46 protein-coding genes (1 of these 46 running past the window's edge) are annotated in these 57,671 nt (G+C 68.7%); 20 read left to right on the forward strand and 26 right to left on the reverse strand.

All coding sequences use genetic code 11. The features are described 5' to 3' along the window. A partial coding sequence (locus tag IT182_13655) for a hypothetical protein (GenBank protein MCC6164390.1) occupies positions 1-1,962 on the forward strand: 1,962 nt, incomplete at its 5' end. 81 nt (positions 1,963-2,043) lie between these two features. Further along, the gene (locus IT182_13660) at positions 2,044-2,460 is read left to right on the forward strand and encodes a M67 family metallopeptidase (GenBank protein ID MCC6164391.1); all 417 of its coding nucleotides are present in this window, start codon (positions 2,044-2,046) and stop codon (positions 2,458-2,460) included. Positions 2,461-2,539: 79 nt separating this feature from the next. On the opposite strand, the gene IT182_13665 is transcribed toward IT182_13660, so the two are convergent. The 4 genes from IT182_13665 to IT182_13680 form a co-directional block, all read right to left on the reverse strand. Continuing rightward, a complete protein-coding gene (locus IT182_13665; GenBank protein MCC6164392.1) occupies positions 2,540-4,192 on the reverse strand; it encodes a glycosyltransferase family 4 protein in 1,653 nt (550 codons plus the stop codon). 249 nt (positions 4,193-4,441) lie between these two features. Then, positions 4,442-5,743 carry an aminotransferase class I/II-fold pyridoxal phosphate-dependent enzyme gene (locus IT182_13670; GenBank protein MCC6164393.1) on the reverse strand — a complete coding sequence of 434 codons (1,302 nt, stop codon included), beginning with the start codon at positions 5,741-5,743 and terminating at the stop codon, positions 4,442-4,444. A 103-nt stretch (positions 5,744-5,846) separates the two neighbouring features. Continuing rightward, the gene (locus tag IT182_13675; protein MCC6164394.1) at positions 5,847-6,908 is read right to left on the reverse strand and encodes a DUF1080 domain-containing protein; all 1,062 of its coding nucleotides are present in this window, start codon (positions 6,906-6,908) and stop codon (positions 5,847-5,849) included. A 21-nt stretch (positions 6,909-6,929) separates the two neighbouring features. After that, positions 6,930-7,931, reverse strand: coding sequence for a Gfo/Idh/MocA family oxidoreductase (locus IT182_13680; GenBank protein MCC6164395.1), 1,002 nt, complete (start codon positions 7,929-7,931; stop codon positions 6,930-6,932). 201 nt (positions 7,932-8,132) lie between these two features. Here IT182_13680 and IT182_13685 point away from each other — a divergent pair, with 201 nt between their 5' ends. The 4 genes from IT182_13685 to IT182_13700 all read left to right on the forward strand — a co-directional run bounded on the left by IT182_13685 (position 8,133) and on the right by IT182_13700 (position 14,367). Further along, the gene (locus tag IT182_13685) at positions 8,133-8,549 is read left to right on the forward strand and encodes a hypothetical protein (GenBank protein MCC6164396.1); all 417 of its coding nucleotides are present in this window, start codon (positions 8,133-8,135) and stop codon (positions 8,547-8,549) included. A gap of 56 nt (positions 8,550-8,605) precedes the next feature. Next, positions 8,606-11,479, forward strand: coding sequence for a TonB-dependent receptor (locus IT182_13690; protein ID MCC6164397.1), 2,874 nt, complete (start codon positions 8,606-8,608; stop codon positions 11,477-11,479). An 11-nt stretch (positions 11,480-11,490) separates the two neighbouring features. Next, positions 11,491-12,828: an exo-alpha-sialidase gene (locus IT182_13695; protein ID MCC6164398.1), complete on the forward strand. Its 1,338-nt coding sequence runs from the start codon at positions 11,491-11,493 to the stop codon at positions 12,826-12,828. 273 nt (positions 12,829-13,101) lie between these two features. Further along, positions 13,102-14,367: a lactonase family protein gene (locus tag IT182_13700; protein ID MCC6164399.1), complete on the forward strand. Its 1,266-nt coding sequence runs from the start codon at positions 13,102-13,104 to the stop codon at positions 14,365-14,367. 3 nt (positions 14,368-14,370) lie between these two features. Here the strand turns inward: IT182_13700 and IT182_13705 are convergent, their stop codons facing one another. From IT182_13705 to IT182_13720, 4 genes are read right to left on the reverse strand one after another with little or no spacing between them, the layout of a single operon-like run. After that, a complete protein-coding gene (locus tag IT182_13705; GenBank protein MCC6164400.1) occupies positions 14,371-15,675 on the reverse strand; it encodes a dicarboxylate/amino acid:cation symporter in 1,305 nt (434 codons plus the stop codon). A 55-nt stretch (positions 15,676-15,730) separates the two neighbouring features. Further along, a complete protein-coding gene (locus tag IT182_13710; GenBank protein ID MCC6164401.1) occupies positions 15,731-16,594 on the reverse strand; it encodes a carbohydrate-binding family 9-like protein in 864 nt (287 codons plus the stop codon). 23 nt (positions 16,595-16,617) lie between these two features. Continuing rightward, positions 16,618-16,977 (reverse strand): bacillithiol system redox-active protein YtxJ, encoded by a 360-nt coding sequence (gene ytxJ / locus IT182_13715; GenBank protein ID MCC6164402.1) that lies wholly within the window; start codon positions 16,975-16,977, stop codon positions 16,618-16,620. 6 nt (positions 16,978-16,983) lie between these two features. Then, entirely contained in the window at positions 16,984-19,269 is a 2,286-nt protein-coding gene (locus IT182_13720) for a TonB-dependent receptor (protein ID MCC6164403.1), read from the reverse strand. Between the two features lie 134 nt (positions 19,270-19,403). Here IT182_13720 and IT182_13725 point away from each other — a divergent pair, with 134 nt between their 5' ends. The 4 genes from IT182_13725 to IT182_13740 all read left to right on the forward strand — a co-directional run bounded on the left by IT182_13725 (position 19,404) and on the right by IT182_13740 (position 24,376). Continuing rightward, a complete protein-coding gene (locus IT182_13725) occupies positions 19,404-20,360 on the forward strand; it encodes a c-type cytochrome (protein MCC6164404.1) in 957 nt (318 codons plus the stop codon). Then, a complete protein-coding gene (locus IT182_13730; GenBank protein ID MCC6164405.1) occupies positions 20,357-22,084 on the forward strand; it encodes an acido-empty-quinoprotein group A in 1,728 nt (575 codons plus the stop codon). Before IT182_13725 ends, IT182_13730 begins: the two co-directional genes overlap by 4 nt. Positions 22,085-22,162: 78 nt before the next feature. Next, positions 22,163-23,245: a beta-propeller fold lactonase family protein gene (locus IT182_13735; protein ID MCC6164406.1), complete on the forward strand. Its 1,083-nt coding sequence runs from the start codon at positions 22,163-22,165 to the stop codon at positions 23,243-23,245. 30 nt (positions 23,246-23,275) lie between these two features. Further along, positions 23,276-24,376: an alanine--glyoxylate aminotransferase family protein gene (locus tag IT182_13740; GenBank protein ID MCC6164407.1), complete on the forward strand. Its 1,101-nt coding sequence runs from the start codon at positions 23,276-23,278 to the stop codon at positions 24,374-24,376. A gap of 72 nt (positions 24,377-24,448) precedes the next feature. Here IT182_13740 and IT182_13745 read toward each other — a convergent pair whose 3' ends face one another. Then, positions 24,449-25,558 carry an isochorismate synthase gene (locus IT182_13745; GenBank protein ID MCC6164408.1) on the reverse strand — a complete coding sequence of 370 codons (1,110 nt, stop codon included), beginning with the start codon at positions 25,556-25,558 and terminating at the stop codon, positions 24,449-24,451. A gap of 96 nt (positions 25,559-25,654) precedes the next feature. Between IT182_13745 and IT182_13750 the strand changes: the two genes are divergently transcribed. Together IT182_13750 and IT182_13755 are read left to right on the forward strand one after the other, a co-directional pair. Then, the gene (locus IT182_13750) at positions 25,655-26,410 is read left to right on the forward strand and encodes a response regulator transcription factor (protein MCC6164409.1); all 756 of its coding nucleotides are present in this window, start codon (positions 25,655-25,657) and stop codon (positions 26,408-26,410) included. After that, positions 26,411-28,033 (forward strand): hypothetical protein, encoded by a 1,623-nt coding sequence (locus tag IT182_13755; protein MCC6164410.1) that lies wholly within the window; start codon positions 26,411-26,413, stop codon positions 28,031-28,033. It begins immediately after the preceding gene. On the opposite strand, the gene IT182_13760 is transcribed toward IT182_13755, so the two are convergent. Together IT182_13760 and IT182_13765 are read right to left on the reverse strand one after the other, a co-directional pair. Beyond that, entirely contained in the window at positions 27,970-28,974 is a 1,005-nt protein-coding gene (locus tag IT182_13760; protein ID MCC6164411.1) for a YncE family protein, read from the reverse strand. The genes IT182_13755 and IT182_13760 overlap by 64 nt on opposite strands. Positions 28,975-28,984: 10 nt before the next feature. Beyond that, complete coding sequence (locus tag IT182_13765) at positions 28,985-30,619, reverse strand: L-lactate permease (GenBank protein ID MCC6164412.1); 1,635 nt, start codon at positions 30,617-30,619, stop codon at positions 28,985-28,987. A 182-nt stretch (positions 30,620-30,801) separates the two neighbouring features. Here IT182_13765 and IT182_13770 point away from each other — a divergent pair, with 182 nt between their 5' ends. From IT182_13770 to IT182_13780, 3 genes are read left to right on the forward strand one after another with little or no spacing between them, the layout of a single operon-like run. After that, a complete protein-coding gene (locus IT182_13770; GenBank protein ID MCC6164413.1) occupies positions 30,802-32,247 on the forward strand; it encodes an FAD-binding protein in 1,446 nt (481 codons plus the stop codon). Further along, positions 32,244-33,323 carry an FAD-binding protein gene (locus IT182_13775; protein ID MCC6164414.1) on the forward strand — a complete coding sequence of 360 codons (1,080 nt, stop codon included), beginning with the start codon at positions 32,244-32,246 and terminating at the stop codon, positions 33,321-33,323. Before IT182_13770 ends, IT182_13775 begins: the two co-directional genes overlap by 4 nt. 54 nt (positions 33,324-33,377) lie before the next feature. Continuing rightward, positions 33,378-34,619, forward strand: a complete 1,242-nt coding sequence (locus IT182_13780; protein MCC6164415.1) for a (Fe-S)-binding protein — start codon at positions 33,378-33,380, stop codon at positions 34,617-34,619. Between the two features lie 78 nt (positions 34,620-34,697). On the opposite strand, the gene IT182_13785 is transcribed toward IT182_13780, so the two are convergent. Both IT182_13785 and IT182_13790 read right to left on the reverse strand, forming a co-directional pair. Then, on the reverse strand, positions 34,698-36,155 hold the full coding sequence (locus IT182_13785; GenBank protein MCC6164416.1) for a Gfo/Idh/MocA family oxidoreductase: 1,458 nt from the start codon (positions 36,153-36,155) through the stop codon (positions 34,698-34,700). A gap of 23 nt (positions 36,156-36,178) precedes the next feature. Continuing rightward, complete coding sequence (locus IT182_13790) at positions 36,179-36,778, reverse strand: DUF4126 domain-containing protein (protein ID MCC6164417.1); 600 nt, start codon at positions 36,776-36,778, stop codon at positions 36,179-36,181. 13 nt (positions 36,779-36,791) lie between these two features. Between IT182_13790 and IT182_13795 the strand changes: the two genes are divergently transcribed. Beyond that, complete coding sequence (locus IT182_13795) at positions 36,792-38,081, forward strand: MFS transporter (GenBank protein MCC6164418.1); 1,290 nt, start codon at positions 36,792-36,794, stop codon at positions 38,079-38,081. Positions 38,082-38,814: 733 nt separating this feature from the next. On the opposite strand, the gene IT182_13800 is transcribed toward IT182_13795, so the two are convergent. The 9 genes from IT182_13800 to IT182_13840 form a co-directional block, all read right to left on the reverse strand. Continuing rightward, positions 38,815-39,060 (reverse strand): hypothetical protein, encoded by a 246-nt coding sequence (locus IT182_13800; protein MCC6164419.1) that lies wholly within the window; start codon positions 39,058-39,060, stop codon positions 38,815-38,817. A 60-nt stretch (positions 39,061-39,120) separates the two neighbouring features. Further along, positions 39,121-39,399: a hypothetical protein gene (locus IT182_13805; protein ID MCC6164420.1), complete on the reverse strand. Its 279-nt coding sequence runs from the start codon at positions 39,397-39,399 to the stop codon at positions 39,121-39,123. Continuing rightward, a complete protein-coding gene (locus IT182_13810) occupies positions 39,396-40,730 on the reverse strand; it encodes an amino acid permease (protein ID MCC6164421.1) in 1,335 nt (444 codons plus the stop codon). Before IT182_13810 ends, IT182_13805 begins: the two co-directional genes overlap by 4 nt. Before the next feature lies 1 nt (position 40,731). Then, positions 40,732-43,692: a TonB-dependent receptor gene (locus IT182_13815; GenBank protein ID MCC6164422.1), complete on the reverse strand. Its 2,961-nt coding sequence runs from the start codon at positions 43,690-43,692 to the stop codon at positions 40,732-40,734. Positions 43,693-43,891: 199 nt separating this feature from the next. After that, complete coding sequence (locus IT182_13820) at positions 43,892-44,836, reverse strand: DUF4097 family beta strand repeat protein (protein ID MCC6164423.1); 945 nt, start codon at positions 44,834-44,836, stop codon at positions 43,892-43,894. 107 nt (positions 44,837-44,943) lie between these two features. Beyond that, positions 44,944-45,246: a type II toxin-antitoxin system RelE/ParE family toxin gene (locus IT182_13825; protein MCC6164424.1), complete on the reverse strand. Its 303-nt coding sequence runs from the start codon at positions 45,244-45,246 to the stop codon at positions 44,944-44,946. Further along, positions 45,236-45,493: a type II toxin-antitoxin system Phd/YefM family antitoxin gene (locus IT182_13830; GenBank protein ID MCC6164425.1), complete on the reverse strand. Its 258-nt coding sequence runs from the start codon at positions 45,491-45,493 to the stop codon at positions 45,236-45,238. Before IT182_13830 ends, IT182_13825 begins: the two co-directional genes overlap by 11 nt. 116 nt (positions 45,494-45,609) lie before the next feature. Continuing rightward, positions 45,610-47,721, reverse strand: a complete 2,112-nt coding sequence (locus IT182_13835; GenBank protein MCC6164426.1) for a PQQ-dependent dehydrogenase, methanol/ethanol family — start codon at positions 47,719-47,721, stop codon at positions 45,610-45,612. 38 nt (positions 47,722-47,759) lie between these two features. Next, a complete protein-coding gene (locus IT182_13840) occupies positions 47,760-49,055 on the reverse strand; it encodes an amidohydrolase family protein (GenBank protein ID MCC6164427.1) in 1,296 nt (431 codons plus the stop codon). On the opposite strand from IT182_13840, the gene IT182_13845 reads away from it, so the two are divergent. Then, entirely contained in the window at positions 49,039-49,362 is a 324-nt protein-coding gene (locus IT182_13845; GenBank protein MCC6164428.1) for a hypothetical protein, read from the forward strand. The two genes, IT182_13840 and IT182_13845, sit on opposite strands and share 17 nt — an antisense overlap. Here IT182_13845 and IT182_13850 read toward each other — a convergent pair. Further along, positions 49,341-49,775 carry a CBS domain-containing protein gene (locus tag IT182_13850; protein ID MCC6164429.1) on the reverse strand — a complete coding sequence of 145 codons (435 nt, stop codon included), beginning with the start codon at positions 49,773-49,775 and terminating at the stop codon, positions 49,341-49,343. The genes IT182_13845 and IT182_13850 overlap by 22 nt on opposite strands. A gap of 236 nt (positions 49,776-50,011) precedes the next feature. Between IT182_13850 and IT182_13855 the strand changes: the two genes are divergently transcribed. Further along, complete coding sequence (locus IT182_13855; protein MCC6164430.1) at positions 50,012-51,037, forward strand: SMP-30/gluconolactonase/LRE family protein; 1,026 nt, start codon at positions 50,012-50,014, stop codon at positions 51,035-51,037. A 51-nt stretch (positions 51,038-51,088) separates the two neighbouring features. Here IT182_13855 and IT182_13860 read toward each other — a convergent pair whose 3' ends face one another. Further along, positions 51,089-51,694 carry an HAD family phosphatase gene (locus IT182_13860; protein MCC6164431.1) on the reverse strand — a complete coding sequence of 202 codons (606 nt, stop codon included), beginning with the start codon at positions 51,692-51,694 and terminating at the stop codon, positions 51,089-51,091. A 65-nt stretch (positions 51,695-51,759) separates the two neighbouring features. Between IT182_13860 and IT182_13865 the strand changes: the two genes are divergently transcribed. Both IT182_13865 and IT182_13870 read left to right on the forward strand, forming a co-directional pair. Beyond that, a complete protein-coding gene (locus IT182_13865) occupies positions 51,760-52,935 on the forward strand; it encodes a Gfo/Idh/MocA family oxidoreductase (protein ID MCC6164432.1) in 1,176 nt (391 codons plus the stop codon). 6 nt (positions 52,936-52,941) lie between these two features. Continuing rightward, on the forward strand, positions 52,942-54,327 hold the full coding sequence (locus IT182_13870; protein MCC6164433.1) for a Gfo/Idh/MocA family oxidoreductase: 1,386 nt from the start codon (positions 52,942-52,944) through the stop codon (positions 54,325-54,327). Between the two features lie 39 nt (positions 54,328-54,366). On the opposite strand, the gene IT182_13875 is transcribed toward IT182_13870, so the two are convergent. Together IT182_13875 and IT182_13880 are read right to left on the reverse strand one after the other, a co-directional pair. Continuing rightward, positions 54,367-55,836, reverse strand: coding sequence for an Nramp family divalent metal transporter (locus IT182_13875; protein MCC6164434.1), 1,470 nt, complete (start codon positions 55,834-55,836; stop codon positions 54,367-54,369). Positions 55,837-55,895: 59 nt separating this feature from the next. Beyond that, positions 55,896-57,671: the 3' portion of an FAD-binding oxidoreductase gene (locus IT182_13880; GenBank protein ID MCC6164435.1), read on the reverse strand. It continues 1,068 nt past the right edge of the window; the window shows 1,776 of its 2,844 coding nt (coding positions 1,069-2,844); the start codon falls outside the window, past its right edge — the gene reads right to left on this strand; it ends in the stop codon at positions 55,896-55,898.

The raw sequence follows: 57,671 nt of genomic DNA on the forward strand, positions 1-57,671 counted from the left end.
ATGGAGATGACCAAGCGCGGCGTGCCCGGCGTGTGGACCTACGGGTTCTACGACGGCTGGACGCCGAACTACATGTTCTTCATCGCGCACACGCACAACGCCATCGGGCGCTTCTACGAAGTGCAGAGCTACGGGCCCGACAACTACGAGGCCCGCGCCGGCGCCACGACCACGAGCCGCGAGTGGTTCAGGCCGAACCCGCCGCTGCCGTCGATCAAGTGGGGGCCGCGCAACAACGTCAACATCCAGCAGTCGGGCATCCTCATCGCGCTGAACCACGTGGCGAAGAACCGCGAGCTGTATCTCGAGAACTACTGGCTGAAGAACAAGCGCGCCGTCGAGGCTGGGCGGACGGGGCCGACCAACGCGTGGGTCATCCCCGCCGCGCAGTACCGCAAGGGTGAAGCCGTCGATGCCGTCACTGAACTGCGGCGTCAGGGACTCGAAGTCCATCGCGCGACGAGCGCGTTCAAGGCCGGCGGCGTCGACGTGGCGGCGGGCGATTACGTGATCCGCGGCGACCAGCCGTATCGCACGCTGGCCGACATGTACTTCGGCGTGCAGAACTTCCCGCCCGCCAACCCCCGTCCGTACGACGACACGGGCTGGACGTTCCAGTACATGCGCAACGTGCAGCTGCGCCCGATCGCCGACGCGTCGATCTTCGACAAGGCGATGGCGCTCCTGACGGCCGACGCCGTCGCGCCCGGCGGAATCGAGGGCACGGGTACTGGCGCGATCGTCGTGGAGCACACCACGGACAACAACCTGATGAAGTTCCGGTTCACGCACGCCAGCGTGAAGATGGACGCCGCCGAGGAGGACTTCCAGGCCGCCGGACGCACGTTCCGCGCCGGGGCGTTCATCGTGTCTGCCGCCGATCGCGCGACGATCGAGCCGACGGTCCGCACGCTCGGGTTGTCGGCATGGGCCGTTGCGGAGATGCCGGCCGTGAAGCGGCACGACCTCGACGTGCCGCGGATCGGCTACGTCCACGCGTGGCAGCGGACGCAGGACGAGGGCTGGGTCCGCGCCGCGCTCGACACGTACGGCGTGCCTTACACGTATTTCGGAGACACCACGCTGCGCCAGGGCGGACTGCGCGCGAAATACGACGTGATCATCTACCCGCACGTCGGCGGTACCGCGCAGGCGCAGATCAATGGCATCCCGACAATCGGCAGCGCTCCTCTGCCCTACAGGAAGACCGACAAGACGCCGCACCTCGGCGCGCTCGATCAGGCAGACGACATCAGGGGCGGCATGGGGATGGAGGGCCTGCTCGAGCTCGTGAAGTTCGTCCGCGAAGGCGGTACGCTCATCACTGAGGGCGCGACGTCGATCATCCTGCCGGAGTTCGGCCTCGTGAACGGCCTCACCGTCGAGCGGCCGGCAGGCCTCTTCGCGCGCGGGTCGATCATGAAGAGCGCGTGGACCGATCGGAAGAGCCCGATCGCGTACGGCTTCCAGGACAAGACGCTGCCCGTCTACTTCAATCAGGATCCGGTGCTGAGCGTTGGCGGAGCGGCCGGCGGCGGGTTCGGTGGCGGTGGTGCGACTGCCGCCACTGGACAGAACACGACGCCGATGGCCAACTCTCCGGTGCGGACCGTGCCGCTCGAGCCGGAAGAGAAGCGCGACGCACGACCGCAGGCTGACGCGGCAGAGGAATTCCGTCAGATGGCGCGCAGGTTCGGCGCCAACATCGACGATTCGCGCCCGCGGACCGTGCTCACGTTCCCGCGCAACGCCGACGACATGCTGCTCTCCGGCACGCTCGCCGGTGGTCAGGCCCTCGCCGGACGTGCGCAGGTCGTCGACGCCTCGATGGGCAAGGGCCATCTCGTGATGTTCGCCATCCGCCCGTTCTGGCGCTGGCAGACCCAGGGCACCTTCTTCCTCGGCTTCAACGCGATCCTGAACTGGAACGACCTCGACGCGGGGAAGACGAGGGAAAAGTGACGGCAACGGGCAACCGGCAACGGGCAACCGGTTGCACGAGACGGCATTCGACATTCGGCATTCGGCATTACGATCCTTCCGGTGATCACGGTGCCCGAAACCCTCCGAACTGCCATCGCGGCGCACGCGCGGGACGACTATCCGGATGAGTGCTGTGGCCTGCTCCTCGGGACGTTCAGCGGTGACGACAGGACCGTGATGGCGGTGGAGCCCCTGGGCAATGCGCGCGAGGATGCGGCGCGGCACCACAGGTTCCTGATCGGTCCCGACGAGATGCGACGCGCGGACAGCGATGCCCGCGCGCGCGGTCTCGACATCGTCGGGATCTATCACTCGCATCCGGATTGCCCGGCCGTACCGTCGCAGTACGACATCGACCACGCCTGGCCGACGTACTCCTACGTCATCGTGGCGGTGTCGGACGTGGCGATCACCGACATGCAGTCGTGGCGCCTGCGCGACGACCGCACCACCTTCGACGCGGAACCCATCGAGTGAGCGGGCCGGGCTTGCCCGGCCCGCTCACCTTCCGTTCGTCAGCGCGGCGCGTGCCAGGAGCTGAAGTCCCTGGCATCCATCACGACAGATCTCTCCACAGGGCGTTCAGGCGCTCGGCGGCGATACGGGCGTCGAAATCGCGTTCGACGCGACGGCGCGCATTGGCGATGTAGCGATCACGTTCGCGCAGGGCGGCGACGATGCGATCCGCAACGTTCGCGGCGCGCTCACTGGCGCCGAACAGCAGCCCTTCCTGCTGCTCCGGATCGATGAGGCTCTCGTAGCCCGTCGAGCGGTGCGCCACGACCAGCGCACCGGTGGCCATCGCCTCCAGCCCCACCATCCCGAGAGACTCGTTGCGCGAGCCGACGAGCACCACGTGCGCCTGTCGATAGAGGTCCGCGATGTCGCGCGTGAACGGCTGCCAGCTCACGTCAGCCGATGCGGCGACGCGGTCGCGCACCTCGTCGCAGTAAGCGGGGTCGCTGCCGCAGGCCCCGACGATCGTCAGGCGGCAGTCCAGATGCGCGCGCAACTCGCGGAAGATGTCGAGCACGCGCAACTGCCCCTTCGCCGGCTCGACGCGTCCCACACACAGGCACATCGTCTCCGCCCCATCGCCTCTCGCGCGCACATCGACATCTCTCGCAGGACGAGACTCGAGACACACACCGTCGGAAATGTGCTCGATCCGCACGGCGTCGCCGGCCCGCGCCGCGATCGCATCGCAGACATGCCGTGACACGCCCACCAGCGCGTCGGCATACGCCATCGACGGCCTGAATCTGTCGACGTCTGTCAGCCTGACGTGCTGCACGAATCGTGCGCCGCGCGTGCGTATCAGCGGCGCGCACCACTGCGCGTCGGCGCCGTCGGCGTGCACGACGGCAGGTCGAATCGCGTCCAACGTCTCGAGCAGCGTCGCCGTGTCTGCCGCGCTGTCCGGCGCCAGGCCTTCGTGTACGGGGACGACAGTGAAGCCGCGTGCCGTGGCGGCATCAGCGAGGTTCGTCCCCTCAGTCACGAGAAACGACACGCGCGCAGACGACAGGTACGGAAGCGATTCGATCCAGGCCGCGTGCGCACCGCTCTGATACGGCGACGGCAGCATCACCAGCACGCGACCCGATCGCGTGCGTCTCCGGTCTGGCAAGCGCTGCAGCACCTCGTCGAGCCTCGCTCGCCCGCGCACCATGGTCTCCTGTTGCAGATCGAGCGCTGCCCGCAGACGGGCCTCCTGCGGAACGTCGAGGAAGGCCTCGGGATCGACCATGCGCCGCACGTCGCGCGACAACGCCGCGACGTCCCGGATCTCCTCGGGCGACAGCAGCGACACCTGCGCTCGCGTGAGCGCACCGGCCTCCAGCGAGACGCCCGCTGCAACGAGCCGATCGAGCATCTGCGGGATCGTGGTACACCCGGGCACGCCGCCCGCTGCCGCGACGGCGCTCATCGCGCGCGTCGAGACGATGTAGCAGATGTCGGGACGAACCCCGTCGATCGTGACGAGGTCGAGACCGCGCGTGCGTGCGCGCGCGAGTGCGTCGGCGATCGTGCGAGGGGGCAGGAGCGCCGCGACAGGGCGCACGACGATCAGGTACTCGAACGCCGCGACATCGAGCCCCACAAGACGACGCGCATCGGTCGCCGCCGATCCGCGATCGACGATCAGCGAACGGCGCGGACGCGAGAAGTGTTCGCTGACGAAGGGGCCGAAGCCCCTTCGCTCCATCTGGTGTTCTGGTCGCTGGTCGGGCGCGGGTGGCGCCGGACGGGGCCGCCCCGCCCGCGCGCAGGCGCGTCTCCCGTACGAGGGCTGTTCGCGCCGAGGACGGGTGGGGCTGTCCGGCGACAGGACCCGCGCCACATGACCCTGGCGGGTGGGATCGTCGATCAGGAGGACGATGCACGCTACTGCCACGAGCGGCCACCCACGCAAGGCTGTCGGATGGCCATCGGCTGTCGACCGACGTCTGTCAGATCACGCAGGCGCGCCGACGCCGCGCTGCGCGAGCAGGGCCTTCGACGTGACCAGCAGCACGCTCAGGGCCACGCCTTCGGCGGCCACACGCACCGTCTCCAGGTCCGGGAACGTCGGCGCGATACGCACCGTGCGATCGTGCGGATCCTTCCCGAGCGGATGCGTCGCGCCGGCCGGCGTGAGCTCGACACCCGCGTCCTTTGCCGCACGCACGAAGTCGCGCGCGCACCCGTCGATCACATCGAGGCTGATGAAGTAGCCGCCCTTGGGCACGAGCCACGACGCCACGCCCGTTCCACCGAGATGTGCGGCGAACGCGTCTGCCACCGCCGCGAACTTCGGCGCGACGATCGCGCGATGGCGATCCATCAGCGCGAGCAGGCCGTTGGCGTCGCGCAGGAAGCGCACGTGGCGGAGCTGGTTGATCTTGTCGCTGCCGATCGTGCGCTTGCCCATCCGCGCGAGATACCACTTCACGTTGTCTGCCGATCCGGCAAACAGCGAGACGCCAGCGCCCGCAAGGGTGACCTTCGACGTCGATCCGAACACGAACGCGCGATTCGGATGTCCGTGCCGCGCGCAAGCGTCGATCAGGCTCGCGATCTCGATGCGCTCGTCGGTCAGGTGATGCACCGCGTACGCGTTGTCCCAGAAGATGCGGAAGTCAGGCGCTGCCGCCGGCATTGTCGCGAGACGCTCGACCACCGCATCGGCGTACACCGCGCCAGACGGATTGCTGTACTTGGGCACGCACCACATGCCCTTGATCGCCGGATCACCAGCCACGAGCGACTCGACCAGATCCATGTCCGGTCCGTCGGCGCCGAGCGGCACCGTAATCATCTCGATGCCGTGCTCTTCACAGATCGCGAAGTGACGATCGTAGCCGGGCACGGGGCACAGGAACTTCACCACCGGTTCGCGCGACCACGGGCGCGCGCTGTCGGCCGTGCCCTTCAGCAGGCTGTACGCGACGGCGTCGTGCATCAACGCGAGGCTGGAGTTGTCGCCGATCACGAGCTGCGCCGGCATGGCGCCGAAGAGCGGCGCGAGGAGCGCCCGCAGTTCGGCGAGGCCCTGGAGGCCGCCGTAGTTGCGGACGTCGGTGCCGTCGGCGGCGGTGTAGTCACCTGCCCCGGGCAGATCGAGCAGGCCGTTGGAGAGATCGAGCTGCTCGCTCGATGGCTTGCCGCGCGTGAGGTCGAGTTTCAGGCCACGCTGCCTGAACGCCTCGTAGCGCTGACGGGTCTGGTCGTGGAACGCGGAGAGATCTGCAGTCTGGAGCGAGTCGAGAGCGGCCACCAACAGTAGACGATACCTCAGGAATTTCAGAATTTCACGATTTCAGCATTTCACGATTGTTGGCAGCGCCGGAAACGCCCGGCGCTGCCTGCCGTGCGCGACGCTACCGGCCCTGGATCGGCGTGATGACCAGCTTCCGAATGCTGACCTTCGAGTGATCGCCCTGGATCATGATGGGGCCGGGCGCGAGCTCGTCGTTGTCCATGGCGCCGCCGGTGATGGCCGGGATCAGGGCGTTGTCGTGGACGCGCTTGCCGTTGAGCGTCGCCGTCACGCGATTGCCCACGAGTACGCCCTCGAGGATCTGCCACTGATCCGGCGGGTTGCCGGCATACACGTCGGCGCGCTTCCAACCGTAGATGTCCATCAACAGCCCCGGATACGCCGGCGTGCGAGCGCCTTCGGCCTGGAGCGCCATCTGCAGTTCGTAGCGTCCGCGCAGGTAGAGACCGCTGTTCTGCCCCGCGCCGAGGTTGAACTCCATCTCGAACCTGAAGTCGTTGAACTTCTGCTTCGTGTACGGGTTGCACGTAGAGCGCTCGCCGCGCGCGGGCACGCCGTTGGTCAGCACGCCGTCGGCGATCGTCCAGCGATCGACGCACGTCTGCCCGGGATCGGTTCCGAGCCCCGCCCAGACGTCCTTGCCGACGCCAGGCCCGACGATGACCACCGGTGCGCCGTACGCGTGCGTGCCGTTGGCGTTCGCGCCGGGGAACGTGGGCTGCCTGACGCCGACCCAGTGCACCGTCTGCGGCGCAGGCTGCGGACGCGCCGGGACGTTCACGCCGGCAGGACTCGGGCACGGCTCGCCAGGCGTCTCGTGCGATCCCACGAGCTTGCCGCCTTCGATCTTCCCGCGATAGATCGGCCCGCATGCCGGCTTCGGCAGCACGTCGCGCTGACCACCGTACTGCCACACCAGTTCGCCGTTCTCGACCTTGATCCACGCGATGGGCGTCGCGTGTCCGCTGCGATCGAGGAACGTGCCCTCGAGACCAGTTCCGGCCTCGCGCACCTCGAGGAAATACACGTTCCGGGCGTGCGGCCCGGTACCGGTGATGTTCCATCGTCCGACGTAGGGATTCTGCTGGGCCGACAGGCCAGCGACACCCACCACGCCCGCCGCCACGGCGACGATCGTCGACAGCACGACAGGTACACGCATTCTGATTCCTCCCGGCGGCAGCTATCCGTCGTGCGCCGCGCTTCTCTCGTAGTACGACTGCAACAGCGCATCCATCACGCGAGAGGTGCGCGCGCCCGTCTCGCCGGTGCTCGGACAGGCACCTGGCTCGCCGCGCAACTGGTCGACGATCGTCTGGATGAGCGGCTGCTGCACGTGCGGCGGATGCGGCACGGCAAACGACTCCCGCCCGCCTGCGGACTCCAGCACGACGGGCGCCTCGTCGAACGTCGAGAACGAGACACGGCCGCGCGTGCCGATGATGTCGACGATGTCGGCATCGCGATCGGCGGTGAAGCACCAGAGTCCCGTCCCGCGCACCCCAGTTTCGAACGCAAACGCCGCCGACACGATGTCTTCGGCACGATACAGGCCGCCCTGGTTGCCCGCCCCACCGGCGACAGACGCAATGGGGCCGATGATGAAGTCGAGGAGGTCGAGCGTGTGCGATGCGAGATCGACGAAGAGACCGCCACCCGCGATCTGCGGATCGACGCGCCACGGCATCTGGCCACCGGCGTCGAGCGTCCGTCGAGTGAGCGAGACGGTCAGCGCGCGGATGTCGCCGATGGTTCCCTCGTCGATGAGCGCCTTGACCTTCAGGAACCGTGGCAGTGCGCGTCTGTAGTACGCGGTGAAGAGCGGCACGCCCGCGCTCCGGCACGCCTCGATCATCGCCACGCACGCGGCGTGACTGGTGGCCATCGGCTTCTCGACGTAGACGGGTTTGCCGTGCCGCGCCGCCAGTTGCGTGTACGCCTCGTGTGACGCCGGCGGCGTGGCCACGTACACCGCGTCCACGTCCGCATCCTGCACCAACGCCTCCGCCCCGTCGTACCACCTGGCCACGCCATGCCGTCGCGCGTAGTCCTCGGCCAGCCCAGGCGTGCGGCGCATCACCGCCACGAGCGCCGACCCGTGCGCCTTCGTGAATGCCGGCCCGCTCTTCACTTCGGTGACGTCGCCGCACCCGATGATGCCCCACCGAACGGGGTTGGTTGCCATGCCGCAGATGATAGAGCAGGGTATCGGGACGGCAACCGGCAACCCGGCAACCGGACACCTCTGGGCGATGCCGGGAGTGCGGAAGCCCCCGCCTTCATCTGATTCCGGTTGCCCGTTGCCGGTTGCCGGTTGCCGGGATTCCCCTGTCTTTGTCCGCCGACAATTGCACGCCTACCCCCCTTGGGCTAGGCTGGGCGGGTCATGGCGGGATTGCGCAGGCGCATCCGTGCGTGGGCGATGGCGTGGCTGGTGCTCCAGTCCACGTCGCTCACCGCGTTTGTCGCGCGCGATTGCTGCGCCACGCACCGGCCGGCCGTGGCGGCCACGCCTGCCTGTCATGACGAGGTGGCGCTGGAACCGGCCCCCGACGAGCACGCGCCGAACGGCCATCACGCCATGTCGGCAGCACCAGACCCGCAGGACACTCCAGCGCGCAAATGCGTGATGCGGGGCACCTGCGCGGGCATGACGTTCGCGACGATCCTCTCCTCCCCCGGCATCCTCCCGGAGCCGACTCCGGAACCCGTCCGACTCGCGATGCGAGCCCCGTCGACAGACGTGGCGCAGCAACTCATCACCCGTCACCACACACCGGATCCACGCCCTCCACGCGTCTGACTGCCTCGCCCATCACCGGGCCAGGAGAGGTTCCGAGGGAGCAACTGCCTGGCCTCATGGCTCGACGGGGTCGGTCTCTCGCAGGCCGACGCAGGCAGGAGCATCACGTGGAAGTGTTCAGGAATCTCGCACTCGCGGGCCTTGTGCTCGCGACGGCGTCGCCTCTGGCGGCGCAACAGACCATCAGCGACGCCACGGTGACTGGCCGTGTCACCGACGCCACAGGCGCCATCGTCGCCGATGCGGACGTGACGGCGCGTCACATCGACACGAACGTGTCGACGACGACCACGACCGACGTCGAAGGGCGCTTCAGGCTGGCGCACCTTCGCATCGGGTCATACGACATCTCGGTCCACCACGCCGGCTTCGCACCCGCGACGCACGCGCTCACGCTCGGTGCCGGCAGCGCGTTCTCGCTCCCCGTCACGCTCTCGGTCGACGGCATCGCCGACGACGTCATCGTCAGCGCCACGCCGCCCATCATCGAATCAGCGCGCAGCCAGGCGGCCGTGACGATGACCGAACAGGAAGTCGATCGCTTACCTGTCAACGGGCGCGGCTTCCTCGACGTGGCGCTGCTCGCTCCATCTGTCGCGCCTCCCAACATCAACAGCACGCAACTGTTCGCCGAGACATCGGCCGTCCCAGGCGTCGGCCTGTCCGTCGGCGGGCAGCGCAACCTCTCCAACAGTTCCATCGTTGACGGCCTCTCCGCCAACGACGATGCAGCGGGGTTGACCGGCATGACGTACGGGCTCGATGCCATCGAACAGTTCCAGGTGATCACCTCCGGCGCGCAGGCCGAGCTCGGGCGCGCACTCGCAGGCCAGATCAGCGTCGTCACGCGCAGCGGCACGAACGCGTTGCGGGGCACCGTATACGGGTATTTCCGCGACGATCGGTTCAACGCCGCCAACGCCCTCTCCGGCACGACGCTGCCGATGTCGCAGCAGCAGTACGGCGCGAGCGTCGGCGGACCGCTTCGACGCGACAGCGCCTTCTACTTTGCCAACGTCGAGCGCCGCGTCCTCGATCAGTCAGGCCTGACGACGATTGCGCCCGAGCATGTCGCAACCATCAACGCGCGCCTCGCGGCCGTCGACTATCCGGGGGAGCCCGTGAGGACGGGGTTGTACGACAACCCGGTGACGACGCTCAACGCGCTCGGCAAGATCGATCACGCCGTCAGCACGCGCAACAGGCTCGGAGTACGGTACAGCCTCTACGACGTCTCGGCCGTCAACTCGCGAGGCGCCGGTGGACTGGCCGCTCCCTCGGCCTCGTCAGGTCTCGACAACAGGGATCAGTCCATCGCCGTCACGAACACGCTCACCATCGGCACGCGCACCGTGAACGAGACGCGCGCGCAGTGGCTCGACAGCGACCTTCGCGCCCTGCCGTCCGATCCGATGGGACCTGCAGTGTCCATCGCTGGCATCGCCACGTTCGGCACGCTGTCGTCGAGTCCGCAGGGACGCGAGAACCGCATGCTGCAAATCGTCGACAACATCTCGCAGCAGCGCGGGGCACACGCCCTTCGCGCCGGTGTCGACCTCGTCCATCACGACGACCGCATCACGTTCCCGCGCGCGTTGCGCGGCTCCTATGCCTTCGCGTCGCTCGACGCCTTCCTGCGCGGCAGCTACAACAACGCCGGTTTCACGCAGACGTTCGGCGCGGTGGGCGTCGATCAGCGCAGCACCAACCTCGGTGTGTTCGTGCAGGACGCGTGGAGCGCGGCATCGACCCTGACGCTGAACTTCGGGCTGCGCTACGACGCGCAGTGGCTCGACACCGTGAACACCGACACCAACAACGTGTCGCCGCGCGCCGGGTTCGCCTGGACGCCATCCGCCTCGCGCGCGTGGGTCGTGCGCGGCAACGCCGGCCTCTACTACGACCGCGTGCCGATGCGCGCGCTGGCCAACGCCCTTCTGTCGGCCGACAACACCACGAACCTGACGCAGATGCGTCAGACCAACATCAGCCTGTCGCCGGGCCAGGCCGGCGCACCAGTGTTCCCGCAGGTCCTCCCTGCCGCGGTCCCGTCTGTCACGCTGTTCTCGCTCTCGACGATGCAGCGCGATCTGCGGAACGCCCGTTCGACGCAGGCCAATGTCGAAGTCGAGCGACAGATCGGCAGTCGCGGCGCCGTCAGTGTGGGCTACGCCTGGCTTCGCGGACGCGATCTGCTGATGGCCGTCAACCAGAACGTGCCGTCGTGCGTCCCCACGGGCACCAACAACGGGTGCCGCCCGAACGCCGCCTACGCCAACGACAGCCGCTACTCCTCCGCCGGACGGTCGACCTACCACGGCCTGCTCGTGTCGTACACACAGCGTCCGTCGGACTGGGGCTACGTGCGCGCGAGCTACACGCTGTCGAAGGCGATGAACGACGTCGGCGAGTACTTCTTCAGCGGGCCGATCGATCCGTTCGATCTCTCGAAGGACTGGGCGCGGGCCGACAACGACAGACGTCATCTCCTCGTCATCAGCAGCGGCGTCAACACGCCGATGGGCCGCGCGCGCACCACCTGGCAGCAGTTGTGGTACGGCTTCCAGATCAGCACGATGATCCAGGCCTACTCGGCAGCGCCCTTCACGGTCACGTCGGGCGTCACCACGCTGCAGGGCACGGCGGGTCGGCCGATCGTCGACGGCGCGTTCATTCCGCGCAACACGGGCGTCGGTGATGAGTTCATCAGCGTCAGCGCGCGCCTGAGCCGCACGTTCAGCCTTGGCGGCGGACTGCGTCTCGAAGCCACCGCCGAAGTGTTCAACGCCACGAACGCTGTCAACGAGATCGCCCGCAACACCACGTTCGGCACCGGCGCGTATCCCGATGCGCCGTCGGCGACGTTCGACAGGGTCACCGCCGTCGGCGATCCCCGCAGCGCGCAATTCGCGCTTCGCCTCCGCTTCTGAGGTCTCCCACAGTGACGACCACGCTTCGATTCACGCTCGGTCTCCTGCTTGCCGGCACGGCCCTCCACGCCGTCGCTCGTTCGAACGCCGGTGCGCCAACGGCGAACCCCGTGATGCTCGACGTGCCCGCGCGATCCGATGCCACGCCATCGATCGCCGCGCAGGGCGCGTTCGTCGCCGTGGCCTGGGGCGCCTCGGCCGACGGCAAGGCCGACGTCTTGGTCGCGACCAGCCGCGACGGCGGGAAGACATTCGGTGCGCCGGTGCGCGTCAATCGCGTTGCAGGCGAAGGACGCCTCGGCGGCGAGTTGCCGCCGCGCGTGGCGTTGCGCGCAACAGCGGGCACGCCACGGCCTGACGTGTTCGTCCTGTGGAACGCGCGCGGCGCGTCGACAACGATTCAGATGGCGCGATCGCGCGACGGCGGCACCACGTTCGGCGCGCCTGTGGCGCTGCAGGCCAGCGGCGCTGCCGGTGATCGCGGGTGGCCCGCCCTCACCGTCGATACGCAGGGACGCGCGCACGCGATCTGGCTCGATCATCGCGGCCTCGCGGCGGCTCGAAGCGCGGGCGCGGCGTCGAAGCCGGCGTCGGGTACCGGACATCATGCGCATGCGCACACCGACGGCCCTGCGGTCGACGGCGCGGTAGACGCGCAGAAGTCGTCACTGTTCTACGCACGCGTCGGTGGTGACGCCACACTCCAGCCCACGCCGGAACAGGCCGTCACGCCCGGCGTGTGCTACTGCTGCAAGACGGCGCTTGCCGCGGGGCCGAGCGACACGATCGTGGCCGCGTGGCGGCATGTGTACCCCGGCGATCTCCGCGACATCGCGATGGCGATTTCGCGCGACGGTGGGCGCACGTTCTCGGCGCCCGCGCGCGTGAGCGAAGACGGCTGGGCCATCAACGGCTGTCCCGACGATGGGCCTGCGGTGGTCGTGGACGGTGCCGGCGTGACGCACATCGTGTGGCCCACGGTGATCGGCACGACTGATCCGGAAGGCGCGCTGTTCTACAGCACGACACGCGACGGCAAGCAGTTCACGCCGCGCGTGCGCGTGCCGACGATGGGTGGGCCGAAGCCGACGCATCCGCAGTTGGCCATCGGTCCGACGGGCAGACTCGTCGTCGCGTGGGACGAGATGATCGGTCGAGAGCGGCTGTCCGTCCTGCGCGAAGTGAAGAACGGTGGCGCGACGCCGACCTTCGGCGAACCCGTCACGCTGGCACGCGGCGGCTCCGACAATCACCCCGTGGTCGCTGTCCTGTCAGATGTCGTCGTCGCCGCGTGGGCCACCGGCGGCGACAACTCGCGCATCGCCACACGGCGGATTGCATTGAAATAGGTCGGGCACCGGGCACCGGGCACCGGGCACCGGGCACCGGGCACCGGGCACCGGGCACCGGAAGGAGCCAACGCAGAGACACGATGGAGCGAACGGGTTTCAACCCGTTGGTCGACGCCGGGGGCTTCCGCCTCCGCGCACCGCGCTACGGCGAGACATGGCCTCCATCTCCACTTCCGGTTGCCGGTTGCCCGTTGCCCGTTGCCGGTTGCCGGTTGCCGGTATCCCCCGGCATTGACCGGCGCTCGCGGCGGCTGGATGATGGGCGCCATCATGTCGTCGACTCCCGATCGGACGCTGACCACGCGCACGCTCACGCGGCGTGCGTTCGTCAAGACCGCCACCGCGCTCACGGCGAGTGCGCCGGCACTCGCGAGGGCGTCCGGTCAGGCGGCCGCGCGTGGGCCCCTGTGTGCGTACGTCGGCACGTACAGCGCCGCGCCGAACACGACGGGCGTCGCCGATCGCAACGGGCGCGGCATCCACATCTTCTCGGTGAATCGCGAGACAGGCGCGCTCACGCCGGCGGGCATCGTGGAGCACTACACGAGTCCGAGCGCACTCGTCGTCAATGCCAACGCGACGCACATGTACTCGACCGATGCTTCGGACCTCGTCGACAACAGGACGTCGGGTTCCGTGTCTGCGTTCGCCGTGGATCGCACGACGGGCATGCTGTCGCTGCTCAACACCGTGCCCTCCGGCGGCATGGGGCCGACGTACGCGCACATCCATCCGTCTGGCTCGCACCTGTTCGTGGCCAACTACGGCGGCGGGTCTGTTGCCGCGCTGCCCATCCTGCCCGACGGCCGACTCGGCCCCGCCAGCGACGTCCACAAGACCGCCGGCATCGTCGGGCCCACGCGCGCGGCGAGTGCGCCCCCGGGAAGCTTCGCGTTCAGCGGTCACGACAAGCCGCATGCGCACATGATCGAGACCGATCCGGCCGGCAGGTTCGTGCTGGCGCCCGACCTCGGACTCGATCGCATCTTCGTCTGGTCGTTCGACGCGACGACGGGACGACTCACGCCAGCCGACCCACCGTCTGTCGCGTTTCCTCCGGGTGACGGGCCGCGCCACTTCGCCTTCCACCCGAACGGAACGTGGCTGTACTCGATTCAGGAGGAGGGATCGACGCTGGTGCTGCTGGACTACGACGCGGCTCACGGCCGTCTCACGCCACGGCAGACGATCTCGAGTCTGCCGCCGGGATACGCCGGCAGCAATTTCTGTTCGGGCATCTGCGTCTCGAGCGACGGCCGCTTCGTCTACGCCGGCAATCGCCTGCACGACAGCATCGGCATTTTCGCGATCGGACGCGACGGCACGCTGACGTTCGTCGACGCCGAGCAGACGCGCGGCAGCTACCCGCGCAGCATGAGTCTCGATCCATCGGGCCGGTTTCTGTATTCGTGCAACCAGCGCGCCGACAACGTCACGACCTTCCGCGTCGACAAGAAGACAGGCCGCCTCACGTTCACGGGCCAGTACACGCCCGTCGGCAGCCCGTCGGCGATGGCATTCATCGACAGAGGATAGGGCTCAGCTCTCTTCGTCGATCACCGCGGTGCCGTTGAGGAGGGCGTGGGCGCGCGGTTCGTCGAGGGCGTTGTCCCACCTGGCGACGACGAGCGTGGCGACGACGTTGCCCACGAGGTTGGTGAGCGCGCGGGCTTCGGACATGAAGCGATCGACGCCCAGCAGCAGCGTGAGGCCGGCAACGGGGATGCTCGGAACGGCGGCAAGCGTCGCGGCCAGGGTGATGAATCCGCTGCCCGTCACCCCTGCCGCCCCCTTCGACGTGACGAGCAGCAATCCGAGGATCGACAGCGTGTCACGGATCGACAGATGGACGTCGGTCGCCTGCGCGATGAACACCGCGGCCATCGTCATGTAGATGGCCGTCCCATCGAGGTTGAACGAGTACCCCGTCGGCACGACGAGTCCGACCACGGGCTTCGCGCACCCGAGCCGCTCCATCTTCGCCATGATGCGCGGCAGCACCGACTCGGACGAGGACGTGCCGAGCACGATGAGCAACTCCTCGCGGATGTACCGGATCAGCTTGAAGATGCTGAAACCGCAGAACCTCACGATGGCGCCGAGCACGATGACGACAAAGAGCAGGCAGGTGATGTAGACGGCCGCCATCAGCTTGCCGAGCGACAGCAGCGTGCCGAGACCGTACGTGCCGATCGTGAAGGCCATCGCGCCGAACGCCCCGACGGGCGCCAGGCGCATCACGAGCGCGACGACGGCGAAGAGCCCGTGCGCGCACGCTTCGAGCAACGCCACGAGCGGGCCGCTCCCCGGCTGCAGGTGCAGCATGGCCAGGCCGAACAGTACGGAGAACAGCAACACCTGGAGGATGTCGCCCTTGGCGAACGCGCCGATGACGCTGTCGGGAATCACGCCGAGCAGGAAATCCGTCGCACTCGCATGTCCCGCGGCCGACGTGTAGGCGCTGACGCCAGACGCGTTCAGCGTCGCCGGATCGACGTGCATGCCGGCGCCAGGCTGCACCACCATGACGACGATGAGGCCCACCACGAGGGCCACGGTGGACACCACCTCGAAATAGATCAGCGCGCGGAGGCCGACGCGTCCCACGTCCTTCATCGCGCCCATCTGTCCGATGCCGACGACGACGGTGGTGAACACGATCGGCGTGATCAGCATCTTCACGAGCTTGATGAAGCCGTCGCCCAGCGGCTTCATCGCCACGCCCGCGTCCGGCATGAACGTTCCGAGCAGGACGCCGATCGTGATGCCGATGAGGACCTGGACGTAGAGGCTGCGGAGCAGGCTCCCGCCGTGGCTGGATGCAGCGGACGTCTGCGCGATCATCGAGGGGGCATTCTACCCGCCGCGGGCCGGGCTCTCCGAGCCCGGCCCCTGGGGGTCAATGTCGGGGGGCGGCCACGAAGGTCACCACGCCGAAACGCTCGGGATCGTGGAAGCCCAGCGCGCCATGCGTCACCGACCACGCGGCGTATTCATCGTCGGCGCGCAGGGCCTCCAGTTCCGCGTCGATCTCGGCCTTTCGCCCGGCTGCCGCCGCGCCGCGCTCCTGCACCAGCGCGTCGATGCGAGCGGCCTTGGCGACGCCCCCGGGACGCTTGATGCGGTACAGCCCCACGCGCCACTGGTCGCCAGGTTTCGGGGCCGACGTCACGCCCGACTCGGCCAGCGACGCCCACGGGATCGCCACTTCCGCGATCCAGCCAGCCGCGTGACGCGTCACGGCGGTCTGCATACCCGCCGCGTTCCAGCGACGCGTGTCGCCGCCGCCCGTCCGCGGCGCGGGAATCATCAGGTCCACGACGACGTTGGTGGGACTGACTTCGATCTCGGCGTACTGCCGTCCGTCGCCATCGGGGTCGAGGAAGATCTCGACGACCTCCTCCTGCCAGAGCCGCTCGTCACGCGCCGTGTGCCGCGCCCAGGGTTCGGCGTCAGTACACGCGAACGCGACGTACAGGTTCGTGGCGTCCCACGTCACCGCCGCCTCGGTGGGAAAAGCCGGCGGGCGCTGCGGTCCACGAATCAGCCGAAACGGCCCGACGCGCGGTGCAAGCGCCCACGACACCTCGTCGAGCACGCCGTCGATGCGGATCGTGTCGACCGTCCCCTGCGCCACATACGACGCGATGGGCGGCAGATCGCCCGTGCGCCCCGCCGCCTCCTGTCCCGACACTACGCCGCCGGCGAGCACGCATGCACCCGCCACCACCCCCACCAGCCACACCGACATCGGCTTCGACATGCGCCGCCTCCTCGTGTATGGGACTACCGTACCGCGGCGCGCTCGGCCGCCACGGCGGCGTGCACCGCCGGCACCGTGATCGCCAGGTGCGACGTGTGCCAGCGCACGGTCCCACCCATGACGAGCAGCGCCTGCGGCGACTTGTGCCGCACGCCCAGGCGTTCCGCGATCTCGTTGGACACGGGTCGCGCCGCCTGCACGGAGATCAGGTACACGGGCACGTCCCAGGCCGGATCGGCCAGCAGCGCCTGCACTTCCTCATGGGCCTGCAGGCTCAGCCCGCACGTCTCGCTGTGCTTGAACAACAGAATCGGCGCATCACCCGCAGCATCGAGCGCCGCGTCGAGATCCGCGATGGTCAGGAGGGGCTTCATCGTCATCATCGTGCCTCAGAACCCGACTTCGACGCCGAACCACGCCGCGCGCGGCGCGCCAGGGCTGAGAAACCGCGGCCGGCCCTCGTAGGCATCTTCGAGGACGTCTGCCTCGCCGAGCATGCCGAACGTCGCGTAATCGGTATCGAACATGTTGATCACCTGCCCGACGAGCGTCACGCGCGCGCCGAGCTTCCAGCGCGCCTGCGCGTCGACCGCCGAGAAGCCCGACACCGGCGCGAGCAGGTTGGCCTCGTCGCCGCGCAGGAACTGCGACGATTGGACGCGCCACGTGGCCGCCACGTCGAGCGCGGACGCGAGGCGCGCCGACACACCGACGCGGCCCACATGCGCCGGCACGCCCGGCAGTCGGGCGCCGCTCTCGACGTCGAGTTGTCCATCGTCGGCGTCGGGGTGAACGGGACTGAGCACCGTGAGATCGGCACCATACGTCGCGCGCTGGAGCGTGTAGCTGCCAGACACCGTGACGTCGCGCACGCGCCACTCGCCTGTCGCCTCGACACCGCGGCGCCGCGTACGCTCCACGTTCTCGAAGTGCCCCGAGCCGCGCACGCGCCCGCTGCTCACGAAGATCAGGTCGTTGGTGACGCGGCTGTCGAAGATGGACAGGTTCCAGCTCGCACGTCGCACCGACCCGCGCGCACCCGCCTCCCACGTCCCCGCCACCGGCTGATCGAGCGGTGGATCCGAGACGAACGCGTTCGGCAGGCGGCACGGATCCTCGGGATCGGCACACGTCAGCTCGACGGGTGTCGGCACGCGCGACGACTGCGCCCACGACGCATACAGATTGAGCGAAGGCGATGCGTCGAACGTCACGCCCACCGACGGAGTGAGTCGCGCGAAACGGTGATCGCCATTGAGCGCCACGCCAATCCGATCGCGCAGACGAACCGTGGTCCAGTTCGCGCGCGCCGACGCCGTGACGTGCAGGCGGGGCGTGACGTCGAGCGTGTCGGTGAGGAGGATTGACGCCGTGCGCGTCGTAGCCTTCAGATCGACCGCCGCATCATCGTCCATCAGGCCGGCGCCGATGGCCTCGCGCGTCGACGACAGGTAGCCGAACTCGCTGGAGAACCCGAACGTGCTCGACGCGGCATCGAACGTCACGCCGGCGATCAACTGATTGGCCCGTCCCTGCCACGGCTGCGTCCACACCACCTGCGCCGCGGCGCCGCCGGACACGTTCCTCGTGCGGCTGCGATTCAGCGCGCCGTCCAGTTCCACCTCGTCATCATCGTCATCGTCGTGGTCCGCATGGATCGCGTGGTCGTCATCATCATCATCATCGTGATCGTCGTCTTCGCCGGCGTCGCCGTTGAGCGTGCCGATGCGCGCCCGGCGCACGTACGCCATCGTCTCGACGCGCAGCGTGGACGTGGCGAACCGATCCGCGCGCAGCGTGAACGATGCGAGATCGTTGTCGGTCCTGTCCGGATGCGTGAACACCGCGCTGCGCCGTTCGGCCAGCAACTGTTCCGGCGCGGTGCCGTTGCCGAGGAGGTCGTTGCTCGCCACTGTGACGGCCGCGTCGACGGCCGACGTGTCGCCGCGCCAACTGCCCTTGCCGAACGCACGCCGCAGCGTGGATGGCGAGAAGTCGCGCCACCCGTTCTCTTCGAGCCACGAACCCGCAACAAAACCGGCCGTCCGGCCACGCCTGACGCCTGTCTCACCGTCGGCACGCAGGCGATCCCATGAACCGGCAGCCACGCTCACGCGCGAGCCGCGTGCGTCGAAGCCGTTGCGTGTCCGTACCGATACGGCACCGCCCAGCGCGTTCAACCCGAACAGCGGATTCGACCCCGCCATCACGTTGATGCTGTCGATCGCGCCCGTCGGCAGACCGTCCCAGTTGACGACATCGCCGAAGGGCTCGTTGGCGCGCATGCCGTCGACGTACACGGCCAGGCCTTCCGACGCGCCGAGCAGCGGCGACCCGCCGAAGCCGCGGAAGATGACGTCGGGCTGGAACGTGCCACCCTGCACCTCGCTGGCAACGGGCGTGGCCAGCCCGCGCGTGAGCACCGCGGCCAGGTCCGTGAACGCACCCCCACCCTGAGGCAGGGTGATGACCTGCACGTTGGCCGGGATGAACAGGCGCGGCAGGCCAGACCCATGGAGCGGCGTGACCGCCACGACGTCGACGCGATCCTCAGCCGTGACGGCCGTCGGCTGCGTGGCTGCCGGAGGCGTTGACGCATCCGGAGGTTGAGCGTTCGGCTGTGCCGCAATCACGCTTGGCCACCAGAGAAACAGGGTCAGGGCCAATCGGCGCATCCGATGATTGTACCGGTCGCGCACGCACGATCGTAAGATCGCGCAGGCAACACGCCGGGGCACGGAGTCCTGCACGAACGACGGTCAGGACCGAACACGGCACGCGGCCGGGGTCGTTGCGGAGAACCACACGCATGACAGCAGCACGATGGGTGGCAGCAGCCACGTTCGGGGTGGCCCTGTCGGTCACGCTGCGCGCGGGCGACGCCCCGCAGCAGCCAGCGGCGCAACCGCCGGTCATCGAAGGACACGGCGGCCCGCCCGCCCCCGGCACGCAGACGGCGACGCCGGCACCCCGTCCCGGCCAGGGACAGGCACAGGGTCGATTCCCCGCACAGCAGCGTCCAAAGGGCGACCCCGACGTCATCCAGCGCGGGCGCGGCATCTTCGCCGGCGCGTGCGGACCGTGCCCCGGCGCCGACGCGCGCGGCGGACAGCTCGGTGGGCCGAACCTGCTGCGGTCGCAGCTCGCCCTCAGCGACAAGGCCGGTGAAGCGCTCTTCCCCGTCATCAAGAACGGCAGGCCCGGCACGACCATGCCGCCAAGCCCGCTGCCCGATGCCGACATCAACGCCGTGATCGCGTTCGTCCACGACCTGCAGAGCAAGATCGGCGGACAGGGCAATCCGCCGCCCGGCGAGGAAGTGGAACTGAACATCCTCGTGGGCAACGCGAAGGCGGGCGCCGGATACTTCGCCGCGCGGTGCGCGTCGTGCCACTCGGCCACGGGTGACCTCGCGGGCCTGGCCACGCGCGTGCCCGAACCGAAGGCGCTGCAGAACCTCTGGGTGTCGGGTGGACGCACGGTGGCCCGCGGCGGCGGCGCGCGCCAGACCGGCGCGCCACGCGCCGTGACGACGGCAACCGTCACGTTGCCGTCCGGTCAGACCGCGACGGGCACGCTGCTGCGGCTCGACGACTTCCTCGTCACCATCGCGTTGCCGGATGGATCGCAGCGCACCTTCCGCCGCGCCGGCGACACGCCGAAGGTGGACGTCACCGATCCGCTCACGGGGCATCGCGCCCTGCTCACCGTGCTGACAGACGCCGACATGCACAACGTCACGGCCTACCTGGTGACCCTGAAATGAGCCCGCGTCCACTCGCTCTCACGCTCGCGTTCGTCGCGCTGCCCGTTGCGGCTGCCGCGCAGGGGCCCGCTGCTCCGGCATCGGCCCCGGCGTCGGCACCGGCACCGTCGCTCGAACCCCGGCGCCTCGTCCAGCCGCTGGGCGACGACTGGCCGACCTATTCCGGCGACTACACCGGCAAGCGCTTCAGCCCGCTGACGCAGGTCGATCGCGCGTCGGTCAAGCACCTCACACTTGCGTGGACCGCGCGTCTCACGGCCGGGGCCGGCGCAGCGGGCCGCGCGCGCTTCGGCGGCGGCTCACCCGTCATCGTGGGCGGTACGGGTCCCGAAGGTCTGCCTGCCGTCCCGGCCAACGTCAAGGGCACGCCGTTGATGGTCAACGGTACGCTCTACGTGACCACGCCCGACAACGCGTGGGCGCTCGACGCACGCGACGGCCGCGAGTTCTGGCACTACTTCTGGCGCACGCAGGGCAGCACGCCGATCGCCAACCGCGGCGTTGGCATCTGGAAGGACTACCTGTACTTCGTGACGCCCGACAACTTCTTCGTGTCGCTCGACGCGAAGACGGGCAAGGAGCGCTGGAACAAGGTCCACGCCGACTTCACGCAGCAGTACTTCTCGACGATGGCGCCCATCGTGGTGGACGACCACCTGTTGCTCGGGACAGGCAACGACATCGACTCACCGGGCTACATCCAGTCGTTCGATCCGCTGACCGGCGACGTGAAGTGGCGCTTCTACACGGTGCCGATGAAGGAAGGCGATCCGGGTCTCGACACGTGGCCGAGCCTTCAGTCGGCCAAGTACGGTGGCGGCCATCCCTGGCTGCCAGGCGTCTACGACCCGGAGACGCGCCTCTACATCTTCGGAACGGGCAATCCGATCCCCGCGTACACGGCCGGCCGTGGCGAGGGCGACAACCTGTACACATGCTCGCTCGTGGCCGTGCACGTCGACACGGGCAAGATGGCGTGGGCGTTCCAGACGTCGCCCCACGACATGCACGACTGGGATTCCGCGCAGACGCCGATCCTCTTTGAAGGCATGGTCAAGGGGAAGATGCGCAAGCTCGTGTCGACGGCCGCACGCAACGGCTACTTCTTCACGCTCGATCGCGTGACGGGCGAGCACCTCGTCACGTCGAAGTTCGGGGGCGACGCGAACTGGGCCCGTGAGGTGGCCAAGGACGGGTCGGTGCGCCGCAACCCCGACAAGGACCCGACGGTCCCGGGTGCGATCACCAACCCGACGTCCGGCGGCACCATCAACTGGGAACCGCCCGCGTACAACCCGCAGACGGGGCTGTTCTACGTCACCGAGCGCAACGGCTTCTCGATCTACTACCTCACCGATCCGGATCCGCGCGGATCGATGGGACTCGGCGGCAAGGAAGAAGTCTCGGTCGGATCGACGGGCAACTTCCTCACGGCCATCGATCCCACGACGGGCTCGATCAAGTGGCGGCGGCCGTATCCGAGTGCCAGCGGGTTCGGTTCCGGCGGCGGGGGTGGCGGTCTGCTCACGACAGCCGGCAACCTCGTGTTCGCCGGTGACGCCGGAGGCAATTTCGTGGCCTACGACGCGGAAACGGGCGCGCCGCTGTGGCACTCGCGCATCGGCAACGTGAGCAACGCCGCCATCTCGTACATGCTCGACGGCCGCCAGCACATCCTCGTGGCCGCCGGCGACACGCTGTACGCCTTCGCGCTGTACGAATGACACGACCGGCGATCCGCTGCCCGCTGCCCGGTGCCCGCTGACCGATACCCGTCTGTATCAACCATGGGAGAGAGACGCATGTTCGCCGTACGTCAGTGGAAGACCGCCGGGATCGTCGCCCTGCTCGTGACAGCGGCGGCCTGCGGTGGATCGCAGCCCACTCCCGCAGGGCAGGCGCAGGCGAGCACGCCGGCGCCGGCCGCGCCGCTCCTGTACGTGTCCAACGAGACGGAAGGCCAGGTGGTGCTCATCGATGCGACAACGCGCGAGATCGTGTCGCGGATCGGCGTCGGCAAGCGGCCGCGCGGCCTGAAGCTGTCGTCCGACGGCACGCGTCTCTACGTCGCACTGTCGGGCTCCCCCATCGCGCCGCCGGGCATCGACGAGTCCACGCTCCCGCCCGCCGATCGCACCGCCGACGGCATCGGCGTCGTGGACGTCGCATCGCGTAAGCTCGTACGAACGTTTCCGAGCGGACAGGATCCCGAGAGTTTCGATCTCTCGACCGACGGACGGCTCCTGTACGTCTCGAACGAGGAGACCGCGGAGATGTCCGTGCTCGACCTCGAGTCGGGCACCATCACGGCGCGCGTGGCGGTGGGCGAGGAACCGGAGGGCGTGACGACGAGTCCCGACGGCCGCACGGTCTGGATCACGTGCGAGGAAGACGACGAGATCGTGGCCGTCGACACCACGTCGCACGCCGTCGTCGGTCGCGTGACGACGGCCAGGCGGCCGCGCACGATCGTGTTCACGCCGGACGGCGCCACGATGTTCGTGACGGGCGAGTTCGGGTTCGCCATCTCCGTGGTGGACGTGGCATCGCGATCGGTGGTGGCCACGATCGACCTGCCCGCCGGCGATGACGGCACGCTGCCGGCTCGCCCGATGAGTGCCGTGCTGTCGGCCGACGCGCGCACGCTGTACGTCTCCAACGGACGCGGACGATCAGTGTCGGCCATCGACGTGGCCACGCGCACGGTCGCGCGCACGTACGCCAATGTCGGCGACCGTCCGTGGGGCATCGGCCTCTCCCCCGATGGCACCACGCTCTTCACCGCCAACGGCCCCGGAGCCGACGTGTCGGCCATCGACATCGCCAGCGGCGCGGTCACCAAGATTGCCACGGGCGGCAGTCCATGGGGCCTCGTCGTCAGGTAGCCCCGCGCCGCACGGGGTAGAATCCGGCGCGTGAGTACGCTGCCTACGACCCCGCGCCTCCTGCTCGGTCCCGGACCGAGCCCCGTCCTCCCCCGCGTGCTGGAAGCGATGACTGCGCCGCAGCGCAGTCATCTCGATCCCGACATGGTCGCGCTGCTCGACGACGTCAGGCGGCGTCTGCACGGCCTGTTCAACGTCGGCGACGGGGGCATCGCGCTCGCCGTCTCGGGTACGGGCTCGTCGGGCCTCGAAACCGCCATCGCCAACGTCGTGGCTCCCGGCGATCGCGTGCTGTCGATCGTCACCGGTTATTTCGGCGAGCGACTCGCGCAGGTGGCCGAGCGCTACGGGGCCGATGTCACGCGTCTCACCGGCGAGTGGGGTCGCGCCATCGATCCCGAACAGGTGCGCACGGCGCTCGAACACGGGTCCTGCCAGGTGGTCACCGTCGTCCACGCGGAGACATCGACGGGCGTGCTGCAGCCGGTGCGCGACGTGGCTGCCCTGGCGCGCGCGCACGGTGCCCTCGTCGTCGTCGATGCCGTGACGTCGCTCGGCGCGCACCCCGTCGACGTGGACGGCTGGGGCCTCGACGTCGTCTACAGCTGCAGCCAGAAAGGTCTCGGCGCGCCTTCGGGTCTCGCGCCCATCGCGTTCAACGCCGCCGCGCGCACGCGCGCCACGAGCCGCAGCTTCTATCTGGACCTGCCGCTGCTCGAGGGGTACTGGGTCAAGCGCGGCTATCACCACACCATCTCGACACCGCTGATCTATGCGCTCCACGAAGCCCTGCGCGTGATCGACGAAGAGACCATGCCGGCGCGTGCGGCCCGGCACGAGCGCGTGCACGGCGAGTTCGTTGCGGCTCTCGGGGAACTCGGTCTCTCGCTGCTGCCCCCGGAAGGCGAGCGTCTCTGGACGCTCAACGCCGTACGCATCCCGGAGAGCGTCACCGACGAGGCAAAGGTACGCGTGGCCCTGCGCGATCAGCACGGCATCGAGATCGGCGCCGGCCTGGGACCGCTCGCCGGCAAGGTGTGGCGCATCGGCCTCATGGGCGCAGGCGCCACGAGCGAGAACGTCGGACGCCTGACAAACGCGCTCGAGGCTGCTATCAGCCTCGGCAGGTAGGAGCGCACGGCCTTCAGCCCATGCGTCTGCGCCAGGGGCTGAAGCCCCTGGCCTCCAGTTCTCGAGCGTGGTTCATTCGGCGCCGAGGGCGCGCAGCAGCGTTCTGAACTTCGCGCCGGTTTCGTCGGCTTCGAGACTCGGCACCGAGCCGGGGACGATGCCGGCGCCGGCGAAGAGGCGGGCGTCTGCGCCGGCGATCTCGGCGCAGCGAATCGCCACCACCCAGCGCCCGTCGCCATCGCCGGTACACCAGCCCACGGAGCCCCCGAAGAACTCGCGATCGAAGGGCTCGAGCCGCGCGATGAGCGACTGCGCCTCCTGGCGCGGCGACCCGCACACGGCAGGCGTCGGGTGCAGGGCCGCGGCGAGTTCGAGCGACGAGACATCGCACTTGAGCGTGCCCGAGACAGGCGTCGCCAGGTGCCACAGCGTCGGCGTCGCTGCCAGTTCCGGTACAGGCGGTGCGGTGAGCGTCTCGCAGTACGGCGCCAGAGTGTCGAGCACGAACTCGACAACGAAGCGGTGCTCGTACAGATCCTTGGCCGACTCCGCGAGCGCGCGCGCGGCGCGCTGGTCCGCTTCGACCGTTCCCCGACGCGGCGTGGACCCGGCCATGGGCAACGACGTCACGTCCCTGCCACGACGCTCGATGAGCAGTTCCGGACTCGCGCCGACCAGCGTGCGCGCCGTTCCCGGTGCGACGTCGGCCAGCGGCACGCAGAACGCGTGTGCGGCGGCATCGGAGCGCAGGGACGTGAAGACACGCGCGACGTCGATGGGCGCCGGTCCGTGCAGGGCGAGCAGGCGACCGAGCACGACCTTGTCCACGCCAGCGGCTGCCATCGCGTCGAGTGCCTCGCGCACCGCGCGCTCGTACGCGCCCCGCGAAGGCTGCTCGACGATCCGCCACTGGTGCGGCGTCACGGACTGTCGCGAGCCGGGCGCCACGCGCGACGTCGGTTCACGGTGGACGTCGTCGACGGCGAACAGGTGTGCGGGCGCGTGCCTGTCGAAGGGCAGCGCGCCGACGAGGGCGGCGTCAGGACGCCCCGCCACGGCGCGCCACGCCGTCGACTCGACGTCGGTGACCGCGTCGCGAATCGCGCCGGAGGTCACCGGGGCTGTCATCGTGTCTGTCGGGCTGGCCAGGACGAACAGGGGCGACACCGAGGTGTGGAGCACGGGGACGGAAGCAGGAGACGAAGAAGCGGGCATGGAGCAGGCCTTGACGCGAAAGCGTCCACATTGAGATCCAATCTCAATGTGTTTGATACCATAATGCCGACCGAATCGGTCGCTCAACTGACGAATCGTTCAGAAATCGTGACGCTCCTCTCTTCCAGCGGTCCCTCCCAGCGCGTGCTCGTCGTCGAGGACGAACGCAAGCTGGCGCGCGCTCTCGACGAGGGGCTCTACCAGACCGGCTACGCGGTCACCGTAGTCTCGTCAGGCGAGGACGCGCTCGACGCGCTGACACGCGACGCGTTCGACGTCGTGCTCCTCGACGTGATGCTGCCCGGCCTCGACGGGTTCGGCGTGGTCTCGGCGATGCGACGTGCCGGCGACGCCACGCCGGTGTTGATGCTGACGGCGCGCGACACGGTCGCCGATCGCGTCGACGGCCTCGACGCCGGTGCCGACGACTACCTCGTGAAGCCGTTCGAGTGGCCGGAACTCCTCGCGCGACTGCGGGCACTCACCCGTCGCGGCCAACGGCCCGACACGCGTCTCTCCATCGCGGATCTCCTCGTCGATCGCGTGGAGCGGATCGCGACGCGCGCCGGTCGGGACCTGCTGCTCACGCCGCGCGAGTTCGACCTGCTGGCGTATCTGCTGCAGCATGCCGGCCAGGTCGTCTCCCGCGACATGCTCGCGCGCGACGTCTGGCGACAGGACCATCGCGGCACGCCGATCGACAACGTCATCGATGTCCATGTGGTACGCCTGCGCCGCAAGGTGGATCACGGCTTCGCACCAGCGCTGATTCACACGATTCGCGGACTGGGCTTTGTCCTGCGCGACAATCAGCCGTAGATGACACAGGGCCTGTCCGGACATCCGGCAGCATCACCGGGACGGGAGACGCAGGATGCCGCACGGCGACCGTCGCTGCACACGCGCGTCGCCGCGTGGCTCCTGCTGCTGCTCGCCGTCACGCTCGCGGCGTTCGCCGCGGTGCTCTATCTCGCCGTGTCGCACGGGTTGTGGCGGGAATTCGAGGCGCGGCTCGCACACGAAGTGGACTCCACGCGCAGCGTGCTCGCGCCGTACTGGACGCAGGACGGCATCAGCGAGCCGGCCTACATCAACCCGATTCCCGCGCACGACCGCCGGTGGGTCGAGGTGTGGTCGCTGACCGGGGCGCGCCTCTTCCAGTCGCCGCAGGCCGTTGCGCGGCCGATCGACGGCGTCGGTCCTGCCACTGCCGCGCGCGCCGTGTCAACGCACGACGCGTCGGGCGATCCGATCCGCGTGCTCGACGTGCCCACCGGGATCATCGGCATGCCCGTGATCATGCGTGTGGTGGAGTCCGAGTCGTCGCTCCGCGCGCAGTTGCGATCGATCCGCGTGCTCATCGTCGCCGGCCTGCTCACGTGCCTGCTCGTAGCCGTACTCGGGTCCTATGGCCTGACGCGCTACGCCTTGCGCCCGCTGGGCGATCTCGTGGCGCAGACGGCTGACATCACGGCCGATCGCCTGCACAACGGCGTGCGCATCGAGGGCGCGGACCGGGAAGTCTTCGCGGTGGCCGAGGCGTTCACGCGTACGCTGCGACGACTCGACGTGTCGTTCGAACAGGCGAAGCGGTTCAGCGCCGACGCGTCGCACGAACTGCGCACGCCCATCACGTCGATCAGGACGATCGGCCAGGTCGCGCTGCAGGATGCCACAGCGGTGTCCGGCCAACGCGAGGCCATCGCCAGCATGGTCGAAGAGACGGAGCATCTGACGCGCCTGCTCGACGCCCTGCTCCTGCTCGCCCGCGCCGACGCACAGCAGGCCCCCATCACACTCGCCCCTGTCGACCTCGGCGCGTTGACGCGCGACATCGCCGACGAATGGGCGGTCGTGTCGGAGGACAGACAGCACACGCTCCTCGTCGACGCGCCCACGCTCACGATCGACGGCGATGCGAGCCTGCTACGCCTCGCCATCGGCAACATCCTCGGCAACGCGATCCGCTACACGCCGCCGGGCGGACGGATTCAGGTGAAGGTGTACACCTCCGGCAACGGGCAACCGGCAACGGGCAACCGGTCGGTTCAGGCGGGCACCGGGCAGCGGGCACCGGGCACCGGAACCGCACGGCAACCGAGCACCGACATCGCGGCATCGCGGCATTCGGCATTCCCGATGGCGCGCGTGTCCGTGCAGGATTCGGGACCGGGGATCGCACCCGAGCACCAGGCGCTGGTGTTCGAGCGCTTCTATCGCGTGGATCGCGGGCGATCGCGCGAGGCGGGCGGCACGGGGCTCGGGCTGTCGATCGCGGCGTGGGCGGCGACGGCGCACGGCGGGCAGGTCACCGTCGAGAGCACGCCCGGCGAAGGCAGCACGTTCATGATCGACGTGCCGATCGCGAGCGCGAACACTCAGTCCGGGGCGATGCGTCCTACGCGATCCGGCGATCCCTCGCGCGACTTGAACGTCACGTAGGCGACGCCCGTGCGCGGATCGACAGCCACCGTGTTGGGCCGCGTGCCTCCCGTGCGCGTCTCGATGACCGTCAGCGTGCGCGTGTCGATCACCGACACCGTCTCGGCGCCCCTGTTGGTCACGTAGAGACGCTGCCGCGCAGTGTCGAGCGCCAGTCCCAGCGCGCCATCACCTGTCGCGATTGTCTCCACGACCTTCCCGCTCGCCACGTCGAGCGCCGTCACGGTGCCCGACCGCTGATGGCTCGCGTAGAGACGGTCCGCCGCACCGTCGTACTCCAGGTGCGTCGTCCCTGCGCCACCGGACGCGAAGCGGCGCACGACCTGCCGCGTGGCGAGATCGATCTCGATGATCTCGCTGCTGGCGATGCTGCACGTGAACAACCGGTTGCGCCTGGTGTCGAGCGCGAGGCCTGTCGAACGTCCGCCGACGTTGGTGATTTCGTGCGCGATCGTGTGCGTTGCCCCGTCGATCACCCAGATGCGGCTCGCGGGCTCCGGAATCGAGACGTACACGCGATTGGCCACGGGGTCGACGAGTGCGCGGAACACGTGCGCGCCAGGATCGCCGGCCTTGCCGATCGTGGCGATCGTGCGGCCCGAGACGGCGTCGATCGCCACGACGGTGCCCGTCGTGGTGCTCGTGCCATACAGCACGCGCGTGCGGTCGTTGAACGCCAGCCCGAATACGGGCCTGCCGTCGGTGTCCAATGACGTCCGCTCGCGCAGGGTCTTCGGATCGAGCACGAAGATGCGTCGCGCCGATGGTTCCGTCGACGCGACGTACACCGCGTCGGTGCTCATCCCGACGACCACTTCATAGATACCGGCGCCGACGGATCGCAACGTCATCGATCGGGTACTCGCCGCGGTGTGCGCGTACGACACGACGCACGCCAGCACCAGGATGGCGGCCCGCGCGGCGCCCGCCAGCCGCGTCATGGCGCGCCCCTCACCACACCAGGTGCGTGAACGGCGGGACGTAGGCCTGCAACAGGACCAGGCCGCCGACCATCGCCGCGAGGACGAGACTGTGCCAGAACACGTACCGCAGGATGTCGCCCTCGTGCCCGTACCACCGCGTCGCCGTGCTGGCGACCACGATGCTCTGGGCGTCGATCATCTTGCCCATGACGCCGCCCGAGCTGTTGGAGGCCGCCATCAGCACGGGATTGAGTCCGAGCTGTTCCGCCGTGATCCGCTGCAGGCTTCCGAAGAGCACGTTCGACGAGGTGTCCGATCCCGTGAGTGCGACGCCGAGCCACCCGAGCATGGTGCCGAAGAACGGGTACAGGACACCAGTCCCCGCGAAGGCGAGACCGAGCGTGGCATCGAGCCCCGAGTAGCGCGTGGTGAACCCGATCGCCATCATCACGGCAATCGTGACGAGCGACGTGCGCACGAGCACGAGCGTCCTGACGTACGTCCTGACGAGTTCCGCGATGGAGCAGCCCATCACGAGTCCGGCAACGATCGCGGCGATGAAGATGCTCGTGCCCGTGGCCGACAGCCACGACACGGCGAACAACGCCGGCTCGCGCGCGGCCTCGGCCACCACCGGCGGCACACGCTGGATGAGGTCGTGCAGACCCGGCACCGCGAGGCGCACGGTGGTCCAGTCGTCGAGCGCGGCCTTCACGGGCGGGAGTCCCCACACGAACACGAGCGCGCTGAGAATCGCCCACGGCACCCATGCCCGGATGACATCGGCACGCGTCGGCTCCGCCGCACCATCGTCCTGACGCGCGCCGAGGCGGTCGCCCGGCGTCCAGCCGTCTGACGGTTGCCACACCCTTAGGAACAGCACCAGCGACAGCATCGACGCGATGGCCGCCGCCACGTCGACGAGCCAGGGACCATGCAGGTTGGAGACGAGCCCCTGGAGCACCGCGAACGGCACGCCGGCGGCGAGGATTGCCGGCCAGACGCCGATCATGCCGCGCCAGCCCGCGAACGCCGCGATGAGCCAGAACGGGACGATCACGGAGAACAGCGGCAACTGGCGACCGACCATGCCGCTCAACGCGAGCAGGTCGAGTCCGCTCACGGCGCTCAACGCGATGATGGGCGTGCCGAGGGCACCGAACGCCACGGGCGCCGTGTTGGCGATGAGCGAGAGTCCCGATGCGGCGAGTGGCGCGAAGCCAAGCCCGATCAGGAGCGCGCCGGTGACGGCGACGGGCGTCCCGAAGCCAGCGGCCCCCTCGAAGAACGCGCCGAAGGCGAACGCCACGAGCAGGAGTTGCAGCCGCGCGTCGCGCGTGACGTGCGTGATGCTCTGCCGCAGCGTGGCGAACAAGCCGCGCTGTTCGGTGAGCTGGTAGAGGAAGATGACGTTGATGACGATCCAGCCGATGGGCAGCAACCCGTAAGCGGCACCGTACCCAGCGCTCGCGAATGCCATCGAGGCCGGCATGCCGAACAGCCCGATGGCCACGACGAGCGACGTCACGAGGCCGACGAGCGCCGCCTTGTGCGCGTGCAGCTTCAGGAACGCCAGCGATCCGAGCAACGCCACGATGGGCAACGCCGCGAAGATGGTGGACAGCCAGGCCTGCCCGAAGGGGTCGTACACCTGCTGCCACATGGACGAAGGCTCCTCTTCTGTTCACTCACGGCTCACGGCTCACGGCTCATGGCTTGCGGAACAGCACTCGTTGGTCAGTTGCCGGCTTGTCCACCGCAGCGCGCGGCGCGAAGGCAGGCCGATTGCCGGGTTGCCGGTTGCCGGTTGCCGGTTGCCGGTTGCCGGAGTATAGACTGCCACCTGTGGCGCGCGAAGATCTCCTGCCAGCGCTCGGGCGCGTGGTGCCTGCCGATCGCCTGCTGACGCGGCCTGGCGCGCTCGCACCATACGAGTTCGACGGCCTCACCGCGTATCGCGCACGCCCCTGCGCGGTGATCCTGGCCGAATCGGCGGACGAGGTGATCGAAACCGTGCGGCTGTGCCACGCGGCGCGCGTGCCGTTCATGGCGCGCGGAAGCGGGACCAGCCTGTCTGGCGGCGCGGTGCCCATCGAAGACGGCGTGGTCATCGCGCTCAATCGCCTGAACCGCGTGCTCCGGCTCGATCCCGATGCCCGCATCGCCGTCGTGGAACCCGGGGTCGTCAACCTCGCCGTCACGGCACTTGCCGCTCCGCACGGTCTCTACTACGCTCCCGATCCCTCGAGCCAGTCGGTGTGCACCATCGGCGGCAACGTGGCCTTCAACTCCGGTGGCGCGCACTGCTTCCGTCATGGCATGACGGCCAACCACGTGCTGGGGCTGCGCGTGGTGCTCGGCGACGGCACCGTGGTGACGCTTGGCGGCGAGAGCCTCGAACAGGTCGGGCCGGACATGACGGGGCTCTTCATCGGCTCGGAAGGCCTGTTCGGCGTGGCGCTGGAGATCACGCTGCGTCTCGTGACGCGGCCAGCGCTCTACCGCACGATGCTTGCCGCGTACGACAGCCTGCAGGCGGCAGGCGATGCCGTCTCGCGCGTGATCGAGTCGGGTCTGCTGCCGGGCGCGATGGAGATCATGGATCGGCTCGCGATGGACGCCGCCGAGGCCGCCGTCCAGGCTGGCTACCCTCGCGACGCCGCGGCCGTCCTCATCGTGGAGTGCGAAGGTGAATCGCCGCAGGTCGAGGCCGAGTTCACGCGCCTGATGCAGATCATCGAGGCGTCTGGCGCCGCGCACACGCACGTGGCCGCCGACGATGACGAACGGGCGCTGATCTGGAAGGGCCGCAAGTGCGCGTTCTCGGCCGTGGGGCGCCTCAGTCCCGACTTCATCGTGCAGGACGGCGTGGTACCGCGCGCGCGGCTCGGCGAGGCACTGGCCGCGATCGAGGCCTTGTCCCGGACGCACGGCGTTCGCGTAGCCAACGTCTTCCACGCCGGCGATGGCAACCTGCACCCGTTGATCCTCTACGACGGCCGTGTGAGTGGCGCACACGATCGCGCCGAGGCGCTGGCGGCCGACATCCTGCGGTTGTGCATCAGCCTCGGTGGATCGATCACCGGCGAGCACGGCGTAGGCCTGGAGAAGCGCGCGTTCCTCCGCGAGATGTACGGAGAGCCCGATATCGACTGGATGCGACGACTCCGCGCCGCGATGGACCCGCACGCCGTGGCCAATCCTGGCAAGAAGCTCGATCCGGCCTTCGACATCCCTGCCTCGCACGGCCTCCACCCGCTCGAGCGCGCGGGCGTGATCTCGCGCGTATGACCACGGCACGCCCCACGACCATCGACGATCTCGCGGCGCTCGTGCCGAGTCGGACTCGCTGGCACGTGCGTGCTGGCGGCACCAAACCGGCACTCTCGACGCCACCGCCGGACGTCGACCAGTTGAACCTCGCCGGCCTCACCGGCATCACCGAGTATTCGCCGGAGGAGTGTACGTTCACCGCGCTCGCCGGGACGCGTCTCTCAGACGTGCAGCACGCACTGGCCCCGCACCGACAGTACCTCCCGTTCGATCCGCCGTTCGCACCGGCGGGCGCGACGCTGGGTGGAACGGTGGCCGCCGGTGTCAGCGGGCCGGGCCGTCTGCGGTTCGGCGGCGTCCGCGACTTCCTCATCGGCGTCCGCCTGGTCGACGGCGACGGGCATGTCCGTCAGAGCGGCGGCAAGGTGGTGAAGAACGCCGCTGGGTTCCTCCTCCATCAGGCGCTCGTCGGCAGCGCGGGACGATTCGCCGTGCTGGCCGAGCTCACGTTCAAGGTCTTCCCGGCACCGGAAGCCTCCGCCACTGTCGCGATCGCGACGGGCAGCGTTACCGACGCCGTCGCACTGATGCTGATGGTGCAGCGTGAGCGCTTCGACGTCGACGCGATGGACATCGCGCCGCCGGGCACGCTTTTCGTGCGGCTCTCGGGATTCGCCGAGGCGCTTCCCGCGCGTCTCGAGCGCCTGCAACGTGTTGCCGGCATCAGTGCGCATGTCCTTACAGGTTCGGACGAGGCGTCCGTGTGGCGAGAGGCGCGTGAATGCGAGTGGAGCGAGGACGGCGCGTCGCTGGTACGTGTCCCGCTCACGAGTTCGCAGGTCGCGCGACTCGACGTGAGTCTCGACGCCCATGGCGTACGCCGGCGATACAGCGTCGCTGGCAACCTTGCGTGGATCGCGTGGACACCGCCGCTCGACACGCTCGACACGCTCTTGCGCGGTCTCGGACTCGGCGGTCAGGTGTTGATCGCTCCGACACCTCTCCACTCGCCGTTCCTCGGCATCGTCACGGCAGGCGTGTTCGACGAGCGCGTGCGGACGGTGCTCGATCCGCATCGCCGATTCGCAGGGTGACAGGCAGTGCAGCATCACATCCCGCCGGATCCGTCGAACCCGCAGCGCAACGCCATGGCACGCGCCGTGGAAACGTGCGTGCACTGCGGCTTCTGCCTCACGGCCTGTCCCACCTATCAGGTGCTCGGCGAGGAGATGGACTCGCCGCGCGGGCGGATCGTGCTGATGAAGCAGGTGCTCGAAGGCACGCTGTCTGCCGATGACGCACAGCCGCACGTGGACCGCTGCCTCGGCTGTCTCGGCTGCGTCACGGCGTGCCCATCACGTGTGGCGTATGGCGATCTGCTCGTGCCGTTCCGGTCGTCGCCGGTAACCCGAGGCACATCGACTCTCGATCGCCTGCAGCGACAACTCCTGCTCGACACGCTGGAATCGCCGGCACTGTTCAGGGTGTCGGCCCGCCTGGGCGCGATCGCGAAGCGCGCCGCGCGCGTACTGCCGGCACGCGTCAGGCCGATGCTCGATCTGCTGCCGACGCGACTGCCCGAACCGGTGGCCATCCCGCCGCTCGTCAAGCCGATCGGCCCTCGACGCGCCCGGGTTGGCCTGCTTGCGGGATGCGTGCAACAGGCGCTCGGTCCGGAGATCGCCCTCACCACGGTACGCGTGCTCGCCGCCAATGGCGTCGAGGTGGTGACGCCGCCGCAGCAGGGCTGCTGCGGTGCGCTGGCGCTGCACACGGGCGAAGCCGACCGCGCATACGACAGGGCCACGGCGCTCATCAGGGCGTTCCCGCCCGATCTCGACGCGGTCGTCACCAACGCCGCCGGCTGTGGGTCGGCGATGAAAGAATACGGACACGCCTTCGCGGGGCGCGCGCAGGAGGACGCGCTGGCGGCGTTCTCGTCACGCGTGCGTGACGTGTCGGAGTTTCTTCACGCATTGGGCCAGGTGCCGATGCCGCCGCTCGACGAACCGCTGGTCGTGGCCTATCACGACGCCTGCCACCTCTCGCACGCACAGGGCATCCGCCGCGCGCCGCGCGCGCTGCTCGCGTCGATCCCGAACGTACGGATCGTCGACATCCCGGATGGCGACATCTGCTGCGGATCGGCAGGCCTCTACAACGTCGAACACCCGGACATCGCGGACACCCTCGGCGCGCGCAAGGCCCGCGCCGTGGCCACCACCGGCGCCGACGTCCTGACAGCCGGCAACATCGGCTGCCTCGTCCAGATCGCGCGCCATCTGAATGCCGCAGGCACCCCGATCCCCGTCATGCACACGATGGTGTTGCTCGACAGGGCGATACGGAATGCTCCGGCAACCGGCAACGGGCAACCGGCAACAGGATAGCTACGGCACCGCGGTATCTGGCAGCGGGCAGGGGGTTCCACGTCGTAGCCGTCCGGTTGCCCGTTGCCGGTTGCCGGTCTAGATCTCCCTCGGCAGAATTCCCTCCCACCCGGCGCGGAAGCGCGGGCGGCGGATGAAGGGGGCGGCTTCGGGGGCGTTGGTGGCGCGCATGGTGCGCCAGTCCCATTCAATCTTCCTGCCCGTTCGATACGCGACGTTGCCGAGGTGATTGGCTTCCGTGGTCCACGCGGCGTACTGGAAGTTGGAGCCGGGCACCGGTCCCTTGCCCTTGGCGTGGTCGACCCACTCCACCCAGTGCCCCGGTGAGCGCGGCAGCGTCTCCGGCGGTGGCGTGACGCTCGCGAAACGGTCTTCGGGCAGGAGCGTCCCGTTGCCGAGGAGCATGCCCTTCTCGCCGATGAACACGCAGGAGCGCGCGCCCCACGCCTCCACCCAGCCGGGCGGCTTGCTGTCGCCCTGGTGCCATACCAGCGTGAGCGCGGGCTGATCGCCGACGGCGGCGTACTCGTACGTGGCCTTCAGCGTCGCCGGTGCGAGTTCCTTGTGCGGCACGGGAACGTTCGGCGACTCGGCGTGGACCGACACGGGCGCGAGATACCGCCCTGCCTGCCCATCCTGTCGCCACAAATCGAGCACCGTGTACGGCACGTCGTTGTCGTGCGATCCGAGATCGCTCATCGTGCCGTTGCCGACGTCCCACCAGCGATACCAGCGCGGGCCCGGGAAATACGTGGCGTGATACGGGCGCTCCGGCGCGGGTCCGAGCCACAGGTCGTAGTGCAGGTGCGCCGGTACCGGCATCGTCTCCGTGAAGCGATCGACGATCTGGATGCCGTTGTAGAAGCCGTGCGGCTTGTCGAACTTCTCGGCAGACGCCGCGTCCTGCAGCCCCCATGCGCGGCTCGCCCACACATGCACTTCGCGCACCTTGCCGATCGCGCCGGTGTCGAGAATCTCCTTGATGCGACGACGTTGCGGTGACGCGTGTCCCTGGTTGCCCATCTGCGTCGACAGGTGCGGATACTTGCGCGCCGTCTCGCGGACGAGCCGCGTCTCCCAGATGTTGTAGGCGAGCGGCTTCTCGCAGTAGACGTGCTTGCCGTGCGTGAGCGCGAGGTACGTGGCGAACACGTGCGTGTGCTCCGCCGTGGCCACGACGACCGCGTCGAATGCCTTCGGGTTCTCGAAGACCTTGCGCAGGTCCGTGAACTTCGCGGCCTTCGGATACCGCACGCCAGCCGAATCGAGCGACTCCTGGTTGATGTCGCAGAGCGCGACGATGTTCTCGTCGGGATGCCTGTCGAGCGGCCCGCTGCCGTCCGTGCGCTTGGGCGGCGCTTCCGGGTTGATCGTCAATTCGTTGAGGCTCGCGCCGCCACGCCCGCCCGCACCGATGACGGCGATGTCGAGCTTGCCGTTCAGGTTCTGCCCGCGCAACAGCTCCGGCGCGTGCGCCAGTACCGTGCCGGCCGCCACCGCGCGCCCCACGAACTCGCGGCGCGTGACACGTCGCACACCAGACCAGACCGTCGTTTTCTTCACGTCGTTCCTCCAGAGGGGCGCACGGCGCGCGCCATGAACGCGAGCGCGCGGCGGGCCAGCCAGAACACGATCACCGTCAGGATCAGCAGGCACACGATCGGGATCACGATCGCGGCAATCGCGACGCCCACCGCGCCGGCCGTCTCGCCCGTGGCGACAACGGGATTGGCGAATCCGACTGTCGCCACGCCTGCCTTGGCGCGCACGACGGCGCTGCTCGCCTTCGTGAGGCCGGCCATGCCTCCGCCACCGATGATCGCGACGGGCCAGAGGATCGCGGGCGGGATGTCCGCCATCACCGCGGCGCTGGCGACGATGCCTGCGACCACGGCGGCGGGACTCGCGAGCAGGTCGAGCGCGTGGTCGACGCCGGGCACGTAGTACGCGATCACTTCGGCCACGCTCGCCGTCGCCATCGTGATGAGCGCCGGCGTGCTCGACAGCCATTCGAACCCGTGCGAGAGCGGCAGCACGTCCAAGCGCGCGGCAAGTCCGGCCACGAGCAGCGGCGCGAACACACGGAACCCCGTCGCGGCGGCAAGACCGATCCCGATGGCGACGGCGACCAGCGACTCGAGAGACACGGGGATGGGCATGGGCGTGGTGTCGATGGTAGTACGTTTCACCTATTGCGCGACGGTCAGACGCTCGGCCATCATCCCGCCTCTGTCGACGCGTCCCCCATATCTCGCCTGCGCCCTCGTCGGACTCGGTGGACTGTTCTCCGGGGTCACGGGTCCCCTGCTGTCGACATTCGTGCCGATCCTGGTGCGCGACGCGGTGGGCGACCACCGCTCGCTCATCGGCGCAATCATGGCCATCGACAACGTGCTGCTGCTCCTGCTCGTGCCGCTGGCCGGCGCGCTGTCGGATCGCGCACGCGCGAGTGGAGGCAGTCGGCTCCCGTTGATCGTCGCGGGATTGGTCCTCGCCGCGATCGGCATGGCGCTCATGCCGGCGTCGGTGTCGTTCGGCGTCGGCGGCCTCGTGGCGACGATGGTGATGCTCTACGCGGGGATCAACCTGGAACGATCGCCGGCGCAGGTACTGGTGGCCGACATGGTGCCATCGCGCTACCGGTCACTGGCGTCCGGCTCGGTCACCTTCCAGATGTGCCTTGGTGCGATCGTCTTCCTGATGCTCGGTCGCGCGCTGGGCATGCGCGTCGCGTTCACGGTCGCGGCCGTCACCGTGCTGCTCATCGCCGTGGCATTCGCCGCTGGCCTGCGCACGCCGAGTGACTCGCCCGCGGATCCCGACGAGAGCGCGGCGTCGCTCGTCGCGACGCTCGTGGCCGCGGTACGCGGCACGCTACCGGGCATTCGCGCCGTGTTCCTCGCGTCGCTGCTGTTGCAGATGACGTTCCAGACGTTCTCGACGTGGTTCGCCCTGCACGGTACCGAGCGCTTCGGCGTGCGTCCCGAAGACGTGACCGTGGCATTCATCGCCTGGGCGATCGGCGGCGTACTCGGCGCGCTGCCGGCCGGCGCGATCGGCGTCGGGTTCGGGCGCCGGACCGCGATGCTGGTCGGGTTCGGCCTGATGGCGGCAAGCCTCCTCGCGCTCGACCGCGTCCCGTCACTGAACGCAGCGGCGCCGCTGCTCTGCCTGGCATCCGCCGCGTGGACGCTCCCGGCGGTCAACGCGTACCCGCTCTTCGTCGAACCGATCCCACCACAGCAGCGCGGGATGGTGTCGTCTGTGTTCCTGCTGTCGATGGCCTTCGGCGGCGCAATCGGCGATCCCCTCAACGGCGCCATCTTCGACGCCGCCGGCAGCTACCGCCCGCTCTTCATGTCGATGGCCGTCTACACCGCACTCGCATTCATGGCCATGCTGAAGGTCCCACGGGGAGCGGGGGAGGCGGTCGAAGTCCAAAGGGAAGTGGTCAAAGGATAAGGACAGTCACAAAGGAGGAAGCCACAAGTCACAAAGGGCACAGCACAAAGGCCGACCAGTCGCCGTTCGTCTTGGCGCTTCGTGACTCGATGCAGCCGTTCCCTTCGGGCTGACGGACGAAGGCCGGCGACGACGTCATGCCCAGGAAGCGGGCCTCGGCCTGAACGTCGGCGCTGAGATGGACACTCCCGTGATCGTGGCGCAGCGCCAGGCCGGTCGCGGTGGCGGGGGCGAGGCCGCCGAAGTGGTCGCGGACACCTTGGCGGAGCGGCTCGAGCGCTTCGAAGCGATCGCCGTGCGTGGCGGCGTGGATCCCGACGCACTCGCGGTGCAGTGGTCGATCGCGGCGAAGATCGTGGCGGCGCCCTCGACGAGCGTGACGGCCGGTCGTGGGGTGGGCGTGTCGCGCACGCCGCGCGTAGAGCGTCGACCGGGACAGGTCCCACTCCCGTACGACGCGCGCGATCCCGTAGGGCCGGCGCGTGGAGGGCGACGACTCACGCTCTCCAGGTCGGCACCGCGCAACAGCTCGAGCACCACCGACACCTTCCGTCGCGCCGACCACCGCCCGGTGCCACCGCGGCTCGGCGAGGCTGAGGCCTCGCCTGGTTCTTGTCTGGACATACCCCTTTCTCCTTGCTCCAAAGGGCTGTCCAATCATTTCGTGCGGCGCGGGATTGGCGCTTCGTGCCTTACCCTTGTGACTTTTCTCCTTTTTCGCTGTCCTTATCCGTTATCCATTGGACTTTGGACTTTCCTCACGCCCTACACCGAGTGCGTCGGCCACCCTGTTTATGTAGTTGAACCAGGACGCGATCAGCGTGATTTGCAGGATGCCGCGATCGTCGAAGCCGACGGCGCGCAGCCTGTCGTGGAACGCGGGCGAGATGCGCGTTGCGTCCTTCGTGATCTGCTCGACGTACTCGAGCATCACGCGATCCTGATCCGGCAGCGGTACCTGACGGAAGTCCGTCTTCAACGTCTCGACGAATGCCTCGTCCAGCGTGACCCTACGCAGAAACTCTGCGTGAGATTCCAGTCAATACTGGCACCTGTTGGTCGCCGACACGACGGTGGTGATCATCTCGTGCTGGCGCCGCGTGAGCGGCAGGTCGGGCGACATCAGCGCACCGAAGGCCGAGAACCCGTGGAAGAGCGCGTCGGGAATCAGCGAGTGCGACGCCACGATGCCGTCCGTCTGCGCGTGGTGCGGATGCGTCGGCTCGGCGTACTCGATCGGATAGAGCGTGTGCTGCGCCTCGCGCGCGCGCATCAGCGTTTCGTCGCTGTCGAACGGAACCACCTTGATCCAGGTCATGGGAACGACTCCTCCTCACGCGACACCGGCGATCGCGCCTGAATGATACGGTAGACGGGCAGCGCCGCCAGCACCGTCACGGCACCGAGCAGGGCCAGCAGCGGGTTGCTCGCGCCGACGAGCACCAGCAGCACGCTCACCAGCAGCAGGAAGACGATGGCCGGCCACGGATGCATCGGCACGACGATCGACGGATCGCGGCGTCGCAGGACGAACACACCCACCACCGTCGCGGCGATGAACGCCACCACGATGAAGACGAAGAACGCGACGATCGACTCGAACGTGCCGATCGCCACGAGCAGCGAGGCCAGGATCGCCTGCGTCGCGATCGCGCGCGCCGGCGTCCCCCATCGCGGGTGGATGGCGGCCACGGCACCCGGCAGCACGCCGTCGCGCGCCATCGCCGTGTAGATCCGCGGCGCGATCATCTGCATCGCGCCAAGGCTGCCGAAGACGCAGACGATGACGATGGCCGCAACGACGGTGCCGCCGCCAGGTCCGAGCGTCGCCTCGCCAACCTGGGCGATGAACGCCTGCCCTTCCACGACCTCGCCTATCGGCACGACGGCAATGAACGACATTGTCGCCGCGACATAGGTGAGCGTCACGATGGCGAGCCCGATGAGGAGCGCTCGCGGCAGCGTCCACGACGGATCGCGCACTTCGCCGGCGATCCTCGTGACTTCCCACCATCCGCCGAACGAGAAGAACGCGGCGACGAACGAACCGGCGGCCGCGCCGACGAGCGGCGGTGCGCCGGGGTGTCGTGCGACGAACGGCACGAAGCGATTCCAGTCGGCAGCCGGACTGCTGAACGCGGCGACGGTCAGTGCCGCGACGAGCACGACCTTGAGTACGGCGATGGCGGTCAGCAGTCGCACGCCGAGCGTGACGCCGGCGATGTGGACGGCGGCGAACGTCGCGATCGCACCAATGGCCACCAGACGCATGCCCACATCGCCCATCGGGATGACGTACGCGACGTAGCCTGCCAGCCCGGCCGCCAATGCCGCCGTGATGCCCGGGTCCATCAACAACAGGCACATCCAGCCATACAGGAACGCGATCCGCAGGCCGTACGCCTCGCGCAGGTAGACGTAGCCGCCGCCGGCCTGCGGATAGCGCGATGCGAGCGCGCCGTAGCACAGCGCGCCGCACATCGCCATGGCCCCCATCACGCCCCACACAACCAGGACGCCGAGCGGCGACGCGATGCTGCGGATGATCGATCCCGGCGTGAGGAAGATGCCGACAGCGATGACCTGGCCGACGACAAGCGCGACCGCCGCCCACAACCGCAGCGGCCGCGCCGAGACAGACTCGGTCATCTCAGAACGTGGCGCGCACGGCGAACTGGAACGCGCGCGGCCCGCCCGATCCGAACACGCCGCCCGCTGTCGAGATCGCCTCACCGAAACCCGAGGAGCGCATGTAGCCCGCCGACGTCGGATCGCCGCTGTCGCGCACGAGCACGTTGGCGTACCCCGAGTAGTTCTTCACGCTCGAGCCGAGCACGTTGGTCACGTTGAAGACGTTGAAGACCTCGACGATGGGTTCGACGCGCACGCGACCGCCGCCGATCGCGAACGGACGCGACACGCGCAGGTCCACCGACGCGAACCCGTCGCTGAATCGTGCATCGTCTCGCACGTACGGCAGCAACTGGCCGTCGACGCCGCCCGCGGCGTTGAGGGTGGCCAGCGCCGCGTTGAGGTCTGCGCCGGTCTTGAACAGCCGGCCACCGGCGTTGCGCTGGAATGCCGGCACGCGCGACTGCCCGTCGGGCATGAGGATGTCCATCGGCACGCCTGACGCCAGCGTCATGATTGGCGCGACTCGCACGCCGGCCGGTGCCTCCATCCACGCCGCCAGCGCGAAGCGGTGGCGCTGATCATTCGGCGTCGGCCCGTACTCGCGGCGCAGGTCGTTGGGGTCGAGCGGCCCGTTGGCGAACGGGATCTGATCGTCGTTGGCGTAGTTGAACGCCTTGGCGAACGTGTACGACGCGCGGAAGCCGAGGCGCGCGCTGCGGCGTTCGGCGCTCACGAGCAGGGCGTCGTAGCGCGTGCCGACGCTCGACTCGAGGTTGACGACACGATCGGGCCCGCCGACGACGGGATTGAAGACCTCGCCGATGTCGCGCCCGATGATGAAATGCGATCCCGCGGCGTGGATGCCGTCGACGCGCAGCACCGTGTTCCACGGGAGCTCGCGCTGGAACCCGAGGTTGAACTGCTGCACGCTCGGGTTCTGCATCGCGTTGTCGATGATGTTGATGCCCGACGCGCCGGCGCCCGGCAGGATGAAGCCCGTGAACGGGTTCGCCGTCGACGGGGCGAACGGCGGGAACCGTCCCGTCATCGGGTCGAGGAAGAACACGTTGCCCGCGCGCACTTCGATGGGCAGCGCACGCCCGTCGAGACCGCGCTCGAGCGACTGGATCTGCAGCGTGATGCGGTCGTAGTAAATCCCGTAGCCGCCGTGGACGCTCATGCGGCCGCCGTCGGGCGCCCAGTTGAAGCCCACGCGCGGCGACCAGTTGTTCATGTCGCGCTTCCGCGTGCCCTTCAGGAAGGGTGCGACGATCGGATTGATGTTCCCGACGCGGCTGATGTTCTTCACGTCGGTATCGAACTCGTAACGAAGGCCGACGTTGAGCGTCAGGTCCGGCCTGACGCGCCAGTCGTCCTGCACGAAGAACGCCACGTGATGGTTGTCGGCATCGGGCAGCTTCAGGCCGCGGTCGGGAAAGGCGCTGCGCAGCGTGACCGCGAACAGCAGATCGCCATCGTCCACGCGACCGTCGCCGTTGGCGTCGTAGCTCGGGAAGTCTTCGACGAGTTCGATACGCCCGTCGAGGAACACGTCGAGGTCGAACAGCGCGTCGACGCGCTGCCATTCGCCGCCCACGCGCAGGCCGTGCGCACCACGCGTCCAGGACAGGGTGTTGGCCAACTGGAAGCGCTTCTGCGTCGTGCCCTGCGGCACGCGGAACGAGGAACCGTCGAGCATGCTCGGGAACGTGTACTGCGGCCCGCGCGCGACGGGCACGATCGTGTTGTCGAACGTGCTGAACGACGTCGTGAGTGCGTTGACGATCGACGGGCTCACGATGCGCGTCCACGTGCCGACGACCGACTGATACGCATTCCTGCTGCGCTGGCGATACGACGCCGAGCCGATCGCGCGATCGAGCGTGCTCGCGCCCGTGTCTTCCGCACGCTCGCCGGCGTAGCGCACGCTGAGCGAGTCCTCGGAGCCGAATCGCACGTCGATGCGGCCGGAGCCCAGGAGATCGTCGAGCGGCGCCGGAGCGAACGACCTCCGGATGGTCCGCGCTGCGACGTCGCGCTCACCCACCAGCACCGCGCCGTTCTGGTTGCGATACTCCGCGGCGACGAACCAGAACGCCCGTCCGGGTGCGAGCGGACCGCCGAGCGCTCCCGCGATCTGCTGGCGGTCGAACGGCAGCGACTCGCCGCTCGATCTGTCGTACGTGGCGGGCAGCGCCTGCCACGCGCTGTCGCGCGCGAAGAACGAGAGTGACCCGCGCAGGCTGTCCGTTCCAGAACGGGTCACCACGTTGATCGATGAGGATGCCGATCGACCGAGCTCCGCGGTGAACCGCTGCGTGGCGATCTGGAACTCCTGCACCGCCTCCTGCGTGACGTTCTGCAGCGGACCACCCACCACGTCGTCGTTGTTGTCGGCGCCGTCGATCGTGATGTTGCCGCCCCGACCGAGCTGACCGGCCGACGAGATGACCACGGTGTTGGACTTGGTGGGATCGAAGTTCGGTGCGGGCGTGTTGCCCGGTACGAGCAGCGCCAGTTCGAGGAAGTTGCGACCGTTGAGCGGCAGGACGTCGATGGCCGCCGACGGGATCACGGCGTCGACGACCGAGCGCGTGGTGTCGACGGCCGCGGCACCGGCGGTGACCGTGAGCGACTCGTCGATGCCCGCCACGCTCATGTCGATGTCGACAACGAGCGTCTGCCCTACTTCGAGGAGGAGTCCGCGCCGTGCGACGTCGGTCAATCCCGGTGCAGACACGGCCACGTCGACAATCGCCGGCGGGAGATTGGCGATGAGGAAGCTCCCGTCGGCCGACGTCGGCACTTCGCGCGTCGCGCCTGTTGCCGGCGCGGTCACGGTCACGCGTGCTCCGGCGATCGGCGCGGACTGCGCATCCTGCACACGACCACGGATCGTCGACGTCACCTGCGCCTGCGCCGTCGTCGACAGCACGCCCAGCATCATCCCCACCATCCACACACACGCGTATCGCATTCGTTTCACCCCTCGAGCGGCCAGTCACCCGCCGCCAGCACGAGACAAACGCATAGCGTGGCGTGTGCGCGCGCGCACGCCCACACTCGGTTCGGACTATCTCGGGCCATGCGTTTGGACTATGACGGACGTCAGCAGGGCCGAACGGGACGGGCGACCTGTCCACCGCAGCCAGGAGGGCGACGGTGGAAGTCCGGCCCTACTCCCGTTCGATGTCGATCGCGGCGCTGCGCGAGACCAGGCGGACGGTGGGGCCGCCTGTCCCGACGTCGGCGGTCAACTGGCCGCGCGCGGAACCGGCGCGATCGATGTCATCGGCGTGAATCGAACCCGATCGACTGCGCGCGTCGATGTGCATCGGTGCCGTCGGCGGTACGCGGACCGTGATGCGGCCCGACTGCGTCTCCACGTGCCACGGGTCCGACGGCGTACCTGCCACGGCCACGGCGCCGCTGCCCGAGCGCACCGTCAGCGATCGGCCGGCACCCGTCACGTCGATGGCGCTCGATCGCGTCTCCACATCGACCGACGCACCGCCGATCAACCCCACATCGACGCTCCCGCTGCCCGACCGCACACGCACGTCGGTACCGGCGTCGACGATGTCGATCGCGCTGCTCGACGTGGTGACCGAGACAGGTCCTCGCGCGCGATCGACGCGCACGGCGCCGGAGCCTGACGTGACGGTGAGCGCTCCCACGTCAGACGCGGTGATGCGGCCCGACCTCGTCGACAGCCTCGTCGCACCATCGACATCGTCAAGCGCGATGGCCCCCGATCGCGTCACTACATCCACGCGCATCGTCTCGGGTACGCGGACGACATAACTGACGGTGACGGCACGTCGCGCCTCCGCACTTGCCGGGGTCGTGAGCGTGACTGTTCGCGCGTCGGCAGTGATCGGCGGCGCAGCCGCCACCTGCTGCGCCAGTGCGACAGCGTTCGCCGGGACACCGAACCCGACCCTGACGGTGACCGTCCCCGCGATCGCGATGGCCCCGTCGGTACCACGCTGCACAGTTACTGCCCCGCGGTCCGTCTGCACCACGAGTATTGCGTCAGGCGCGACGGGCACGGTCCTGTCGAACGGGAACCGCTGGGCGATAGCCTCCTGCGGCGCCGCCACCAACAGCGGCAGAACCAAGAGGAGCGTCCGGCAAGCGATCGAAGGCAGGCAGTTGATCATGAAGGCTCCAGAAATGCCGCGATGCCGCGACGCCGAATGAGTACCACAGCGACATGGCATCACCGTCAAGGCCGATAGACCTCTCGACGGTGGCGAATCCGGATGACCAGGACGACTACCGTGGTGTCCTCGATGGTGTAGAGGATGCGCCAGTCGCCCTCGCGAACACGCCAGGTATCGGGTTCGGTTCGAGCGCCCTTCAGCGTCACGCAGCCCGGCGGTCGAGGGTCGCCGGCGAGCGCTCGAAGGGCCTCGGCCATGCGCGTCTGGACCGGCGGATCCAGTCTGTCGAAGTCACGCGCAGCGGGCTTGCTGATGTCGACCCGGTACCGCCGCCTGGCAGAAGACGGGGCTCGCTCAGAGCCCACGTTCCGCCAGGAACTCCGCCAGCGGCTTGGTCCCGCCCTTCGTCTTGATCGCCTTCAGCGCACGACGCGCGGCGCGGACGTCACTGGCGTCTTCGAGCTGCTGCAAGAGCGCAAGCGTCTCGACCGGCACGAGCGCGGCAGCCGGCGTGCCGTTGGCAGTCAGGACGATGGACTCTCCGCGATAGCGAACGCGATCCACGACGGCCCCAAGGACCTTGCGCGCGTCGGCCAATGCAACAGTCGTCATAGTTTACACATTGTACACTTTGACCTACGCAATGACAACTGGACGATGAAGACTCCGCGAGGCATTCCCGGCATCGCGACATCTCTCCGCATCCATCATTCGTCATTCATCATTGGTCATTGCTCGACGCCCCTGTGTCGCCCCAGGTACTGCACGATCTGCTCGCGCTGTTCGGGGGTGCCGGCCATGCCGCGGCTCACCATGGTGGCCACGGTTTCGCGCCAGCCGTCGACGGGCTGCCTGACGCGTGTGACGACGGTCGGCAGGTGGCAGCCCGAGCAGAGTTGCTGCACGAGTGCGCGCGCGGGTTCGTCGGGCAGGCCGACACGGTCGAACTCCGCTCGCAGCGCTTCGACGGTATTGAGGCCGGACGGATCCTGGGGAGGCGGGATCGGCTCCATCGACGGCATGGGTGCCTTCGCGTCGACGGCAAACGTGTACAGGCGCCCCGGTGCCTGCGCACCGCTGCGGCCCGTGGCCACCGCGACGTACTGCACGCCGCCGAGCGTGTACGTGATCGGATTGGCGAAACCGGGGGCGAGCGCGACGGACCACAGCGCACGTCCCGTGTCGGCCGCATACGCGCTGAACGTTCCGTCGTTCGATCCGTGGAACAGCAGGTTGCCCGCTGTCGCCAGCGTGCCACCAGTGATGCCAGGTCGATCGAAGGTGAGGCGCCACCGCTCCTTCTGCGTGACGGGATCCCAGGCCACCAGGAACGCCCCCTGCTGCTGGCCACCACCCGCACCGACGATCTGCGGGCCACGCGGGGCAGTCGGCCGTGGCGGGGCCATGGGCTGCGGCGCCGGAGCTGCCGCCCCACCCGGATGGGTCGCCGCGTCGGCAGGCGCCGGCCTGTTGCGCGGCCGACCCGTGTTCATGCGGCCCACCTGGTGCTGGAAGTCCGGATCCCACGCGTACGTGCCCGTGGTGTGCTGTCCCGGGATGTACGCCAGGCCAGCGCCGGGATGGAACGCCATCGCGTGCCAGCTGTGCGCGCCGTCCGAGCCAGGCGACAACCGCTGCCCCGTCGTCCCGTAAGCTGCTTCTGACGTCTCGATGGGACGTCCAGTCACGGGATCGACGCCGGTGGCCCACGTGACGGAGGTGAAGGGCTGCGCCGAGATGAACGCGCCCGTCGCGCGATCGATCACGTAGAAGAAGCCGTTCTTCGGCGCCTGCATCAGCACCTTGCGCGCGCGTCCGTCGAGGCGCAGGTCGGCCAGCACGATCGGCTGCGTGCTCGCGTAGTCCCAGTTGTCGGCCGGCGTCGTCTGGTAGTGCCACACGTACTCGCCCGTGTCAGGGCGCAACGCGAGGATCGAACAGAGATAGAGGTTGTCGCCGCCGCCGGGGCTGCGCAGTTCGCGCGACCACGGCGAGCCGTTGCCCGTGCCGACGTAGAGCAGATCGAGCTCGGGGTCGTACGCCATGCCGTCCCACGGCGTGCCGCCACCGCCGTACGTCCACCACGCGCCGCTCCACGTCTCGGCAGCTCGCGCCATCGCGGCATTCTCGAAGCCGAGACTGGGATCGCCGGGAACGGTCCAGAAGCGCCACACCTGCTGGCCCGTCTGCGCGTCGTACGCCGCGACGAACCCGCGCACGCCGAACTCCGCTCCGCTGATGCCGGTGATCACCTTCCCCTTGATGACGCGCGGGGCGCTCGTGATGCTGTAGTCGTCGGCCCTGCTGGCCACCTGCGTGCTCCACACCGTACGGCCCGTTCGCGCGTCGATCGCGACGAGGCGGCTGTCGAGCGTGCCGACGTAGACCTTGCCGTCGTGGTACGCCACGCCGCGATTCACCGGGCCGCAACAGAGGCTCGGTCCGAGTCTGGTGCGCAACCCGCGCGGGTCCGTCGTGAACGTCGGATGGGGGATCTGCGGATCCCAGCGCCACTTCACCTTGCCCGTACGCGCATCGATCGCGACAACCACGCTCCACGGTCCCGTCGTGTAGATCGTGCCCTCGACGATGAGCGGCGTGCCCTGAAGCTGGCCGGGAAAGGCATCGAACTCGGCCGACCAGGCCAGGCCGAGCCGCGCCACGTTCGCCGTAGTGATCTGCGCCAGCGGACTGTAGTGCGTCTCGGCAGCGTCGAGGCCGTACATCGGCCACGCCGCATCCGTTGCGCTCGCGGGGCCGCGGGCAGCCGCCTGATCGCGATCGGCGGTGCCGACACGCAGGGCTGTCGCGCCGGCGATCACGCCGGCAAGCAGTACCATCACACCGATGCGCCGCGAGCGGCCGCGTACGCCGCGGCTCACCGGGCCTCGCCCGTCGATGCGGCAGCAGGGGCCGATGCGGAGGCCATGCGCAAACCACGAGCGGCGAACTGCTTCTCGATCGACGTCCGCATCGCCGGCAGGTGGCGCAGCGCGTTGCCGTAATAGATCTTCCGCAGCACGGCGTCAGGCAGTCCGAGTCCGGAGACGTGCCAGCGCCCATGCCCGGGCGATCCGCTCGGTGTGCGCACTTGCGCGGGATGCGGGAAGTACTCGTCGAGTGTCTCGAGTATCCGCCAGTGTGGCCGCCAGAACTCGTCGGCCCCGCGAGACTGGCTGCCATCGGTACCGAACAGCACGCGGTCCTGGTACTTGATCAGGAACTCGCGCCAGAAGCGCGGCGCGCGGCCGAGATCCTGGAACGTCGCGGAGAGCTCGATGTCGGCGTTGGGATACGTGTCGAGGAACGTCGCGAGCTTCTCGGGGTCGTAGTACAGCATCGCCATGTGCGCGTTCACGAAGCGCGTCTTCGGGTGCTTGCGATGCATGTGTTCGCGCGCCTGCTCGATCACGAGATGCGACGGCCCGCCGTCCTGGAGGTTGCCCGACGAGTCGCCGCCGCGCCACAGACCGGCTTCGTACCGTTCGTTCTTCGGGGAGATAGGATAGAAGCGGCCGATCGAGTCGCTCGTGTGGATCATCACCGGCCTGTCGTACTTCGCGGCCATCGCCCAGATCGGGTCAAGCCGTGGATCGTCGGCCTGGATGTACGAGCCGTCGGGGTTCTTCGCGCCCTGACCGAGCTGCTTGAAGACCTTCATGCCTTGCGCGCCAGTCTTGAACGCGCGCTCCATCTCCGCGGCGAACCGCCCGGACCAGCCGGGGGCGTTGATGCCATCGAGATTGAGCGTGATGAAGTTCGCCACGCGATCGCGATACGGCTGTCCGGCGGCGAGCACCTCGTCGAGTTGCGTGCCCGTGCCGCCGTTCAGGTTCACGATGACGCCCAGCCCGATGTCGTCCATGAGCGCCACGACCTCGTCGTAAGCGGCCTTCGACGTGAGGCCGCGCGCGTGCACGTGGAAGTCGACGGCGGGATACTTCGCGCGCCACACGTTGGTGCGCGGCAGGCGCAGCAGCGTGTAGGGCATCGGCGGCGGCTCTTCGGCGCTGGGCGTCCAGCCCGCCGGCGGCGCCACCTGCTCCATCGTCGGCAGCGGCGGCGTCCACAGATCGCCTTCCTTCACGTCCGCAGGCGCGCGAGGTTCGACAACGATCCGTGGCGCGACGCTCGTCGGCGCCTGCGCGTGCAGTGACGTGGACGTGCTGCGCATGGTCGCGAGCGCGCAGCAGACACCGACAACTGCCGCGCACGGCAGCCAGGGACGCGTGGACTGGATCACGAGCAGCTCCCGGGGAGGCGGTACACCCGCGCGCATTCTGGCACAACGCGGAATGACGAATACCAATCCGAGCCGGCAACCGGCAATGGGCAACCGGCAACCGGATCGTTGGGCTCAATCATCCCGCCATTCGGCGTTCGACATTCCCATCATTCCCGACATTGCTGCCAGCCACGCCGTCGCGCCGGTTGCCGATTGCCCGTTGCCGGCCCTTCCTTACCCCGCGCTCATGATGTAGGACTGCAGCGTACTGATCGTCGACTGCTGGACGTCGACGACGGCGCGGACGATGTCGCCGATCGAGATGATGCCGACCAGACGCCCGTTGTCGACGACGGGGAGGTGCCTGATGCGCTTGTCGGTCATCAGCGCCATGCAGTCGTCGCAGGTCTTGTCGGAGTCGACGGTGACGAGGTGGCTCGTCATCACCTCACGCACGGCCGTGTCGCTCGACGACTTGCCGTGCAGCACCATCTTCCGCGCGTAGTCACGTTCGGAGAGAATGCCCACGAGATCGACGCCGGACGTGACGAGGACCGCGCCGATGTCCCGCTCGGCCATCAGGCGAAGCGCGTCGAGTACGGTGTCGTCGGGACTCACCGTGTGTACGGCGGTCCTGCCGGCAAGGATGTGGCGAACGAGGATGGTCATGGCCCCTCCTGCGCAGACGGTGTAGTGTGCAGGCGACCTTACGCCCGTGTGCGCCTCGGGTCAAGCGCAGGGGCAGAATGGTCGGACGCAAGAGCAAGGGACGGTCGGGTCCGGAGGGCCGTGGGAACGGTCGGGCTCGGAGAGCCGACCCTGCCAGGCAACCGATCTGGTTCGGAACTGAAGGCCGAAGGCCGATAGCCGATGGCCGTATCGATAACAGAACAAGAGGTGACCTGATGACTCGCACGCTCGTGATGACCGGTGCCGCGGCGCTGGTGCTCGGACTCGGAACCGGTGCGCTCGTGGCCCGGCAGGCTGCTCAACGCTACGTGGTCGGCAACCCCGTGGGCCTTCCCGTCGAACCGGCAGCCGACGGACGCTTCGCGCCGGCATCCGTCAACGTGAAGGTTTACGGTGCCGTCTACTCGGCCGAGAGTTGCTCCTACGACCCGGTCAGGAAGCTCATCGTCGTGCCCAACCGCGGCGTGCCGCAGCACATCCAGGCGAACAACGCGTGGATCTCGCTGCTCAACCATGACGGTTCGGTCCACACGCCACGCTGGATCGGCGTGCAGAACCCCGGCCCCGCGCGCGACGGCAGCACGCCCCCGCTCGTGCTGAACGAGCCGTTCGGGAGCGACATCGTGAACGGCACGTTGTACGTGGCCGATCGCGACGGGAGTACGGGTCCCGACGTCAAGGGCGTGGCCGTGATCAGACGCTTCGACATGGCGACGGGGATGCCGAAGGGCGAGACGCCGGTGCCCGCCGTCGAGTGGTTCAACGACATCGAAGTGGCCGGCGACGGCACCGTGTACGCCACGGTCACGGGCGGCGGACAGGAGACCGACGCGGCGACGTGGCAGGTGTGGCGCATCAGGCCAGACGGGACGTCCAGCGCCATCATCACCGGCGCGCCGCTGAAGCGCCCCAACGGCATCGCCATCGATGGCGACGGCAATCTCGTGGTGGTCAACATGCTCACGCCAGACGTGCAGACGTTCACGCCCGACGGCCGTCTCCTCGAGACCGAGCAGGCCGCTCAGCCCGGCAACGACGGCATCGTGATCATGAAGGACGGCACCAAGTACGTGAGCAGCGTGACCCAGGGCGGCGTGTCACGCATCAGGCCAGGTCAGGCGGCCACCCTCATCGCCGAGAACATCCCGAGCGCCGCGTCCATGTGCTACGACGAGGGCGCGAACCAGTTGGTGATCCCTATGAACGCCAACAACGCGCTCGCCTTCGTGAAGCTCGACTGACACCAGTGCGCCAGGGGTTGAAACCCCTGGCCTCCATCTGAAATGCCCGCATTACAGCAGTCCCCTGTCCACCAGATCCGTCCTGACCGCATCGGGGCCGTCGACGAGCGTGGCGTGGAGACCGCGGGTGCGGGCCGCGGCGACGTTGGCGGCGCTGTCGTCGAAGAACAGCACCGATGCGGGCTCCACGCCGAGCCTCGCCACCATGTCGTCGAAGATCGCGGGATCCGGCTTGCGCCGGCCCGCGTCCTGCGATCCGAGCGCCATGTCGAAAGCGTCGAGCACGCCAAGCGCGTCGAGCCGTGCCCAGTGCGCGGCGTTGGAATTGCTCAGCGCGGCGAGTCTGTAGCGTGGGCGCAGATCGTCGAGCAGCTCACGTGCGCTTGGCAGCCAGCCCCGAACCCAGTCCTGCCACGCGTCGAGAAACGCCTCGGGCGCGAGCGTGATGCCCCAATCGCGCGTGAACCGCTCGATGAACTGGTCGGTCGTGATCGCCCCCGCGCCATATGCCAGCGAGTGCGGACACGTCCCCCATTTCCTGGCGAGCGCGTCAGGGGCCATGCGCGCGGGCAGCAGCGGCTGAATGTCGTCGAGGCCGGAGAAATCGACGAGCACGCCCCCGAGATCGAACAACAGCACTGACACGCGATCGGCCATGTGCGGATTATCGCCGGGCCGGCGCTATGATGGGCGCTCCATCGCCCCCTGCCACAGGACGAGCCATGACAGACGCCAACCCGCACGGCGCATCACGCCGCGCCTTCCTGCGCACAGCCGCCGCCACGACCGCCGCGATGCCGCTCGCTTCCCTGGCGACAGCGCCCGCATCGGCCGCGACAGCCGCGCCCCTCACACGCGAGCCTCGTCAGCAGGAATGGCAGGGCCCGCCGCGCCTGAAGTTCGCCGTGATCGGGCTCAACCACGGGCACATCACGAGCATGACCAACACGGTCCTGCGTGGTGGCGGAGAGCTCACGTGGGTCTACGCGAAGGAAACGGACCTGGTGAAGCCGTTCCTGACGCGCTTCCCGCAGGCGCGCCTCGCGCGCAGCGAAGCCGAGATCCTCGACGATGCGTCGGTGAAGGTGGTGCTGAGCGCCTCGATTCCCGACGAGCGCGCACCGCTCGGCATCCGCGTGATGCGCGCAGGCAAGGACTTCATCGCCGACAAGCCGGGCATCACGTCGCTCGCGCAACTGGCCGAGGTCCGTGCCGTGCAGGCCGAGACGCGCCGCATCTACTCGATCGTCTACAGCGAGCGGCTCGAGAACAGGGCCACGGTGAGGGCCGGCGAACTCGTGAAGGCCGGCGCAATCGGCACCGTGCTCCAGACGATCGGGCTCGGTCCGCATCGCGCGAGCTTCAAGACGCGTCCCGAGTGGTTCTTCGACACGGCGCGCTACGGCGGCATCCTCGTGGACATCGCATCGCACCAGGCCGACCAGTTCCTGTTCTTCACCGGCTCGACCCGCGCGGAAGTCGTCGCCTCGCAGGCCGGCAACGTCCATACGCCGCAGCACCCGAAGTTCGAGGACTTCGGCGACATGATGGTGCGCAGCGACAAGGGCTCCGGATACATCCGCGTGGACTGGTTCACCCCTGACGGCCTGCCCACGTGGGGCGACGGCCGCCTCACGATTCTCGGCAGCGACGGGTTCATCGAGATCCGGAAGAACGTCGACATCGCTGGCCGCCCCGCCGGCAACCATCTGTTCCTCTCCGACCAGAAGAGCACGCGCTACATCGAACTCGGCGAGGTCGAGTTGCCGTACGGACGGCAGATCGTGAGCGACATCCTCGATCGCACCGAGACCGCGATGACGCAGGCGCACTGCTTCCTCGCGATGCAGCTCGTGCTCGAGGCACAGGAGAAGGCGCGCGCACCACGTCTCAGTTGACCAGCCATGACCAACCACCGACGACACGGCGCATCGCGCCGCACGTTCCTGCAGACCGCCGCCGCGACGACGGCCGCCATCGGCTTCCCGACCATCGTCCCCGCGTCGGTACGTGGCGCGCAGGCGCCGAGCAACCAGATCACCGTTGGGGCGATCGGCGTGGGCCGCATCTCGCGCACGCACGACATGCCAGGCATCTGGAAGCACGCCCAGGCGCGCATCGTCGCCGTCTGCGACGTGGATGCCAGGCGCGTGAACGACGCCAAGACGCTGGTCAATGGGCACTACGCGAAGGTCGGCGGAGCGCCGTATGCGGGTGTGACCGGCCATGCCGACTATCAGGAGTTGATCGCGAATCGCGACATCGACGCCGTGGTGATCAGCACGCCCGACCACTGGCACGCCGCCATCGCGATTGCCGCGGCGCGCGCGGGCAAGGACATCTACCTCCAGAAGCCGGCGTCACTGACCATCGCCGAAGGCCGCGCCCTCAGCGACGCGGTGCATCGCTCGGGCGTCGTCTTCCAGATCGGCAGTCAGCAGCGATCGCAGGTGCAGTTCCGGCGCGCGTGCGAGCTGGTGCGCAACGGCCGTATCGGCAGGGTGACGGCGGTGAAGGTGGGCCTGCCTGGCGATCCCTCGGGTCCGGTGGAGCCGGAGATGCCGGTGCCGGCCACGCTGAACTACGACATGTGGCTCGGCTCGACGCCGCGCGCCTTCTACACGGAGAAGCGCGTCCATCCGCAAGCGGGCTACGACCGTCCGGGGTGGTTGCGCTGCGAGCAGTTCGGCGCGGGCATGATCACGGGCTGGGGCGCGCATCATCTCGACACGGCGCACTGGGGCATGGGCGCGGAGTTCACGGGCCCCGTCGAGATCTGGGGGACCGCCGAGTTTCCGAAGAGCGGGCTCTGGGACGTCCACGGTCCGTTCACGACGCACGCACGCTATGCCGACGATGTGGTGATGACCGTCAGTGGCGACTTCCCCAACGGCATCCGCTTCGAGGGGACGGAAGGCTGGATCTTCGTGTCGCGCGGCAGCGAGACGGTCACGGCCAGCGACCCCGTCGCGAAGCTGAAGGACACGCAGGCCCTCGCGGCCAGCGATCCGCGCATCCTGGAGTCGACGATCGGCGAGGATGGCATCCGGCTGTACGTCAGCGACGACCACCACGGCAACTGGCTGGCGTGCATCCGCACGCGGCAGCTGCCGATCGCGCCCGTCGAAGTCGCCCACCGCGCGTGCAGCGCGTGCCTCCTCCACCACATCGCGATGAAGCTGCCCCGTCGCCTGCACTGGGATCCCGTAAGGGAACGATTCCGGAATGACGACGAGGCCAACGCGATGCTGTCGCGCCCCCGGCGCGAGCCGTATGGGTTGTCGACCTGACCGACGAACGGGCTGAGGCCCGTTCGCTCCATCCTCTCCTCATCCCAGGAATGCGCGTATCTGGGCGAGGATGAGCCAGCCGCCGAAGAAGCCGTAGAACGCGGTCGCGATGACGAGCATCACGAGGCGAATCCCGCCGATGCGCAGGGGCGCCGGGAGGCCGCGCAGGTTCAACCGGATGAGCAGCACGCCGTAAACGACCATCACGAGGCCGTTGAGGCACGCCGATGTCATGAGCAGCACCAGCGGCTGCTGCATGCCGCTCAGCAGGATGAACGACCCCGACACCACGCCCGCCCACACCGCATAGAAGTAGAGCCGGCTCTCGCTCCACACCTCGTTGCCCTGCAGATACACGGTGCGCAGGATGTCGGCGACGATCCGCGCGATGTAGTCGACGGTGCCCAGGGCCACGAGCACCAGCGACATCGCGCCGAACACCCAGAAGAACTTGCCGAACCACGGCGCGACCACCCGCTGGAGTACTTCGCCTTCCGCCTTGATGAACGCGAGATTGGCCTGCTCGGCGATCTGCTGACCGGGGATGGTCGAGTGCGCGAGCAACGAGAACGTCACGATCGAGAAGATGCAGATGAACCAGAAGCTCACCAGCTGCTCGGTGTTGGCGCGACGCCACCACACGCGGAAGCGCGCGAGGTTCGCCTCGTCGGTTCGCATCATCACGCCCGTGGTGGGCGCGGCCACGTCCTCACCCGTGATCGGCGAGACGATGCGCGGGATGTAGGCGCCCATGCCGAACCCCTTGTCGCGGATCCAGTTGCTCTGCGCGAGGTTGTTCACGCCGCCCGCTCCCGCGAACACGAGCGCACTCAGGAGCAGCGTGATCGGAATGGCCGACGAGTCTGGCAACTGGCCGATGTGCGTCACGGCCTGGGGCAGGTCCGCCCACGCAGAGGCGTCGATCGCCGAGACAATCGCAACGGCAAGGAACACGAGCGTGAGCCCCACCTTGAAGAACTGCGCGCGTTCGAGCGTCTGGTACACGACAGGCGACATCGTCAGGGCAACGCCGATCGCGATCATCACGCCCACCGTGATGTAGCCGACGTTGCCGCCGCCCATCAGGAACGTGAGGATGGTCACGCCCGTCGTCGCCCAGCCCGGCCACATGTTGGGCAGCAGCGTGAAGAAGCAGAAGATCCAGCCCCAGTGACGCCAGCGCCGCACGAAGCCGGCGATCGCCGTCTCTCCCGTGGCGAGCGTGTAGCGCTCGATCTCCATGTTGATGAAGTACTGGAGCGTGACGCTCGCCACGGCGGCCCAGAGGAACGCGGGGCCGACGGCAGCCGTGATGAACGGCCAGATGATGTACTCGCCGGAGCCCACGCCAAGGCCCGCGAGGATTACGCTCGGGCCCAGGATCTTGAAGAGTGGCAGCGGCTCGGGCATGTCGCGCACGGCCATCGGCGGCAGGCATCCCGCGTCGACGTATTGCTGGTCCGTCATGGCTCCCGCGCGCGGCGCCGCCCCCCCCTCGACCTCTTGCATCGCGAGATGGTATCCCACCCGATCGCCGTCCGCCGGGTGAAATCCGGCGGCTACACCTGTCATTCCCGGGTTGTCTGTTCGAGGAGGTGGACGATCGAGCGGTACGGGCGGCCTGTAGCGGAGGTCAGGGCCACTTCGCACATGCGGTTGGCCGAGACGTGGGCATCACACGCGGCGGCCCTGACGGCTTCCGCTTCGTGGCGTGTGGCAGACGCGGTGAGCTCCGGCACGATGAACCCGCGGTCGCCGGCAAACCCGCAGCACGCCGCGGCGTCGGGCAGCACGACATGGTCCGCGCACGCCTCGGCAAGCGTGACGAGATCCTCGACCCCGCCCATCTGCACGAGCGCGCACGTCGGGTGGACGGCCACCGACGCCGCCGGCGCCGTGACCACGAGGTGCGGCAGCAAGTCGGTACGCGCGAACTCGACGCTGTCGAGCACGCGCAGCCGGTCGAACCGCTCGCGATTGGTCTCGGTCAGCGCCGGCCGGCACCCGCGCAGGCCCTGCGTGCAGGAATTGGCGTCGATCACGATCGGCAGGCGCCCCTCCTCCGACCACGTCCAGCAGCGTTCGATCGCGTCGTTGGCCGCCTGTCGATGCCCGCCCACGAGCCCCTTCGACGAAAACGCCGTCCCGCAACACGTCCCATGCACGTCGTCCGGGATCCATACCGGACGGCCCGCGCGCGCCGCCACCGTGACGAGCGCGCGCTGCAACGACAACGCGTCGGCATCGCCCGGCGACGCGCCGAACAGTCGGCCCACGCACGCAGGCACGTACACCGCGGCCGCGCCCACGCGAGGTGTCCTCGGCAGGGCCGGTGCGGGCAGCGGCATCGCCGGTGTCCACTGCGGTACGTCACTGCCCCAGACTCGACGCGCCACACGCGTGAGCGCCGGCATCGCGCGCGGGCCGAGCACGCGCTGTACGCCATGCCCGACCGTCAGCGCCGCCTTCACGAGCGACTCCGCCAGCCCGAAGTGACGCGCGAGCGCACCGCCTGACTGCGCGGGCGTGTCATGCGGCACGGGGATCGCGCGCGGCCTGTTGCGCAGGCGCTTCACGAGCGTGCCTGTGTCGATCCCCACAGGACACGCCGTCGCGCACATGCCGTCGGCGGCGCATGTCGTCATGCCGTCGTATTCGTACGCCTCCCCCAACGCGTCGCGCGACCCTTCATCGTCGACCCGCGCCATCTCCCGGCGTACGACGATGCGCTGGCGGGGCGTGAGGGTGAGCTCGCGCGACGGACAGACGCGTTCGCAGAATCCGCACTCGACGCACGTGTCCACGACGTCTTCGACCGACGGCAGGGCCTTGAGGTCCGTGAGGTGCGCGCGAGGGTCGGCGTTCAGGATCACGCCTGGGTTGAGCAGCCCCTCCGGATCGGCCAGCGCCTTGAGCCGGCGCATCACGGCCAGCGCGTCGCCCCCCCACTCCGCCTCGACGAACGGCGCCATGTTGCGCCCCGTGCCGTGCTCGGCCTTGAGCGCACCGTCGTACTTCCCGACCACGAGTTCGACGACATCGTCCATGAAGCGCGCGTACTGATCGATGGCCACCGCATCGTTGAACGACTGCGTGATCACGAAGTGCAGGTTCCCGTCGCCCGCGTGCCCGAAGATGATGCCCTCCGGGTAGCCGTGCCGCGCGAACAACTCCTGCAGGTCGCGCACCGCATCGCCCAGGCACGCGATCGGGAACGCGACGTCCTCGATGATCACCGTCGTGCCGCTGCGCCGCACGGAGCCGACGGAGGGATACAACCCGTCGCGCACGCGCCACAACTTGCCGATCTGGCGCGGATCGTCGGTGAAGCCCGCCGGGTACAT

Source organism: Acidobacteriota bacterium (assembly GCA_020845575.1).
Classification (GTDB): Bacteria; Acidobacteriota; Vicinamibacteria; order Vicinamibacterales; family Vicinamibacteraceae; genus Luteitalea.

What these genes read in the sequence shown, in the direction of transcription:
- IT182_13665 (MCC6164392.1), bottom strand. Translation starts at nt 4,192, where the DNA reads ATGGAGCGAAGGGGCTTCGGCCCCTTCGTCAGCGAACACTTCTCGCGT.
- IT182_13675 (MCC6164394.1), bottom strand. Translation starts at nt 6,908, where the DNA reads ATGCGTGTACCTGTCGTGCTGTCGACGATCGTCGCCGTGGCGGCGGGC.
- IT182_13680 (MCC6164395.1), bottom strand. Translation starts at nt 7,931, where the DNA reads ATGGCAACCAACCCCGTTCGGTGGGGCATCATCGGGTGCGGCGACGTC.
- IT182_13685 (MCC6164396.1), top strand. Translation starts at nt 8,133, where the DNA reads ATGGCGGGATTGCGCAGGCGCATCCGTGCGTGGGCGATGGCGTGGCTG.
- IT182_13690 (MCC6164397.1), top strand. Translation starts at nt 8,606, where the DNA reads ATGGCTCGACGGGGTCGGTCTCTCGCAGGCCGACGCAGGCAGGAGCAT.
- IT182_13700 (MCC6164399.1), top strand. Translation starts at nt 13,102, where the DNA reads ATGTCGTCGACTCCCGATCGGACGCTGACCACGCGCACGCTCACGCGG.
- IT182_13705 (MCC6164400.1), bottom strand. Translation starts at nt 15,675, where the DNA reads ATGATCGCGCAGACGTCCGCTGCATCCAGCCACGGCGGGAGCCTGCTC.
- IT182_13710 (MCC6164401.1), bottom strand. Translation starts at nt 16,594, where the DNA reads ATGTCGAAGCCGATGTCGGTGTGGCTGGTGGGGGTGGTGGCGGGTGCA.
- ytxJ (MCC6164402.1), bottom strand. Translation starts at nt 16,977, where the DNA reads ATGATGACGATGAAGCCCCTCCTGACCATCGCGGATCTCGACGCGGCG.
- IT182_13720 (MCC6164403.1), bottom strand. Translation starts at nt 19,269, where the DNA reads ATGCGCCGATTGGCCCTGACCCTGTTTCTCTGGTGGCCAAGCGTGATT.
- IT182_13725 (MCC6164404.1), top strand. Translation starts at nt 19,404, where the DNA reads ATGACAGCAGCACGATGGGTGGCAGCAGCCACGTTCGGGGTGGCCCTG.
- IT182_13730 (MCC6164405.1), top strand. Translation starts at nt 20,357, where the DNA reads ATGAGCCCGCGTCCACTCGCTCTCACGCTCGCGTTCGTCGCGCTGCCC.
- IT182_13735 (MCC6164406.1), top strand. Translation starts at nt 22,163, where the DNA reads ATGTTCGCCGTACGTCAGTGGAAGACCGCCGGGATCGTCGCCCTGCTC.
- IT182_13750 (MCC6164409.1), top strand. Translation starts at nt 25,655, where the DNA reads ATGCCGACCGAATCGGTCGCTCAACTGACGAATCGTTCAGAAATCGTG.
- IT182_13755 (MCC6164410.1), top strand. Translation starts at nt 26,411, where the DNA reads ATGACACAGGGCCTGTCCGGACATCCGGCAGCATCACCGGGACGGGAG.
- IT182_13760 (MCC6164411.1), bottom strand. Translation starts at nt 28,974, where the DNA reads ATGACGCGGCTGGCGGGCGCCGCGCGGGCCGCCATCCTGGTGCTGGCG.
- IT182_13765 (MCC6164412.1), bottom strand. Translation starts at nt 30,619, where the DNA reads ATGTGGCAGCAGGTGTACGACCCCTTCGGGCAGGCCTGGCTGTCCACC.
- IT182_13775 (MCC6164414.1), top strand. Translation starts at nt 32,244, where the DNA reads ATGACCACGGCACGCCCCACGACCATCGACGATCTCGCGGCGCTCGTG.
- IT182_13780 (MCC6164415.1), top strand. Translation starts at nt 33,378, where the DNA reads ATGGCACGCGCCGTGGAAACGTGCGTGCACTGCGGCTTCTGCCTCACG.
- IT182_13790 (MCC6164417.1), bottom strand. Translation starts at nt 36,778, where the DNA reads ATGCCCATCCCCGTGTCTCTCGAGTCGCTGGTCGCCGTCGCCATCGGG.
- IT182_13795 (MCC6164418.1), top strand. Translation starts at nt 36,792, where the DNA reads ATGGTAGTACGTTTCACCTATTGCGCGACGGTCAGACGCTCGGCCATC.
- IT182_13805 (MCC6164420.1), bottom strand. Translation starts at nt 39,399, where the DNA reads ATGACCTGGATCAAGGTGGTTCCGTTCGACAGCGACGAAACGCTGATG.
- IT182_13810 (MCC6164421.1), bottom strand. Translation starts at nt 40,730, where the DNA reads ATGACCGAGTCTGTCTCGGCGCGGCCGCTGCGGTTGTGGGCGGCGGTC.
- IT182_13815 (MCC6164422.1), bottom strand. Translation starts at nt 43,692, where the DNA reads ATGCGATACGCGTGTGTGTGGATGGTGGGGATGATGCTGGGCGTGCTG.
- IT182_13830 (MCC6164425.1), bottom strand. Translation starts at nt 45,493, where the DNA reads ATGACGACTGTTGCATTGGCCGACGCGCGCAAGGTCCTTGGGGCCGTC.
- IT182_13835 (MCC6164426.1), bottom strand. Translation starts at nt 47,721, where the DNA reads ATGGTACTGCTTGCCGGCGTGATCGCCGGCGCGACAGCCCTGCGTGTC.
- IT182_13840 (MCC6164427.1), bottom strand. Translation starts at nt 49,055, where the DNA reads ATGCGCAGCACGTCCACGTCACTGCACGCGCAGGCGCCGACGAGCGTC.
- IT182_13850 (MCC6164429.1), bottom strand. Translation starts at nt 49,775, where the DNA reads ATGACCATCCTCGTTCGCCACATCCTTGCCGGCAGGACCGCCGTACAC.
- IT182_13855 (MCC6164430.1), top strand. Translation starts at nt 50,012, where the DNA reads ATGACTCGCACGCTCGTGATGACCGGTGCCGCGGCGCTGGTGCTCGGA.
- IT182_13860 (MCC6164431.1), bottom strand. Translation starts at nt 51,694, where the DNA reads ATGGCCGATCGCGTGTCAGTGCTGTTGTTCGATCTCGGGGGCGTGCTC.
- IT182_13865 (MCC6164432.1), top strand. Translation starts at nt 51,760, where the DNA reads ATGACAGACGCCAACCCGCACGGCGCATCACGCCGCGCCTTCCTGCGC.
- IT182_13870 (MCC6164433.1), top strand. Translation starts at nt 52,942, where the DNA reads ATGACCAACCACCGACGACACGGCGCATCGCGCCGCACGTTCCTGCAG.
- IT182_13875 (MCC6164434.1), bottom strand. Translation starts at nt 55,836, where the DNA reads ATGCAAGAGGTCGAGGGGGGGGCGGCGCCGCGCGCGGGAGCCATGACG.